The sequence below is a fragment of the Streptomyces sp. NPDC091281 genome (assembly GCF_044757425.1).
Taxonomy (GTDB): Bacteria; Actinomycetota; Actinomycetes; order Streptomycetales; family Streptomycetaceae; genus Streptomyces.
Genome location: NZ_JBIVUY010000013.1, coordinates 166,415 through 222,697 on the forward strand (window position 1 = coordinate 166,415; position 56,283 = coordinate 222,697).

At 72.7% G+C, this 56,283-nt stretch carries 47 protein-coding genes and 3 pseudogenes (1 of these 50 running past the window's edge); 25 read left to right on the top strand and 25 right to left on the bottom strand.

From position 1 onward, the window contains the following. From ACIQPQ_RS29630 to uvrC, 5 genes are all read right to left on the bottom strand, one after another. Positions 1–288, bottom strand: the 5' portion of a protein-coding gene (locus tag ACIQPQ_RS29630) for a M14 family zinc carboxypeptidase (RefSeq protein WP_401309682.1). 2,670 nt of this gene lie to the left of the window's left edge; 288 of the gene's 2,958 nt are visible here — the first part of the coding sequence; its start codon is at positions 286–288; its stop codon lies off the left edge, out of view. A gap of 491 nt (positions 289–779) precedes the next feature. Continuing rightward, positions 780–1,769, bottom strand: coding sequence for a DNA-binding protein WhiA (gene whiA, locus ACIQPQ_RS29635; protein WP_383772351.1), 990 nt, complete (start codon positions 1,767–1,769; stop codon positions 780–782). Further along, positions 1,760–2,830, bottom strand: a complete 1,071-nt coding sequence (yvcK, locus tag ACIQPQ_RS29640) for a uridine diphosphate-N-acetylglucosamine-binding protein YvcK (protein WP_401309685.1) — start codon at positions 2,828–2,830, stop codon at positions 1,760–1,762. The genes whiA and yvcK overlap by 10 nt, the downstream gene beginning before the upstream one ends. Beyond that, positions 2,827–3,915 carry an RNase adapter RapZ gene (rapZ, locus tag ACIQPQ_RS29645; RefSeq protein WP_401309688.1) on the bottom strand — a complete coding sequence of 363 codons (1,089 nt, stop codon included), beginning with the start codon at positions 3,913–3,915 and terminating at the stop codon, positions 2,827–2,829. Before rapZ ends, yvcK begins: the two co-directional genes overlap by 4 nt. After that, a complete protein-coding gene (uvrC, locus tag ACIQPQ_RS29650) occupies positions 3,912–6,152 on the bottom strand; it encodes an excinuclease ABC subunit UvrC (RefSeq protein WP_401309691.1) in 2,241 nt (746 codons plus the stop codon). Before uvrC ends, rapZ begins: the two co-directional genes overlap by 4 nt. A 548-nt stretch (positions 6,153–6,700) precedes the next feature. Between uvrC and ACIQPQ_RS29655 the strand changes: the two genes are divergently transcribed. Beyond that, the gene (locus ACIQPQ_RS29655; RefSeq protein WP_401309694.1) at positions 6,701–7,783 is read left to right on the top strand and encodes a hypothetical protein; all 1,083 of its coding nucleotides are present in this window, start codon (positions 6,701–6,703) and stop codon (positions 7,781–7,783) included. Between the two features lie 37 nt (positions 7,784–7,820). Here the strand turns inward: ACIQPQ_RS29655 and ACIQPQ_RS29660 are convergent, their stop codons facing one another. Beyond that, on the bottom strand, positions 7,821–8,246 hold the full coding sequence (locus ACIQPQ_RS29660; protein ID WP_401309697.1) for a Rieske (2Fe-2S) protein: 426 nt from the start codon (positions 8,244–8,246) through the stop codon (positions 7,821–7,823). A gap of 315 nt (positions 8,247–8,561) precedes the next feature. Here ACIQPQ_RS29660 and ACIQPQ_RS29665 point away from each other — a divergent pair, with 315 nt between their 5' ends. Continuing rightward, entirely contained in the window at positions 8,562–9,629 is a 1,068-nt protein-coding gene (locus tag ACIQPQ_RS29665) for a LacI family DNA-binding transcriptional regulator (RefSeq protein WP_401309700.1), read from the top strand. A 144-nt stretch (positions 9,630–9,773) separates the two neighbouring features. Continuing rightward, positions 9,774–10,685, top strand: coding sequence for a carbohydrate kinase (locus ACIQPQ_RS29670; RefSeq protein ID WP_401309703.1), 912 nt, complete (start codon positions 9,774–9,776; stop codon positions 10,683–10,685). 102 nt (positions 10,686–10,787) lie between these two features. Here the strand turns inward: ACIQPQ_RS29670 and ACIQPQ_RS29675 are convergent, their stop codons facing one another. After that, positions 10,788–11,642, bottom strand: a complete 855-nt coding sequence (locus ACIQPQ_RS29675) for a helix-turn-helix domain-containing protein (RefSeq protein ID WP_401309706.1) — start codon at positions 11,640–11,642, stop codon at positions 10,788–10,790. A 112-nt stretch (positions 11,643–11,754) separates the two neighbouring features. Between ACIQPQ_RS29675 and ACIQPQ_RS29680 the strand changes: the two genes are divergently transcribed. Beyond that, positions 11,755–12,327 (top strand): YceI family protein, encoded by a 573-nt coding sequence (locus tag ACIQPQ_RS29680; RefSeq protein WP_401309708.1) that lies wholly within the window; start codon positions 11,755–11,757, stop codon positions 12,325–12,327. Positions 12,328–12,488: 161 nt separating this feature from the next. Here ACIQPQ_RS29680 and uvrA read toward each other — a convergent pair whose 3' ends face one another. Next, positions 12,489–15,536, bottom strand: coding sequence for an excinuclease ABC subunit UvrA (gene uvrA, locus ACIQPQ_RS29685; protein WP_401309711.1), 3,048 nt, complete (start codon positions 15,534–15,536; stop codon positions 12,489–12,491). 221 nt (positions 15,537–15,757) lie between these two features. Here uvrA and ACIQPQ_RS29690 point away from each other — a divergent pair, with 221 nt between their 5' ends. The 5 genes from ACIQPQ_RS29690 (at position 15,758) to ACIQPQ_RS29710 (ending at position 20,179) form a co-directional block, all read left to right on the top strand. Further along, positions 15,758–16,453, top strand: coding sequence for a maleylpyruvate isomerase family mycothiol-dependent enzyme (locus ACIQPQ_RS29690; protein WP_401309714.1), 696 nt, complete (start codon positions 15,758–15,760; stop codon positions 16,451–16,453). 10 nt (positions 16,454–16,463) lie between these two features. Continuing rightward, a complete protein-coding gene (locus tag ACIQPQ_RS29695) occupies positions 16,464–17,120 on the top strand; it encodes an MBL fold metallo-hydrolase (RefSeq protein WP_401309717.1) in 657 nt (218 codons plus the stop codon). A 466-nt stretch (positions 17,121–17,586) separates the two neighbouring features. Further along, positions 17,587–18,471, top strand: coding sequence for an ABC transporter substrate-binding protein (locus ACIQPQ_RS29700; protein ID WP_401309720.1), 885 nt, complete (start codon positions 17,587–17,589; stop codon positions 18,469–18,471). Then, a complete protein-coding gene (locus tag ACIQPQ_RS29705; protein WP_401309723.1) occupies positions 18,468–19,400 on the top strand; it encodes an amino acid ABC transporter permease in 933 nt (310 codons plus the stop codon). Before ACIQPQ_RS29700 ends, ACIQPQ_RS29705 begins: the two co-directional genes overlap by 4 nt. After that, entirely contained in the window at positions 19,397–20,179 is a 783-nt protein-coding gene (locus tag ACIQPQ_RS29710; protein WP_401309726.1) for an amino acid ABC transporter ATP-binding protein, read from the top strand. The genes ACIQPQ_RS29705 and ACIQPQ_RS29710 overlap by 4 nt, the downstream gene beginning before the upstream one ends. A 127-nt stretch (positions 20,180–20,306) precedes the next feature. Here ACIQPQ_RS29710 and aroQ read toward each other — a convergent pair whose 3' ends face one another. After that, positions 20,307–20,780: a type II 3-dehydroquinate dehydratase gene (aroQ, locus tag ACIQPQ_RS29715; protein WP_383772380.1), complete on the bottom strand. Its 474-nt coding sequence runs from the start codon at positions 20,778–20,780 to the stop codon at positions 20,307–20,309. A 103-nt stretch (positions 20,781–20,883) separates the two neighbouring features. On the opposite strand from aroQ, the pseudogene ACIQPQ_RS29720 reads away from it, so the two are divergent. Further along, positions 20,884–21,188, top strand: a pseudogene (locus ACIQPQ_RS29720) (LD-carboxypeptidase); the annotation flags it as partial. 96 nt (positions 21,189–21,284) lie between these two features. Continuing rightward, a complete protein-coding gene (locus ACIQPQ_RS29725; protein ID WP_401309730.1) occupies positions 21,285–22,604 on the top strand; it encodes an MFS transporter in 1,320 nt (439 codons plus the stop codon). Between the two features lie 24 nt (positions 22,605–22,628). Here ACIQPQ_RS29725 and ACIQPQ_RS29730 read toward each other — a convergent pair whose 3' ends face one another. Next, complete coding sequence (locus ACIQPQ_RS29730; protein ID WP_401309733.1) at positions 22,629–23,729, bottom strand: calcium:proton antiporter; 1,101 nt, start codon at positions 23,727–23,729, stop codon at positions 22,629–22,631. 131 nt (positions 23,730–23,860) lie between these two features. Here ACIQPQ_RS29730 and ACIQPQ_RS29735 point away from each other — a divergent pair, with 131 nt between their 5' ends. The 3 genes from ACIQPQ_RS29735 to ACIQPQ_RS29745 are packed head-to-tail and all read left to right on the top strand — an operon-like array spanning position 23,861 to position 27,164. Beyond that, positions 23,861–24,322, top strand: coding sequence for a helix-turn-helix transcriptional regulator (locus tag ACIQPQ_RS29735; RefSeq protein ID WP_401309736.1), 462 nt, complete (start codon positions 23,861–23,863; stop codon positions 24,320–24,322). Between the two features lie 5 nt (positions 24,323–24,327). After that, positions 24,328–24,738, top strand: coding sequence for a VOC family protein (locus ACIQPQ_RS29740; RefSeq protein ID WP_383772388.1), 411 nt, complete (start codon positions 24,328–24,330; stop codon positions 24,736–24,738). Between the two features lie 35 nt (positions 24,739–24,773). Then, complete coding sequence (locus ACIQPQ_RS29745; RefSeq protein ID WP_401309739.1) at positions 24,774–27,164, top strand: ATP-binding cassette domain-containing protein; 2,391 nt, start codon at positions 24,774–24,776, stop codon at positions 27,162–27,164. A gap of 78 nt (positions 27,165–27,242) precedes the next feature. Here the strand turns inward: ACIQPQ_RS29745 and ACIQPQ_RS29750 are convergent, their stop codons facing one another. From ACIQPQ_RS29750 to ACIQPQ_RS29770, 5 genes are all read right to left on the bottom strand, one after another. Beyond that, positions 27,243–28,253 (bottom strand): TerC family protein, encoded by a 1,011-nt coding sequence (locus tag ACIQPQ_RS29750; RefSeq protein WP_401309742.1) that lies wholly within the window; start codon positions 28,251–28,253, stop codon positions 27,243–27,245. A gap of 307 nt (positions 28,254–28,560) precedes the next feature. Continuing rightward, a complete protein-coding gene (locus ACIQPQ_RS29755; RefSeq protein WP_401309745.1) occupies positions 28,561–30,639 on the bottom strand; it encodes a TerD family protein in 2,079 nt (692 codons plus the stop codon). A 190-nt stretch (positions 30,640–30,829) separates the two neighbouring features. Further along, the gene (locus tag ACIQPQ_RS29760) at positions 30,830–31,408 is read right to left on the bottom strand and encodes a TerD family protein (RefSeq protein WP_383772396.1); all 579 of its coding nucleotides are present in this window, start codon (positions 31,406–31,408) and stop codon (positions 30,830–30,832) included. Between the two features lie 153 nt (positions 31,409–31,561). Further along, positions 31,562–33,718 (bottom strand): excinuclease ABC subunit UvrB, encoded by a 2,157-nt coding sequence (uvrB, locus tag ACIQPQ_RS29765; protein ID WP_401309748.1) that lies wholly within the window; start codon positions 33,716–33,718, stop codon positions 31,562–31,564. A 62-nt stretch (positions 33,719–33,780) separates the two neighbouring features. Further along, entirely contained in the window at positions 33,781–34,689 is a 909-nt protein-coding gene (locus ACIQPQ_RS29770) for an MHYT domain-containing protein (protein ID WP_401309751.1), read from the bottom strand. Between the two features lie 290 nt (positions 34,690–34,979). Here ACIQPQ_RS29770 and ACIQPQ_RS29775 point away from each other — a divergent pair, with 290 nt between their 5' ends. The 4 genes from ACIQPQ_RS29775 (at position 34,980) to ACIQPQ_RS29790 (ending at position 38,997) form a co-directional block, all read left to right on the top strand. Continuing rightward, positions 34,980–35,534, top strand: a complete 555-nt coding sequence (locus tag ACIQPQ_RS29775; RefSeq protein WP_401309754.1) for a methylated-DNA--[protein]-cysteine S-methyltransferase — start codon at positions 34,980–34,982, stop codon at positions 35,532–35,534. Positions 35,535–35,701: 167 nt separating this feature from the next. Further along, entirely contained in the window at positions 35,702–37,030 is a 1,329-nt protein-coding gene (locus ACIQPQ_RS29780; protein ID WP_401309757.1) for an MFS transporter, read from the top strand. A gap of 93 nt (positions 37,031–37,123) precedes the next feature. Continuing rightward, the gene (locus ACIQPQ_RS29785; protein ID WP_401309759.1) at positions 37,124–38,041 is read left to right on the top strand and encodes a pseudouridine-5'-phosphate glycosidase; all 918 of its coding nucleotides are present in this window, start codon (positions 37,124–37,126) and stop codon (positions 38,039–38,041) included. Continuing rightward, on the top strand, positions 38,038–38,997 hold the full coding sequence (locus ACIQPQ_RS29790; protein WP_401309762.1) for a carbohydrate kinase family protein: 960 nt from the start codon (positions 38,038–38,040) through the stop codon (positions 38,995–38,997). Before ACIQPQ_RS29785 ends, ACIQPQ_RS29790 begins: the two co-directional genes overlap by 4 nt. A 60-nt stretch (positions 38,998–39,057) precedes the next feature. Here the strand turns inward: ACIQPQ_RS29790 and ACIQPQ_RS29795 are convergent, their stop codons facing one another. Further along, positions 39,058–39,852 (bottom strand): methyltransferase, encoded by a 795-nt coding sequence (locus ACIQPQ_RS29795; RefSeq protein WP_401309765.1) that lies wholly within the window; start codon positions 39,850–39,852, stop codon positions 39,058–39,060. A gap of 291 nt (positions 39,853–40,143) precedes the next feature. Here ACIQPQ_RS29795 and ACIQPQ_RS29800 point away from each other — a divergent pair, with 291 nt between their 5' ends. Then, positions 40,144–41,271 carry a magnesium and cobalt transport protein CorA gene (locus ACIQPQ_RS29800; RefSeq protein WP_401309768.1) on the top strand — a complete coding sequence of 376 codons (1,128 nt, stop codon included), beginning with the start codon at positions 40,144–40,146 and terminating at the stop codon, positions 41,269–41,271. An 82-nt stretch (positions 41,272–41,353) separates the two neighbouring features. Here the strand turns inward: ACIQPQ_RS29800 and ACIQPQ_RS29805 are convergent, their stop codons facing one another. Further along, complete coding sequence (locus tag ACIQPQ_RS29805; RefSeq protein WP_383772412.1) at positions 41,354–41,788, bottom strand: CBS domain-containing protein; 435 nt, start codon at positions 41,786–41,788, stop codon at positions 41,354–41,356. A gap of 238 nt (positions 41,789–42,026) precedes the next feature. Beyond that, complete coding sequence (locus ACIQPQ_RS29810) at positions 42,027–42,668, bottom strand: uridine kinase (protein ID WP_401309771.1); 642 nt, start codon at positions 42,666–42,668, stop codon at positions 42,027–42,029. A 166-nt stretch (positions 42,669–42,834) separates the two neighbouring features. Here ACIQPQ_RS29810 and ACIQPQ_RS29815 point away from each other — a divergent pair. The 4 genes and pseudogenes from ACIQPQ_RS29815 to ACIQPQ_RS29830 all read left to right on the top strand — a co-directional run bounded on the left by ACIQPQ_RS29815 (position 42,835) and on the right by ACIQPQ_RS29830 (position 47,535). Beyond that, positions 42,835–43,540, top strand: a pseudogene (locus ACIQPQ_RS29815) (DUF2293 domain-containing protein). 227 nt (positions 43,541–43,767) lie between these two features. Continuing rightward, the gene (locus ACIQPQ_RS29820; RefSeq protein WP_401309774.1) at positions 43,768–44,247 is read left to right on the top strand and encodes a DUF1772 domain-containing protein; all 480 of its coding nucleotides are present in this window, start codon (positions 43,768–43,770) and stop codon (positions 44,245–44,247) included. Between the two features lie 204 nt (positions 44,248–44,451). Further along, positions 44,452–45,939 carry a glutamate synthase subunit beta gene (locus ACIQPQ_RS29825; protein ID WP_401309777.1) on the top strand — a complete coding sequence of 496 codons (1,488 nt, stop codon included), beginning with the start codon at positions 44,452–44,454 and terminating at the stop codon, positions 45,937–45,939. A gap of 165 nt (positions 45,940–46,104) precedes the next feature. Continuing rightward, the gene (locus tag ACIQPQ_RS29830) at positions 46,105–47,535 is read left to right on the top strand and encodes a PLP-dependent aminotransferase family protein (protein ID WP_401309780.1); all 1,431 of its coding nucleotides are present in this window, start codon (positions 46,105–46,107) and stop codon (positions 47,533–47,535) included. A 104-nt stretch (positions 47,536–47,639) separates the two neighbouring features. On the opposite strand, the gene ACIQPQ_RS29835 is transcribed toward ACIQPQ_RS29830, so the two are convergent. From ACIQPQ_RS29835 to ACIQPQ_RS29845, 3 genes are all read right to left on the bottom strand, one after another. Beyond that, entirely contained in the window at positions 47,640–48,446 is an 807-nt protein-coding gene (locus ACIQPQ_RS29835) for an SAM-dependent methyltransferase (RefSeq protein WP_401309783.1), read from the bottom strand. A 156-nt stretch (positions 48,447–48,602) separates the two neighbouring features. After that, a complete protein-coding gene (locus tag ACIQPQ_RS29840) occupies positions 48,603–48,878 on the bottom strand; it encodes a DUF397 domain-containing protein (protein WP_383772426.1) in 276 nt (91 codons plus the stop codon). Next, positions 48,879–49,739 (bottom strand): helix-turn-helix transcriptional regulator, encoded by an 861-nt coding sequence (locus tag ACIQPQ_RS29845; RefSeq protein ID WP_401309785.1) that lies wholly within the window; start codon positions 49,737–49,739, stop codon positions 48,879–48,881. Between the two features lie 266 nt (positions 49,740–50,005). Between ACIQPQ_RS29845 and ACIQPQ_RS29850 the strand changes: the two are divergent. Then, positions 50,006–50,524 (top strand): annotated as a pseudogene (locus ACIQPQ_RS29850) (ATP-binding protein); the annotation flags it as partial. 905 nt (positions 50,525–51,429) lie between these two features. After that, positions 51,430–51,873, top strand: a complete 444-nt coding sequence (locus tag ACIQPQ_RS29855) for a hypothetical protein (RefSeq protein WP_401309788.1) — start codon at positions 51,430–51,432, stop codon at positions 51,871–51,873. Between the two features lie 43 nt (positions 51,874–51,916). On the opposite strand, the gene ACIQPQ_RS29860 is transcribed toward ACIQPQ_RS29855, so the two are convergent. From ACIQPQ_RS29860 to ACIQPQ_RS29875, 4 genes are all read right to left on the bottom strand, one after another. Continuing rightward, positions 51,917–52,090 carry a hypothetical protein gene (locus tag ACIQPQ_RS29860; protein WP_401310023.1) on the bottom strand — a complete coding sequence of 58 codons (174 nt, stop codon included), beginning with the start codon at positions 52,088–52,090 and terminating at the stop codon, positions 51,917–51,919. Positions 52,091–52,257: 167 nt separating this feature from the next. Further along, positions 52,258–52,947 (bottom strand): DUF899 domain-containing protein, encoded by a 690-nt coding sequence (locus ACIQPQ_RS29865; protein ID WP_401309791.1) that lies wholly within the window; start codon positions 52,945–52,947, stop codon positions 52,258–52,260. 103 nt (positions 52,948–53,050) lie between these two features. Next, positions 53,051–54,970 carry an FUSC family protein gene (locus ACIQPQ_RS29870; RefSeq protein ID WP_401309794.1) on the bottom strand — a complete coding sequence of 640 codons (1,920 nt, stop codon included), beginning with the start codon at positions 54,968–54,970 and terminating at the stop codon, positions 53,051–53,053. Positions 54,971–55,331: 361 nt separating this feature from the next. Then, the gene (locus ACIQPQ_RS29875; protein ID WP_401309797.1) at positions 55,332–55,718 is read right to left on the bottom strand and encodes a hypothetical protein; all 387 of its coding nucleotides are present in this window, start codon (positions 55,716–55,718) and stop codon (positions 55,332–55,334) included. Between the last annotated feature and the right edge of the window lie 565 nt (positions 55,719–56,283).

Sequence of the window (56,283 nt, forward strand, 5' to 3'; positions counted from 1 at the left end):
GTCGACGCCCTGTTTCTCCAGCTTGGCCGCCTGGTCGTCGGTGAGGTACACCTCGACCTCGGCGGTGCCCTTCGCGGGCGCCTGCTCCTTGAGTTCGTGGGCGTCCTGACCGGCCGCCAGCAGCAGGGGCACCTGCTGCTGGGTGATCTCGGCGCGGAACACCTTGACCTCGTCGGCGTCGGCCCCGCGGTCGGCCGCGTCGTTCTGTGCCTGGGCGATGGGCGCGATGCTGGCTCCGCCGATCAGGAGCGCGCCGACAGCGAGGATCGATCTCGCTCTGTGTCTCATGAACCCCCCTACACGTGGTCCGCCACACCGGCGAACAGTTGCCAGGCTCATGACTGTTCATGATCGAGTCAAGGGCACCTCAAACCCCGCCCGACACGGAGGGGGTGGACCAAGGGGGTTACTGCGTACGGTGAGTGACGGGGAGTCAGGTGGGGGGGAGGGGGCTGGGGGCGGCGCGTGGTGGGGCGGGGGGCGGCGGCCCGGGGGGTGGGGCGGGCTTGGTGTTGCTGCGGGCGCGGTGGGCTGGGCGGGGGCGCGGTGGGCGCGGCTGTGATTCCGGCCGGGGCGGGGCGCGGGGCGGGCTCGGTGAGTGCGGCTGGCACAGTGGTTCTATGCGGGCGCGGCGGAGATCCCAGCCAGGGCAAGACGGGACGCGGCCAGGCGGCCGGACCGGTCAGCGGGTCCGGTCGGGGGCGGTCCGGTCAGCGGGTCCGCTCGGGGGCGGTCCGTGGTTCCGGCCGGGGCGGGTCAGGACCCCGGCCGGGGGCAGGTCAGCCGACGAGGTTGTCCGCGAGGTCCTCGGAGAGGTTGGCCTCGGTACCCGGGATGCCGAGGTCGGAGGCGCGCTTGTCGGCCATCGCCAGCAGCCGCCGGATCCGGCCCGCCACCGCGTCCTTGGTGAGCGGCGGGTCGGCGAGCGCGCCCAGCTCCTCCAGGGAGGCCTGCTTGTGGTCCATGCGCAGCCGTCCGGCCGCCGCCAGGTGCTCAGGGACCTCCTCGCCAAGGATCTCCAGGGCGCGCTGCACGCGGGCCCCGGCGGCGACCGCGGCACGGGCCGAGCGGCGGAGGTTGGCGTCGTCGAAGTTGGCGAGCCGGTTCGCCGTGGCCCGCACCTCACGGCGCATCCGGCGCTCCTCCCAGGCCAGCACCGACTCGTGGGCGCCGAGGCGGGTGAGCAGCGCGCCGATGGCGTCACCGTCGCGGACCACGACCCGGTCCACGCCCCGCACCTCACGGGCCTTCGCCGCGATCGACAGGCGGCGGGCCGCGCCGACGAGGGCGAGGGCCGCCTCGGGACCCGGGCAGGTCACCTCCAGGGAGGAGGACCGGCCGGGCTCGGTGAGCGAGCCGTGCGCGAGGAACGCGCCGCGCCAGGCGGCCTCCGCGTCACAGGTCGCGCCGGAGACCACCTGCGGGGGCAGGCCCCGGATCGGACGGCCCCGGCCGTCCACCAGACCGGTCTGGCGGGCCAGCTGGTCACCGCCCGCAACCACCCGGACGACGTAACGCGAGCCGCGGCGCAGACCGCCGGGCGCCATCACGATCAGCTCCGAGGCGTGGCCGAAGATCTCCAGGATGTCCCGCTTGAGGCGGCGGGCCGCCATCGCCGTGTCCAGCTCCGCCTCGATCACGATGCGCCCGCTCACCAGGTGAAGGCCGCCGGCGAACCGCAGCATGGCGGAGACCTCCGCCTTTCTGCAGCAGGTCCGGGTGACGGGGAGCCGGGAGATCTCGTCCTTCACCGCTGCCGTCATCGCCATGGGCCGATCCTTCCATGCATCCGAAAAATACGGTCGTACGCGGCGGCCAGCAGCTCCGGGTCGTGCCGCGGAGTTCCGTCGGGCCGGGCCACCGGCGCCAGCTCGACCGCGGCGCCGAACCGCTTGGCGGCGTCGGTGAGGGAGTCGCGGTCGGGCACGGCGGCCTCGTCGGCCAGCACCACGTCCAGGGCGAGTTTAGGGGCGTGTCGTCCCAAAACCTCCAAATGACGCTGCGGGGAGAAGCCCTCGGTTTCTCCGGGTTGCGGCGCGAGGTTCAGGGAGAGCACCCGGCGGGCCTTCGTCTTGGTGAGCGCGTCGAGCAGTCCGGGCACCAGGAGGTGCGGGATGACGGAGGAGAACCAGGACCCGGGGCCGAGCACCACCCAGTCCGCGTCGAGCACGGCCTCGACCGCCTCGGGGACGGCCGGCGGGTCGTGCGGCACCAGGTGCACGGACTGCACCTCGCCGGGGGTCAGGGCGACGGTGGCCTGCCCGCGCACGGTGTCGACGTCGTCGGGCCGGGCCGGGTCGTGCCCCTTGACCAGGGCCTGGAGCTCCAGCGGGACGGCCGACATCGGCAGCACCCGGCCCTGCGCGCCGAGCAGGCGGCCGACCAGGTCGAGCGCCTGGACGTGGTCGCCGAGCTGTTCCCAGAGGGCGACGATCAGCAGATTGCCGACCGCGTGGCCGTTGATCTCGCCCTGGGACTGGAAGCGGTGCTGGATGACGCGGGCCCAGGTCTGGCCCCAGTCGTCGTCCCCGCAGAGCGCCGCCAGCGCCTTGCGCAGGTCGCCGGGCGGCAGTACGCCCAGTTCGTCGCGCAGCCGCCCGCTGGAGCCGCCGTCGTCGGCGACCGTCACCACGCCGGTGAGATCGCCGGTGATACGCCGCAGCGCGGTCAGCGAGGCGGACAGGCCCATGCCGCCGCCGAGCGCGACGACCTTGGGCTGGGTGCCGCGGCGGCGCGGCCGGCCGCCCCGGACCTCGACCGGCCGCCCCTCCTCGCGGCGCTCGGGGGCGCCCCTGCGCAGTCGGCCGAGCCGCGGTGAACGTGCTGTCATTCCCGTCCCATGTCCCGGTGTACGACCACCGTCTCCACGCCCTCGGCCGCGAGCCGCGCGGCCAGCTTCTCCGACATCGCCACCGACCGGTGCTTGCCGCCGGTACAGCCGACGGCGATGGTCACGTAGCGCTTGCCCTCGCGGCGGTAGCCCGCGGCGACCAGCTGGAGCAGCTCCGCGTACCGGTCGAGGAACTCCTTCGCGCCGGGCTGGTTGAGGACGTAGGTGGAGACCTCCTCGTTGAGCCCGGTGAAGGGGCGCAGCTCCGGGACCCAGTGCGGGTTGGGCAGGAACCGCATGTCCACGACGAGGTCGGCGTCGACCGGCAGGCCGTACTTGAACCCGAACGACATGACGGTGGCGCGCAGTTCGGGCTCCTCCTCACCGGCGAACTGGGCGTCCATCTTGGCCCGCAGCTCGTGGACGTTGAGGCTGGAGGTGTCGATGACCAGGTCGGCGTCACCGCGCAGTTCGCGCAGCAGTTCGCGTTCGGCGTCGATGCCGTCGACGATGCGGCCGTCGCCCTGGAGGGGGTGCGGGCGGCGGACCGACTCGAAGCGGCGCACCAGGGCGTCGTCGGAGGACTCCAGGAAGACGATGCGCCGGGTGACGCCCTTGGTCTCCAGGTCGGCGAGGGATTCGCGGAGGTTGTCGAAGAAGCGGCGGCCGCGCACGTCGACGACGACGGCGATCCGGGCCACGTTGCCCTGGGAGCGGGCGCCCAGCTCGACCATGGTGGGGATGAGGGCGGGCGGGAGGTTGTCGACGACGAACCAGCCGAGGTCCTCCAGGCACTTGGCGGCCGTGGACCGGCCCGCCCCGGACATGCCGGAGATGATCACCAGCTCGGGGATGGCCGCATCGGGGATGCCGGGGGCCGTGGCGTCCGTACTCACCTGTGCTCCGTGTTCGTGGCCTGCGTCGTGCGGATCGGCCGGATCGGCCGCTTCGGCGGGCGCGGCGGGGTCGCCGGTGCCGCCCTCTGGTGCGCTCGCGGAGGCTGTCGCGGCCGGGGTGTCCGGCTGTGGAGCGGGCACCTGCGCCTGATCTCGGTCTTCCGTGGGGTGTGCGTCGTGGTCGGTCATGTCTCCTGCCCCCGTCGTTCCTGTCGGGGGCCCGCGGCAACGGGCTCCCCGGCGGAACCCGCCGCCGTGGCGGGTTCCTCCTCTTCCATGATCTCTCCCGTCGCCGTGTTGACGGCGGGTGCGGGCGGAGCCGCCTGGGCCAGGGCCGCGACGATGGTCTCGGCCGTCTTGCGGCCTATGCCGGGCACCTCGCAGATCTGGTCGATCGTCGCGGCGCGCAGCTTCTTCACCGAGCCGAAGTGCTTGATCAGCGCCTGTTTGCGGGTCTCGCCGAGGCCGGGCACGTCGTCCAGCGGCCCGGCCCGGAACCGCTTGGCCCGCTTGGTGCGCTGGTAGGTGATCGCGAAGCGGTGGGCCTCGTCGCGGACCCGCTGAAGCAGGTAGAGGCCCTCGCTGGTGCGGGGCAGGACGACGGGGTCGTCCTCGCGGGGCAGCCAGACCTCCTCCAGCCGCTTGGCGAGGCCGCAGACGGCGATGTCGTCGATGCCCAGCTCGTCCAGGGCCCGCTGGGCGGCGGCCACCTGCGGCTGCCCACCGTCGACGACGACGAGCTGCGGCGGGTAGGCGAACCGGCGGGGTCGGCCGTCGTCGTCCTTGAGGGAGTCCACGAGGGGGACGCCGTCGGGGGCGCCGTTCGCGTCGGTTCCGCTGTGAGTGCCGGTTCCGCCGGGGGTGCCGGGGGTGCCGGTTCCGCCGGGGGTGGTCGCGGCGGAGGCGGTCGCCGGGGTGGTGGTCGCGGAGGTGGCGGGCGGTTCGGTGGCGGGGGCTGCGGCGGACGGGGCGGCGTTCGGGTCCGCGGTGGGGTCGGCGGCCGGGTCGGTCCACTCGCCCGTGCGCTCCTTCTCCGCAAGGTAGCGGCGGAAACGGCGGGTGATCACCTCGTGCATGGAGCGGACGTCGTCCTGGCCCTCGAAGCCCTTGATCTGGAAGCGGCGGTACTCGCTCTTGCGGGCCAGCCCGTCCTCGAAGACGACCATCGAGGCCACCACGTCGTCGCCCTGGAGGTGCGAGATGTCGTAGCACTCGATCCGCAGGGGGGCGCTGTCCAGGTCGAGGGCCTCGGCGATCTCCTCCAGGGCGCGCGAGCGAGTGGTGAGGTCGGAGGCGCGCTTGGTCTTGTGCAGGATCAGGGACTGCTGCGCGTTGCGCTCGACGGTCTCCATCAGAGCCCGCTTGTCGCCGCGCTGCGGGATGCGCAGCGACACCTGGGAGCCACGGCGCCCGGCAAGCCACTCCTGGACCGGCTCCAGCGGCTCGGGCAGGGCCGGGACCAGGACCTCCTTGGGCACCGCGTCGCCGGTCTCCTCGCCGTACAGCTGCTGGAGGGCGTGTTCCACGAGGGCGCCGGTGGTGATCTCCTCGACCTTGTCGGTGACCCAGCCGCGCTGGCCCCGGACGCGCCCGCCGCGCACATGGAAGATCTGGACGGCCGCCTCCAGCTCGTCCTCGGCGACCGCGATCAGGTCGGCGTCGGTGGCGTCGGCGAGCACCACCGCGTTCTTCTCCATGGCCTTGCGCAGGGCCCCGATGTCGTCGCGCAGGCGGGCGGCCCGCTCGTACTCCATGTCCTCCGCGGCCTCCGTCATCTGCTTCTCGAGGCGGCGGAGGTAGGTGCCGGTGCGGCCGGTCATGAAGTCGCAGAACTCGTCCGCCAGCTCCCAGTGGTCGTCGGGGCTGATCCGGCCGACGCAGGGCGCGGAGCACTTGCCGATGTACCCGAGCAGACAGGGACGGCCGGTGCGGGAGGCGTTCTTGAAGACCCCGGCCGAGCAGGTGCGGACCGGGAACACCCGCAGCATCAGGTCGACGGTGTCCCGGATCGCCCACGCGTGCGCGTACGGCCCGAAATACCTGACGCCCTTCTTCTTGTGACCGCGCATCACCTGCACGCGCGGGAACTCCTCCTGCATCGTCACCGCGAGGTACGGATAGCTCTTGTCGTCGCGGTACTTGACGTTGAACCGGGGGTCGTACTCCTTGATCCAGGAGTACTCCAGCTGGAGCGCCTCGACCTCCGTGGACACCACGGTCCACTCCACGGAGGCGGCCGTGGTCACCATCTGCCGGGTGCGGGGGTGCAGGCCGGACAGGTCCTGGAAGTAGTTCGCCAGGCGCTGGCGCAGGCTCTTCGCCTTGCCGACGTAGATCACCCGTCGGTGCTCGTCTCGGAACCTGTAGACCCCGGGGGAGTCCGGGATCTGTCCCGGCCTGGGGCGGTAGCTGGAGGGGTCGGCCATGTCTCACACCCTACTGGCGCGGAGTGACAGTCCGGCGGGCCTGTGGACAACCGCAGGAGGGTGTCCCGGACCGACCCGCCCGGCACGTGCCGGCACGGGCTGACGCCTGCCGACCGGCGCTGACCCGCGCTGCTCCGGTGCCCGTGCGGTCCGCGCGGAGGGCCGGTGCGCAGGGCTGGGCGGGCTGTCCGGCGAGACGCCCGGAGGGGCGACCGGTCGGGGTGCCCCGTGGGGGTGAACGGCGCGGTGAGCGGTGGGGGTGGACTGTGGGGGTGAGCGGTGGGGGCGACCGTCGCTGCGGGAGGGAACGGGCAGGGGTGAGCGGGGCGGGCGGGGAAGGGCAAGACCGCCGACTCGGCCACCCTGGCGTCCCGTTCCGGTGCCAACGGTTGTCGGGACAAGATCAACCCGCTTCAATGCGGTGAAAACTCCGGGCGGTGAAGCGCACGCTACGGATGTGAGGGCGCGCCCCCGTGTCACCGGGCGGCCCGGTCACCCACGCGAACGGTCCGACCAGCCGTCGTGAGCATTCACAGAAAGGCCCCTGCATGCCGCACGCCACTCAGCACGCGGACGCCGCCCCCTCCCCCTCGCCCGCCGAGGGTGCCGCGGGCGTGACGGGAGCCCGGAACCACGGAGCCGCCCCGCACACCGCGGAGCACCCACGGGACACCGTGGACGCCCAGTGCTCCGGGGCCGACGTGGCCACCACCGCCGAACTGGACGCGCTGCTCCGCGCCGGCCCCTTCCACGTGGCCCTGCGCGCCGCGATAGCCGCCCGCGGGCTGCCCCTCCAGCGGGTCCAGCACCATCTGTCGCGGCACGGCGTCACGGTCGGCGTCACGAGCCTGAGCTACTGGCAGCAGGGCGCCCGCCGCCCGCAGCGCCCGGAGTCCCTGCGGGCCGTACGCGCACTGGAGGAGATCCTCCACCTGCCGGACGAGTCCCTGATCCGGCTGCTCACGGAGGAGGAGGAGGGCGATCACCCCGTCGGGCAGGCGAGAAGCGGCCGGTCCTACCGCTCGTTCCTGGAGGCCTCGGACGTCCTGGAGAAACTTCTGGTCGAACTGGAGTGCCCGCCCGACGACGGACTGCACGCCCTCGGCCACCACGAGCGCATCCGCATCGGCGCCCACCGCGAACTCCTGGGCCGCGAGTCGCAGCACATCGTCCGCGCCCACCGCGACGGCGTCGACCGCTTCGTCGCGGTCCATCACGGCGACCCGGGCTGCGTCCCCGACCGGATGGCGGTGCGCGCGCTGGAGAACTGCCGCACCGGGCGGGTGCACAGCCACCACGCCACCGGCGTCCTCGTCGCCGAACTGCTCTTCGACACCCGACTCCGCGCCGGTGACACCCTGCTGTTCAGCTACCTGGTCGAGGACGGCACCGCGGGCCCCTCCCACGAGTACGTCCGCGGCTTCGGCACTCCCGGCGGCCAGTACGCCCTCCAGGTGCGGTTCGACGAGGAGGCGCTCCCGGCCCGCTGCCACCGCTTCACCCGCCACTCCCCCGCGGCGCCCCGCAGCGGCCGCCTCGAACTGCCCCTCAGCCGCCATCACCGCTCGGTCCACCTGGTCGAACCGCGCGTACGGTCGGGCATGGTGGGCATCGGCTGGGACTGGGAGTGACCCCGCGGGGTCCTTGGCCCCCGCTCCGCCCCGGGACTCAGTCGGGCGGACTCACCACGATCCGGCCGTTCTCGGCCTTCACCGGCAGTTCGTTCAGCGGGACGGTGGCGGGCCTGCGCAGCACCTGACCGGTGGTGGCGTCGAACTCGCTGCCGTGACAGGAGCAGGTGAGCGTGGTGCCGTCGAGCTTGTCGATGGGGCATCCCGCGTGCGTGCAGATCGAGCTGTAGGCCTTCAGCTCACCCCGCCCGGACCGGCTGACCACCACGTTGTGGTCCTGGTGCAGCGCCGCGCCGCCGTTCTCCACCTCGCTCTCCGCGCCGAGGTCGACGGGCGCGGTGGGGGTGGCGGGTGCGGTGCTGCCTCCGGTCGGCGAGCAGGCGGTGAGCCCGAGTCCCGTGGCGGGCACCAGAGCCGCCCCTCGCAGGACGGTACGACGGCTCGCGGTCGGACGGCCGGACATACAGATCTCCAGGAACAGGGCGGCGGGGACAGAGCGGCGGCGCGAACCGACAGGCCCCGAGGCGGCCGAGCGGGCGGGCAACACGCACGATACCGGGCAGCACACAGGCCGAACTCGGCCGGGTGCGCAGGGCCGAGTTCGGCCCGGTACACGGGGCCTACTCCGCCGGGGCCAGGCCCTGCGGGCGCGCCCGATCCACGGGCGTAAGCGATTGCGTAAGCGTTTACGCGGGGCCCTCCCATGCGGTAGCTTCCCGGCGGGACCAGCCTGGCCGGGTCCGCTCCGCCCCGGCCCGAGGAAGGGAGGGGTCCTCGTATGCCGACCATGGCCGATGTCGCCCGGCGGGCCGGGGTCTCCGTGGCGACCGTGTCGCATGTCCTCAACGAGACCCGGCCGGTCCTCCCCCACACCCGGCAGGCCGTCCTCGACGCGATGGACGCCCTCGGCTACACCCCGAACGCCCTCGCCCGTTCCCTGGTGACCTCCCGCACCTACACTCTGGGCCTCGCGGTCTCGGCGGCGGGCAACCCCTACTTCACGGAGATCCTCCAGGGAGTCGAGTCGGCCGCCCTGGAGCACGGGTACGGCCTCCTCGTCGCCGACCCGCACGACGACCCCGAGCACGAGAGCCGGGCCGTCCGCCTGCTGCACGAACGCCGCGTCGACGGGGTGATCGTCGCCCCGTCCACCGCGCCGGACGGGCTCCTCTCCTACCTGGCCCGCCACCGGGTTCCGGCCGTCCTCCTCGACCGGGTGGTCGACGCCCCGCAGGACGGCCCCCACTGCTTCGACCAGGTCTGTTCCGAGAACACGGCGCCCATGGCCGACCTGGTCACCCATCTCGCCGGGCTCGGCCACCGCCGGATCGCCCTGGTCGCCGGACTGCCCGGCCTCAGCACCACCGCCGAACGCGTCTCCGGCTACCGACAGGGCCTTGCCTCCGCCGGCCTCCCCCACGACGACCGCCTCCTCGCCCACGGCGCCTCCTCGTCCGGCGGCGCCCTGCGGGCCGTCACCGGTCTGCTCTCCCTGGCGGACCCGCCCACCGCCCTGGTCACCGGAAACGACGCGATGACCCTCGGCACCCTCCGCGCCCTGCGCGAGCACGGCCGGTCCGTGCCCGACGACATCGCCCTGTGCTGCTTCGACGACTTCCCCTGGGCGGACCTGTTCTCCCCCCGGCTGACGGCCGTCGCCCAGCCCGGCCGGGACATCGGCGGCCGTGCCGTGCGGGTGCTCCTGGACCGGCTCGCCGCACCGGACAGACCCGCGGTAACCGAACGGCTCCCGTGCGCCTTCGTCCACCGCACCTCCTGCGGGTGCCCCGACCGGGCGAACCCGGCCCGATCCCGCACCGGGCGGCCTGGCGGTCCGGCAGCCTGAGACACGTCGCACCGCCCCGCACGCACGCCCGCGCCACCTCAAGCAGCCGTACCCGTCCGAGAGCCCCGAAGTTCCGCCGAGACTCCGCCCCCGCAGTCCCCGAGCCCCAGAAGTCCCGGAAGCCCCCAGAGAGGAACCCGTCCCGTGATCGTCGTCGCCGGTGAGGCCCTGATCGACCTGGTACCGCAGGGCAGGGGTGCCCTCGCCACCCTGCAACCGGCCCTCGGCGGCGGGCCGTACAACACGGCGGTGGCCCTCGGCCGCCTCGGCTCCCCCACCGCCTTCTGCTCCCGCGTCTCCCTCGACGCCTACGGGGAGGCCCTCCTCGACGGCCTGCGCATCTCTGGGGTCGATGTCACCGCGGTCCAGCGCGGCCCCGAGCCGACCACCCTCGCGGCGGCCACCGTCGGCGACGACGGCTCCGCCTCCTACACCTTCTACGTGGAAGGCACCGCCGACCGCCTGTTCTCCGTACCGCCCGCCCTGCCCGCCGGGACGCGCGCGGTGTCCTTCGGCACCTGCTCCCTCGTCCTGGAGCCCGGCGCCGGCGCCTACGAGGAGCTGCTGCGAACCTCGGCGGCGCAGGGCCTGTTCACCGCCCTGGACCCCAACATCCGTGCGGGGCTGATCCCGGACGCCGACGCCTACCGGGCACGCTTCCGGGCCTGGCTGCCCTCCGTCCACCTGTTGAAGCTGTCCGAGGAGGACGCCCGGTGGCTGGGCGGCACCCCGCGCGACTGGCTGGCCGCCGGTCCCTCCGCCGTGGTGATCACCCAGGGCGGCGACGGGCTGACCGTGTTCACGAAGGACGGTGCCGTGCATCCGGTGCCGGGCGAGAAGGTCGACGTCGCCGACACGATCGGAGCCGGGGACACGGTCAACGCGGCCCTGCTGCACGCCCTTGCGGCCCAGGACGCCCTGTCCCCGGCGGCGTTGGAGGGGCTCGGCCACGACGGCTGGGTCCGCCTGCTGCGGTTCGCCGCCCGCGCCGCGGCGATCACCTGCTCCCGGGCGGGCGCGGAACCGCCGTACGCCTCCGAACTCGGCGAACTGTAGGAGCGGTCGAAGGACTCTGGCCGGACGGAAGCCAGTGTTCGGTCGGTGGTGCCTACGCTCCGGAGTCTCCGGCTGTGAGGAGGCTGCGGCTCTCCGGTCCCGTCAGCCGCCGACCGCTCTCAGGGCGCCGGGTCTGCGGCCGTTGAGGTGGTCCAGGGCGGTGGCGGTCGCGGCGTCTGCGGGGAGGTCGATCCGCAGGCGCTGGCCCTCGTCGGGCAGGGCCAGGGTTTCGTAGGACAGCCTCAGCCGTCCTGCCTCAGGGTGGTCGAGGGTCTCGGTGCCGAACCGGTCCGGGAGGTTCGGCACGGCCGCGAGCCGTTCGGTGAAGGGGGCGCCGGCGGTGACGGTCAGTTCGTCGGCGAGGGCGGCGATGTGGGGATCGTGCAGGGACGCCTCGTGGCGCAGGTAGGCGACCTGTTCGTCGGCCAGCCGGTCCCAGCCGGGGAACACGACCCGGGCCCGGTCGTCGGTGAACAGGTACCGCACGAGGTTGGGCTTGTCCCCGTCGAGCAGTCCGAGCGGGCGGACCAGCCGCTCGTATCCGTCGGTGTGAGCGACGATGTCGCCCACCCAGTTCAGCAGGACGGCAGGCGTCGGCTCCAGGCGGTCCAGCAGAGCGCGGACACTGGGCCGTACCGTGTGGTCCGGCGGGGCGACCGCCGAGCAGAGCACCCGGTCGACGCCGCCCTCCTTGGCGAGGCGTCTCAGCAGGATGCGGTCGGGCACGCGCAGGCGGAGCGCGTCCCCGAGGGCTCCGAGCACCTGGGGCGAGGGGTTGCGGTCGCGTCCCTGTTCCAGGCGGGTGATGTACTCGACGCTGACCCCGGCGAGCGTGGCCAGCTCGGCGCGGCGCAGTCCGGGTGTGCGCCGCCGGGGGCCGGTGGGGAGTCCCACCTCGGCGGGTGTGACCGCTTCGCGGCGGGTGCGCAGAAAGGTACCCAACTGGTTGTCGCTCACCTTTCGAACGTACCTCGGGCAGTCCGCGGGCCGCGATGTTCAGAGTGGCCCTGCCACTACCACCCTTCGGCCGGTCTCCCTTTCCCCGCACCGACGCGGGGAGGGTGGGGGCATGACTCAGGACAATGCCTCGAAGACGCTGACCACACCCGCGCTGCCGCTGCCGCCGGGCGAGTGGGAACTCGATCCGCTGCACTCGGCGGCCAACTTCACGATCCGGCACCTCGGGATCGCCAAGGTGCGCGGACGCTTCCGGGACGTCTCGGCCGAGCTGTACGTCGGTGAGACGGTCGATGAGGTGCGGGTGAGCGCAGTGATCGCGCTGGCCTCCATCGACACCGGCAACCCGGACCGGGACAAGCACACGCGCGCGGCCGACCTGCTGGACGTGGAGAAGCGTCCGACGATGGCGTTCCGCTCGTCGCGGGTGTCCGGGGAGGGCGAGGACTGGACGATGGCGGGGGACCTGACCATCGGGGACGTGACCCGCCCGGTGACGCTGGCCGTCGAGTTCGGCGGGCTGGTGGACTCCCCTGTGGATCAGAGGAAGCACGCCGGTTTCGAGGCGACGGGGGAGATCCGGCGCAGTGACTTCGGGTTGGACTTCGGCGCCGGTTTCCTCGGTGATGTTGTCAAGGTGCAACTGGACATGCAGTTCATCGCCCCGCAGGTCCAGGCTGGCTGATGGTGGAACGGACGGCGCCCCGCGGGGAGTTCCCGCGGGGCGCCGACTTTTTCCGGAAAAAGCCAAGTTGACCGACTCGTTCCGCTTTTTTGCTTCCTGTCCGGTCTGCCGAGTCCTTCGACTCCCCGCAGATCCGGCCCAGTTCGGGCTCTCTGCCCTGCTCAGGCCTTGCGGGTCCGCGTGGTCTTCTTCGCGGGAGCCGCCTTGGCGGTGGTGGACTTGGCCGCGGCGGACTTGGTGGCGGCGGACTTGGCCGTCCCGGTCGCGGCGGCGGTCTTCGTGGCAGCCGCTGTCTTCTTCGCGGTCGCCGCCGTCTTCTTCGCCGCCGTCTTGCGTGGAGCCTTCACCGGCGCGGCGTCGCTGACCCGGTCGGGGCCGAGGACCTCACGCAAGAACTTGCCGGTGTGGCTGGCCGGTACCGCGGCCACCTCCTCCGGGGTTCCTTCGGCGATGACGAGACCACCGCCCGCACCGCCCTCGGGGCCCATGTCGACGACCCAGTCGGCGGTCTTGATGACATCGAGGTTGTGCTCGATGACGATGACCGTGTTGCCCTTCTCGACCAGGCCGGAGAGCACCTTGAGGAGCTTGCTGATGTCCTCGAAGTGCAGGCCGGTGGTGGGCTCGTCCAGGACGTAGACCGTGCGGCCGGTCGAGCGACGCTGGAGTTCGCTGGCGAGCTTGACGCGCTGCGCCTCACCGCCGGACAGCGTGGTCGCCGACTGGCCGAGCCGGACGTAGCCGAGGCCGACGTCCTTGAGGGTGTTGAGGTGCCGGGCGATGGACGGGACGGCCTCGAAGAAGGAGGTCGCCTCCTCGATCGGCATGTTCAGGACCTCGGCGATGGACTTGCCCTTGTAGTGGACCTCCAGGGTCTCCCGGTTGTAGCGGGCGCCGTGGCAGACCTCGCAGGGGACGTAGACGTCCGGGAGGAAGTTCATCTCGATCTTGATCGTGCCGTCGCCCGCGCAGTTCTCGCAGCGTCCGCCCTTGACGTTGAAGGAGAAGCGGCCCGGCTGATAGCCGCGGACCTTCGCCTCGGTGGTCTCGGCGAACAGCTTGCGGACGTGGTCGAAGACGCCGGTGTAGGTCGCCGGGTTGGACCGCGGGGTGCGGCCGATGGGCGACTGGTCGACGTGCACGACCTTGTCGACGAGATCGTCGCCGTCCACGCGCGTGTGGCGTCCCGGCACGTTCCTCGCGCCGTTCAGCTCGCGGGCCAGGTGCGTGTACAGGATGTCGTTGACCAGGGTCGACTTGCCGGAGCCGGAGACACCGGTGACCGCGGTGAAGACGCCCAGCGGGAAGGAGACGTCGATGTCCCGCAGGTTGTTCTCACGCGCGCCGTGCACGGTGAGGCGCCGGGACGGGTCGAGCGGGCGGCGGATGTCGGGCAGCGGGATGGACTTGCGGCCCGAGAGGTACTGCCCGGTCTGGGACTCGTCGTTGACGAGCAGTTCCTTGAGGGAGCCGCTGTGCACGACCTTGCCACCGTGCTCACCGGCGCCGGGCCCGATGTCGACGATCCAGTCGGCGACCTTGATGGTGTCCTCGTCGTGCTCGACGACGATGAGCGTGTTGCCCATGTCGCGCAGGCGTACGAGGGTCTCGATCAGCCGGTGGTTGTCGCGCTGGTGCAGGCCGATCGACGGCTCGTCCAGCACGTACAGCACGCCGACGAGGCCGGAGCCGATCTGGGTGGCGAGGCGGATGCGCTGGGCCTCGCCGCCGGAGAGGGTGCCCGCCGCGCGGTTGAGCGAGAGGTAGTCCAGGCCGACGTCGACCAGGAACCGCAGGCGCTCGTTGACCTCCTTCAGGACACGCTCGGCGATCTTCTTGTCGCGCGCGTTGAGTTTCAGCTCGCCGAGGAAGTCGGCGCAGTCGCTGATCGACATGCCGGAGACCTGGGCGATGGACTTCCCCATGACGGTGACCGCGAGGACGATCGGCTTGAGGCGGGTGCCCTCACAGGTGGGGCAGGGCACCTCGCGCATGTAGCCCTCGAAGCGCTCGCGGCTGGCGTCGCTCTCGGCCTCGCTGTGGCGGCGCTTGACGAACGGGACGGCGCCCTCGAACGGCGTCGTGTAGACGCGCTCGCGGCCGTACCGGTTGCGGTAGCGGACCTCGATCTGGGTCTTGTGGCCGTACAGCAGGGCCTTGCGGGCGCGCTGCGGGAGCCCCGCGAAGGGGATGTCCGTACGGAATCCGAGGGCGTCCGCGAGGGCGTTGACCAGGCGGCCGAAGTAGTCCTTGGTGTGTCCGTGGGACCAGGGGTGGATGGCGCCCTCGTCGAGGGACTTGTCCTCGTCGGGGACGATCAGTTCGGCGTCGACCTCCATGCGGGTGCCGATGCCGGTGCACTCGGGGCAGGCGCCGAAGGGCGAGTTGAAGGAGAAGGAGCGGGGCTCCAGTTCCTCGAAGGACAGGTCGTCGTAGGCGCAGTACAGGTGTTCCGAGTACATGCGCTCACGCTCGGGGTCGTCCTCGGGGAGGTCGACGAAGTCGAGCACGACCATGCCGCCGGAGAGGCCGAGGGCGGTCTCGACCGAGTCGGTGAGACGGCGCTTGGCGGACCCCTTCACCGTGAGGCGGTCGATGACCACCTCGATGGTGTGCTTCTCCTGCTTCTTTAGGGTGGGCGGCGTCGCGAGCTGGATGGTCTCGCCGTCCACGCGCGCGCGGCTGTAGCCCTTGGTCTGGAGGTCGGCGAAGAGATCGACGAACTCGCCCTTGCGCTCGCGGACCAGCGGCGACAGCACCTGGAAGCGGCTGCCCTCGGGGAGTTCCAGCACCTTGTCGACGATGGCCTGCGGCGACTGGCGGGAGATCGGGCGGCCGCACTCGGGGCAGTGCGGCTTGCCGATGCGCGCGAAGAGCAGCCGCAGGTAGTCGTAGACCTCGGTGATGGTGCCGACCGTCGAGCGCGGGTTGCGCGAGGTCGACTTCTGGTCGATGGAGACCGCCGGGGAGAGGCCCTCGATGAAGTCGACGTCCGGCTTGTCCATCTGGCCGAGGAACTGGCGGGCGTACGAGGAGAGGGACTCCACGTAGCGTCGCTGGCCCTCGGCGAAGATCGTGTCGAAGGCCAGCGAGGACTTGCCCGACCCCGACAGGCCCGTGAAGACGATGAGCGAGTCGCGTGGCAGGTCGAGCGAGACATTCCTGAGGTTGTGCTCGCGCGCGCCACGGACGATGAGACGGTCGGCCACGCCGGTCCGCACCTTTCTTGAGAGAAGTGCCAGGGGCGAGGCCCCCGTCTTTTCCAGACTAGGGGGAGCCACTGACAACGCCGGTCGGATGCACGGGTGACAACAATCCCCTGCCATCAAGCATGCCCGACGCCGCCAACGACCATATAGCACGTGCATTCGATTTGCGGGCGGTGTCGACCTCCTTCACCCGAAGGAGTGGCGGGGCTAGGGTCAGCAGCATGATTGATCACGCTCATGACCTGGCCTCTGTACACGAAGCGACCGAGCGGCTGCTGAACGCGCTCGCCGGAATGGACAACGCGCGGTCGGCCGAGCCGTCACGCCTTCCCGGCTGGAGTGTCGGACACGTCCTGGCGCATCTGTCCCGCAACGCCGACGCGCTCGTGAACGTTCTGGAGGGCCGGCCCATGTACGCCGACGCCGCCACCAGGGACGCCGACATCGAGCGTGACGCCGCTCGCCCTCTGGATGCCCAGCTCGCGGACGTCCGGGAGAGCTGGGAGCGGTTCCGGCGCGCGGCGGCCGTGCCCGCCGACTGGTCGCGCACGGTGGAGCTGCGCAACGGGGTCACGGACACGGCGGCCCGGGTGCCGTTCCGGCGCTGGGTGGAGGTCGAGCTGCACCACGTGGACCTCGGCCTCGGCCGCGAGCTGGAGGACCTGCCCGCCGAGTTCACCGAGCGGGAGATCGCGTTCCTCGCCGACCGGTTCGCCGGGCACGCCGACGTGCCGTCGACCCTCGTGACGGACGGCACGCGCGCGTGGCACACCGGGCGGGAGACCGGGGCCGGGTCGCGTCCCGAAGTGACCGTCAAGGGGGCCCGTGCCGACCTCCTCGGCTGGCTCTCCGGGCGCCGTGACGGCGGCGCCCTGACCGTCGAAGGCGGCCCCCTCCCGGCGCTGCCGCCGCTATAGGCTGGCGGGCATGACGTACAGCGGAGAGGTGCGGGTCGGCGGCCCTGCGGACGTGCACGAGCTGAAGGACCTGATGATCACCAAGATCGCGGTGGGTCCGATGGACAACAACGCCTATCTGCTGCGCTGCCGGGCCACGGACGAGCAGCTGCTGATCGACGCGGCCGCCGACGGAGCGGCGCTGCTCGGCATGATCGGTGACGACGGCATCGCGTCCGTCGTCACCACCCACCGGCACGGGGACCACTGGCAGGCGCTCGCCGAGGTCGTGGCCGCGACGCGCGCGCGGACGTACGCGGGTCGGCACGACGCGGAGGGCATTCCCGTGCCGACCGACGTCCTCGTCGACGACGGCGACACCGTCCGGGTGGGAGACGTGCGGCTCACCGCGCGCCACCTGGTGGGCCACACGCCGGGCTCGATCGCCCTCGTCTACGACGACCCGCACGGGCATCCGCACGTGTTCACGGGCGACTGCCTGTTCCCCGGCGGCGTGGGCAACACCCGCCAGGACGCCGACGCGTTCGCGAGCCTGCTCCACGACGTGGAGACGAAGATCTTCGACGCGCTCCCGGACGAGACCTGGGTCTATCCGGGCCACGGCAAGGACACCACCTTGGGCGCCGAACGCCCGCACCTGCCGGAGTGGCACGCGCGCGGGTGGTGATCCGCGAGTCCTACGCGCGCGTAGGGACCCGTCCGTCCCACCCGCCCCCCGTCCTACGCGCGGGTGGTGACCCGCCGGCCCGCCAGGTCGCACGCTCCGCACGGTCCCGAGCGGCGCCCAACCACCGGCACCGGCACCGTGCGGCGCACAGCCCACGCGCGCACCCCGTGTGAACCGCGCGCACGCGCCGCAGGACCGCGTGCGCTCCCCGTGCGCCCGGCCGCGCGGTCCACTGGGAACAGCACCGCGCGGGACGGCGTCACCCCGGGCGGGACGGCCCGCCGGGCCGCCGGGCCGCCGGGCCACGATCCCCGCCCTCGCCCGGCGGCCCAGGCGTCCGCGCCCCACGCGCGCCTGACGCGCCGTCTCCCGGCCGTGTTCACGAGAATGCAACACCCGTTCCCACTATGCGGACAGTCACGGATGTGACCTCGACAAACGCCGAGTTGGCTGCCACTCTCCCGCCATGCGTCCTGCACCTCGTGTCCTGCGCCGCGCTGTCGCCGGCGTCACCGTCGCCCTGCTCGCCACCGCCGTCGGCTGCGCCCCGCAGCAGGACGAGAAGGCGGCCGCCAAGCCGTCCGGTTCGGGCGCCGACGCGTGTGCGCCGGGCAAGTTGGCCACCGAGACGTCCGGCAAGCTGACGATCGCCACCGACCAGCCCGCCTACGAGCCGTGGTTCAAGGACGACAAGCCCGCCAACGGGCAGGGCTTCGAGTCGGCGGTGGCGTACGCCGTGGCGGAGCGGCTCGGCTACGACAAGGCGGCCGTCGTCTGGCAGAGCGTGCCCTTCAACAAGGCCTTCGCGCCCGGCGAGAAGACGTTCGACTTCGACATCAACCAGGTGTCGATCAGCGACGAGCGCAAGCAGGCCGTGGACTTCTCGTCGGGCTATTACGACGTGCGCCAGGCCGTCATCGCGCTCAAGGGCGGCAAGGCGGCGAAGGCCACGAGCCTCGCGGACCTCAAGGGCCTCAAGCTGGGCGCCCAGGTCGGCACCACCAGCCTGGACTACATCGACGACCTGGTGAAGCCCACCACGGCGGCGGCCGTCTACGCCAAGAACGACCAGGCCAAGTCCGCGCTCAAGAACGGTCAGGTCGACGCCATCGTCGTCGACCTCCCGACCGCCTTCTACATCACCGGGGCCGAGATCACGGACGGCACGATCGTCGGCCAGTTCGAGAACCAGGGCGGCACGCCCGAGCAGTTCGGCCTGGTCCTCGACAAGGGCAGCGCGCTCACCACGTGCGTCTCCGACGCCGTGGACGCGCTCCGCGCGGACGGCACCCTGGCCAAGATCGAGCAGCAGTGGCTCTCCGACGCGGTCGACGCACCGGTGCTGAAGTGACCCTCGCCAAGGAGGAGTCCGGCCCGCAGGGCCCGGACGACGACGGAGACATGCCGCGGGGCGACGAGGGCGCCCCACGCGACCCCTACGTGCCCTCGGCGCGGCGGCTGGAGCGCGAGCGGCACCGTCGCACGCGCGCGCGGCGCGCGACGGCGATCGCCGCGGTCTCCACCCTCGTCACCGCCGCCGCGCTGTACCTGCTCGTCGTCAGCGCGCCCGGCTGGGAGCGCACCAAGGAGACGTTCTTCGACGGACGGTACGCGCGTGAGGCGTTCCCGAAGGTCCTGGAGGGCCTCTGGCTGAACGTCCGGCTGCTGCTCGTCTGCGGTGCGGCCGTGCTGGTGCTCGGCATGCTGATCGCCGTCGCGCGCACGCTGCGCGGCCCGGTGTTCTTCCCGCTGCGGTTCCTGGCAGCCGCCTATACGGACTTCTTCCGCGGACTGCCGCTCATCATCAACTTGATGATCGTCGTCCTGGGTGTGCCCGCGCTGCGCCTCCAAGGCGTCACGGTCGACCCCGTGCTGCTCGGCGGGACGGCGCTGACGCTGACGTACTCGGCGTACGTGGCCGAGGTGTTCCGCGCGGGCATCGAGTCCGTGCACCCCTCGCAGCGCGCGGCGGCCCGCTCGCTGGGCCTGTCCAACCGGCAGGCCCTGCGCCACGTCGTGCTGCCCCAGGCCGTACGCCGCCAGGTCCCGCCGCTGCTCAACGACCTGGTGTCGCTCCAGAAGGACACCGGGCTGGTGTCGATCGGCGGGGCCATCGACGCCGTGCGCGCGGCGGACATCATCGTGGGCCGCAGCCTCAACTACACGCCGTACATCGTCGCGGGTCTGCTCTTCGTGGCGCTGACCATCCCGATGACCCGGTTCACCGACTGGGTGACGGCCCGCATGGACCGTCAGCGGGCCCAAGGGGGAACGACATGAGCGACGCGCCCGAGGCGTCCGCACCGGCCGCCGCCGGGCCCGTGCTGCGTATGGAGGCGGTCCGCAAGACGTTCGGCGAGACGGTGGTCCTGCGGGACGTCGACCTGGAGGTCGCCCCGCACACGGTGACGGCGCTGATCGGGGCGTCCGGTTCCGGCAAGTCGACGCTGCTGCGCTGCGCCAACCTGCTGGAGGAGATCGACGACGGGGCGATCTGGCTGGACGGCGAGGAGATCACCGACCCGCGGGCCGACCCGGACGCGGTGCGGCGCCGGATCAGCGTGGTCTTCCAGTCGTACAACCTGTTCCCGCACATGACCGTGCTGGAGAACATCACGCTCGCCCCGCGCCGGGTCCACCGCGTCGCGCGCGCGGAGGCCGAAGGGTACGCCCGGGAGTTGCTGGAGCGGCTGGGGCTGGGCGGGAAGGCGGGTGAGTACCCGGACCGGCTCAGCGGGGGCCAGCAGCAGCGGGTGGCCATCGTGCGTGCCCTGGCGGTACGCCCGCGCCTGCTGCTGCTCGACGAGATCACCGCGGCCCTCGACCCGGAGCTTGTGGGCGAGGTCCTGAACGTCGTCCGGGATCTCAAGGACGACGGCATGACGATGGTGCTCGCGACCCATGAGATGGGCTTCGCGCGCGAGGTCGCCGACCAGGTGTGCTTCCTGGACGGTGGCGTCGTGCTGGAACGCGGCACCGCCGAGGAGGTGTTCGGCGCGCCCCGCCAGGAGCGGACGCGGCGCTTCCTCCGCCGGATCGTGGAGTCCGGCCGGCTCTAGGAGCGGAGTCCGGCCGACTCCGGAGGCGGGGCGCGCCGCGACAGGGACGAGGGGCGATCGCCCGGACCCCGGTCAAAGCCGCGCTCCACGCGCGCGTGCAGCCGCGCCCCACGCGCGCGCCGCACGCTCAGGTGTCGGCCCGCCTCTCCCCCGCCAGCGCGGCGACCCGCTCCACGGCGAACACATAGCCCTGCACCCCGCAGCCCGCGATGACGCCGTCGGCGCGCAGCGAGACGTAGGAGTGGTGCCGGAAGGACTCGCGCCGGTGGATGTTGGAGATGTGCACCTCCAGCACCGGCAGTCCGTCGCACGCGTTGAGGGCGTCCAGGATCGCGACCGACGTGTGCGAGTAGGCGCCGGGGTTGATCACGATGCCGCAGTGGCCGAGCCGTGCCTCCTGGATCCAGTCGACGAGTTCGCCCTCGTGGTTGGACTGGCGGAAGTCGACGGTGCCGCCGTGCGCGCCCGCGGCCTCGACGCAGAGCCGCTCGACGTCGGCGAGGGTGTCGGACCCGTAGATCTCGGGCTGGCGCTGTCCCAGGAGGTTCAGGTTGGGGCCGTTGAGGATCATGATCGGGGCGTGGGCCAGGGTGCGGGGCACGGTTTCTCCGGTGCGTTCGGCGGGTCGCGGCCCGTCGGGAACCGCTGCTCGGACCCGGTCTATCACGGTGAGGCCGCCGGAACCGGCCCCCTAGGGCCATGGCATGACCACGCCCGTCCCTCCGTCGAAGCGCTCGCCCGTCTATCCGTCCGAGCCCTCGCCCGGCGACCGCGTCGCCGTCGTGTCGCGGTCCGGCGGCCTGCTGGAACTGTCGCCCCTGCCTACGAATTCGGGCTGGCCCGGCCGCGCGAGGAGTTCGGGCTCGTGCCGGTCGCGTATCCGACGACCCGCAGGATGGCCGTGACGCCCCGGGAGTGGGCCGACGACCTCCGTGCCGCCTCCGCCGATCCGGACGTCAAAGCCGTCGTCACGTCCATCGGCGGCGACGACCAGATCGCCGTGACCCCTGAGCCCTCCGTGCACCACCGTGCGCCCCCGTGACGCATGGTCACTGTGGGTAGTTGACCCGGTATGCATGATGTACAGACCGTGAGAGCGCCCTCCATGCCGAGGCTCGCGGCCGCCTCGCTCGCCGGGACGGCCATCGAGTTCTACGACTTCTTCGTCTACGGGACTGCCGCCGCGCTCGTCCTGGGCCCGCTGTTCTTCCCGACGTTCTCGCCGCTGGCGGGGACGCTGGCGGCGTTCGCGACGTTCGGCGTGGGGTTCGTGGCCCGGCCGCTGGGGTCGGTGCTCTTCGGGCATGTCGGTGACCGGCACGGCCGCCGCCCGGTCCTGGTGGTGTCGCTGCTGGTGACCGGCGCGGCGACGGTCGCCGTCGGCTGCCTGCCGACGTACGGCTCGATCGGGGTGGCGGCTCCGCTGGCCCTGCTCGTGCTGCGGTTCGTCCAGGGGCTGGGGCTCGGCGGGGAGTGGGGCGGGGCGGTCCTGCTGACGGCCGAGCACGCGCCCGCGCACCGGCGGGGGCTCTGGTCGAGCTTCCCGCAGGTGGGCCCGTCGGTGGGTTTCGTGCTGGCCAACGGGGTGGTGCTGGCCCTGTCGGCCACGCTGAGCGACGCGCAGTTCGCCGCGTGGGGCTGGCGGGTGCCGTTCTGGGCGGCCGGGGTGCTGGCGCTGCTCGGGCTGTGGCTGCGCTCGTCGCTCCCCGAGAGCCCGCGCTTCCTGGAGATCGAGGACCGCGCGCGCGTGCCACTGGTCGAGGTGATCCGCGTCCACGGACGGCTCGTCCTGCTCACGGCGGGCGCCCTCGCGGCCGGGTACGCGATCTTCTACACGGTGACGACCTGGTCGCTCGCGTACGCGACGGAACGGCTCGGGGTGAGCCGTACGGTGATGCTGAGCTGCGTCATGGCCGCCGTCCTGGTGATGGGTGCGCTGACGCCGCTCGCGGCTGTGCTCGGGGACCGCTTCGGGCGACGGCCGCTGTGCCTGGCCGGGTGCGCCGCGGCGGCCCTGTGGATGTTCCCCACGGTCGCGCTGCTCGGCACGGGGTCGCCGCCGCTGATCTTCCTGGGGTTCCTGGGCGCGCTGATCGCGTTCGTCACCATGTTCGCCGTGATCGCCGCCTATCTGCCGGAGCTGTACGAGCCACGCGTGCGCTGCACGGGAGCGGCCGTCGGCTACAACCTGGGCGGTGTCCTGGGCGGCGCGGTCACGCCGCTCGTGGCGACGGCGCTGGCGGAGCACTCGGGGCGCGTGCCCTGGGGCGTGGGCGCCTACCTGACCGGCATCGCGCTGCTCAGCCTGACCTGCTTCGCGCTGCTGCCGGAGACCCGGCCGGAGCGGGCGGCGGCGTCGATCCCGGTGCCGTCGACGGCCGCTGACCAGGACGCCCCGGACAGACAGGGGGCCACGATGGGCTGAGCTTCAGCGGGCGGTGACGCGTGGCTACGGGTTGACGGCCAGCTCCAGATACGCGGCGAAGAGCACCAGGTGCACCCCGCCTTGGAGCAGGGTCGCCCGCCCCGGCACCACGGTCAGCGAACTCACCACGACGGTGAGCGCCAGGAGCACCATGTGGACGGAGTCGAGGCCGAGGACCAGCGGCCCGGAGAGCCAGACGGAGGCCAGGGCGACCGCCGGGATGGTCAGGCCGATGCTGGCCATCGCGGACCCGAGCGCAAGGTTGAGGCTGGTCTGCACGCGGTCGCGGCGGGCGGCCCGCAGCGCGGCGATCGTCTCGGGGAGCAGCACCAGCAGGGCGATGATCACACCGACCACGGCATGGTGGAGTCCGGCCGCCTCCACGCCGTCCTCGATCGTCGGGGAGACCCCCTTGGCCAGGCCGACCACGCCGATCAGGGCGAGCCCGAGCAGACCGAGGCTGATCAGCGCGGTCCGCGCGGACGGGGCGTCGGCGTGGTCGTCGACCGTGATTGCGTGGCCCTGGCGGGTGACAGGGAGGAAGTAGTCGCGGTGCCGGACGGTCTGGGTCGCGACGAAGAGGCCGTAGAGGATCAGGGACGACACGGCCGCGAAGGTGAGCTGGACGCTGGAGAACTCCCGGCCCGGCTTGCTGGTCGTGAAGGTCGGCAGCACCAGGCTGAGGGTGGCGAGGGTCGCCACGGTCGCCAGTGCGGCGCCGGTGCCCTCCGGGTTGAAGCGGGCCGTGCCGTGCCGCAGGGAGGCGACGAGCAGGCAGATGCCGACGATGCCGTTGCAGGTGATCATCACGGCGGCGAAGACGGTGTCCCGGGCGAGCGTCGCGCTCTTGTCGCCGCTGTCGACCATCAGCGTGACGATCAGCGCGACCTCGATGATGGTCACGGCGACGGCCAGCACCAGTGAGCCGAAGGGCTCGCCCACGCGGTGCGCGACGACCTCGGCATGGTGCACCGCCGCGAGGACGGCCCCGGCGAGGACCAGGGTGACCACGCCGACCAGCACGCCGGGAAGGTGGCGGCCCCAGGTCAGGACGAGCAGGACGATCGCGAGCACCGGCACGAGGGACGTCCAGCGGGCACCGAGCCACCTCAGCCGAGCGATCATGCAGTGATCGTCGCAGAGGGCCGCGGGCTCCGCACTCCGGCTTCGCGCGAGAAGGACGGGCGGTCCGCGCAGGCGTACGGGGCCTGTGGAAAACCTTCGGGCGGCGCGGGACACCCCGTACGATTTCGGGTGTGACCAGCAGACCGGTAGGCGCGCAGCAGGTGCGTGACCTCGTCCTGCTGCGGCGTGTACGCGACAGGATCGACCGGGAGTACGCGCAGCCGCTGGACGTGGAGGCGCTCGCGCGCGGGGTGCACATGTCGGCGGGGCACCTCAGCCGCGCGTTCCGGCGGGCGTACGGCGAGTCGCCGTACTCCTACCTGATGACGCGGCGCATCGAGCGGGCGATGGCGCTGCTGCGGCGGGGCGATCTGAGCGTCACCGAGGTGTGCTTCGCCGTCGGGTGCTCCTCGCTGGGCACCTTCAGCACCCGCTTCACCGAACTGGTGGGCGTGCCGCCGAGCGTCTACCGGCAGGAGGCCGCGGAGACGACGGCCCGGACCACCGCGGGCATCCCGTCGTGCGTGGCGAAGCAGGTGACCCGACCGGTCAGGAATCGAGAAGCACCCCCCGGCGGGCCGCCCCTAGCGTGACGTCCATGGACATCAGCATTCACGCCAGCTTCCTCCCGCAGGACGACCCCGAGGCCGCCCTCTCCTTCTACCGCGACACCCTCGGCTTCGAGGTCCGCAACGACGTCGGCTACCAGGGCCTGCGCTGGATCACCGTCGGCCCGGTCGGCCAGCCCGGCACGTCGATCGTGCTGCACCCGCCGGGCGTCGACCCCGGCATCACCGAGGACGAGCGCCGCACCATCGTCGAGATGATGGCCAAAGGCACCTACGGCAGTCTCCTGCTGGCCAGCGCCGACGTGGACGGCACCTTCGAGCGGGTGGCGGGCGCCGGTGCGGAAGTCGTCCAGGAACCCACCGACCAGCCGTACGGTGTACGCGACTGCGCCTTCCGTGACCCCGCGGGCAATCTGCTCCGCATCCAGGAGAAGCGCTGACCCCGGTACTCGCGATCTCGAACGATGGAGACACGATGAGCACGACCAGGAGGACGGCCGCGCCGTCGCCCGCTCCGCACGTCGCCGACAGCCATGACCTGATCCGCGTGCACGGGGCGCGCGAGAACAACCTCAAGGACGTCAGCATCGGGATCCCGAAGCGCCGCCTGACGGTGTTCACCGGGGTCTCGGGGTCGGGCAAGAGCTCGCTGGTGTTCGACACGATCGCCGCCGAGTCCCAGCGGCTGATCAACGAGACGTACAGCGCGTTCGTCCAGGGCTTCATGCCGACGCTGGCCCGGCCTGAGGTCGACGTCCTCGACGGGCTGACCACGGCGATCATCGTGGACCAGCAGCGCATGGGCGCCGACCCCCGGTCCACGGTCGGCACCGCCACCGACGCCAACGCGATGCTGCGCATCCTCTTCAGCCGTCTCGGCGACCCGCACATCGGCCCGCCGAGCGCGTACGCCTTCAACGTGCCCTCGGTGCGGGCGAGCGGCGCGATCACCGTCGAGCGCGGCGCGAAGAAGGCCGTGAAGGCCACCTTCAACCGCACCGGCGGCATGTGCCCGCGCTGCGAGGGCCGCGGCTCGGTCTCCGACATCGACCTCACCCAGCTGTACGACGACTCGAAGTCCCTCTCCGAGGGCGCGTTCACCATTCCGGGCTGGAAGTCGGACAGTTTCTGGACCGTGCGGGTCTACGCCGAGTCGGGCTTCGTCGACCCCGACAAGCCGATCCGGAAGTACACCAAGAAGGAGATGCAGGACTTCCTCTACCGCGAGGCGACGAAGGTGAAGGTCGACGGCGTCAACCTCACCTACGAGGGGCTGATCCCGAAGATCCAGAAGTCGTTCCTGTCGAAGGACAAGGAAGCGATGCAGCCGCACATCCGGGCCTTCGTGGAGCGTGCGGTCACCTTCACCACCTGCCCCGAGTGCGAGGGCACGCGGCTCAGCGAGGGTGCGCGGTCGTCGAGGATCGGGAAGGTGAGCATCGCCGACGCCTGCGCCATGGAGATCCGCGACCTGGCGGAATGGGTGCGCGCACTGGACGAGCCGTCGGTGGCTCCCCTGTTGAAGGCGCTCGGCGAGACCCTGGACTCGTTCGTGGAGATCGGGCTCGGCTATCTGTCGCTGGACCGGCCGTCGGGCACGCTGTCGGGCGGTGAGGCGCAGCGCGTGAAGATGATCCGCCACCTGGGCTCCTCGCTCACCGACACGACGTACGTCTTCGACGAGCCGACCATCGGGCTGCACCCGCACGACATCCAGCGGATGAACGACCTGCTGCTGCGGCTGCGCGACAAGGGCAACACGGTGCTGGTCGTGGAGCACAAGCCGGAGACGATCGCGATCGCCGACCACATCGTGGACCTCGGTCCCGGTGCCGGTACGGGCGGCGGCCGTGTCTGTTTCGAGGGCACCGTGGACGGGCTGCGGAAGGCGGGGACCGTCACGGGACGGCACTTCGACGACCGGGCGCGGCTGAAGGAGTCGGTGCGCGAGCCGAAGGGCGCCCTGGAGATCCGCGGTGCCGCCACCCACAACCTGCGCGACGTCGACGTCGATGTTCCGCTCGCGGTGCTGTGCGTGGTCACCGGGGTCGCCGGGTCGGGCAAGAGTTCGCTCGTGCACGGGTCGGTCCCGGCCGGGGAGAACGTGGTGTCGGTCGACCAGAGCGCGATCCGCGGCTCCCGGCGGAGCAATCCGGCGACGTACACCGGGCTGCTGGACCCGATCCGCAAGGCCTTCGCCACCGCCAACGGGGTGAAGCCCGCCCTGTTCAGCGCCAACTCGGAGGGCGCCTGCCCCACCTGCAACGGCGCCGGGGTGATCTTCACCGACTTGGGGATGATGGCTGGGGTCAGCGCCACCTGCGAGGACTGCGAGGGGAAGCGGTTCCAGGCGTCGGTGCTGGAGTACCGGCTCGGCGGCCGGGACATCAGCGAGGTGCTCGCGATGTCGGTGACCGAGGCCGAGGCGTTCTTCGGCGAGGGCGAGGCCCGTACACCAGCCGCGCACCGCGTGCTGGGCCGCCTCGTGGACGTCGGGCTCGGCTATCTCAGTCTGGGGCAGCCGCTGACCACGCTGTCCGGCGGTGAGCGGCAGCGGCTGAAGCTGGCGACGCACATGGCGGAGAAGGGCGGTGTCTACGTCCTCGACGAGCCGACCGCGGGTCTGCATCTCGCGGACGTGGAGCAGTTACTGGGGCTGCTGGACCGGCTGGTCGACTCGGGGAAGTCGGTGATCGTCGTGGAGCATCACCAGGCGGTGATGGCGCACGCCGACTGGATCATCGACCTGGGGCCCGGCGCCGGACACGACGGCGGCCGCATCGTCTTCGAGGGCACGCCCGCCGACCTGGTCGCCGACCGTTCCACCCTGACCGGGGAGCACCTGGCCCGGTACGTCGGCGCCTGACGGGGAGCGCCGCAGACGGTCACGGGCCTGTGGGGGACGAGGTGTCTCGTCCCCCACAGGCCCGTTCGCGTCGGAGCGTCAGACGTCGACGCTGTTCTTCGAGGCGTCGCCGCCTCCGGACCGCTCGGCCTCGATGCGCTCTGCCTCGGCCTTCTTCTTGGAGGCCCGGAGGCTGGTGATCGTGGTGACGATCAGGACGGAGCAGATCACGCCCAGCGAGACCGGGATGCTGATCTCCGGGACATGGACCCCGGACTCGTGCAGCGCGTGGAGGACCAGCTTGACTCCGATGAAGCCCAGGATGATCGACAGGCCGTAGCTCAGGTGGACCAGCTTCCTCAGCAGGCCGCCGATGAGGAAGTACAGCTGGCGCAGACCCATCAGCGCGAACGCGTTGGCCGTGAACACGATGTACGGGTCCTGGGTCAGGCCGAAGATCGCGGGGATGGAGTCGAGGGCGAACAGCACGTCGGTGGTGCCGATGGCGAGCATCACGACCAGCATCGGGGTCATGACCCGCTTGCCGTTCTCCTCGATCCACAGCTTGGTGCCGTGGTAGCGGTCGGCCACGCCGAAGCGGCGCTCGGCCGCCTTGAGGAGCTTGTTCTCCTCGAACTCCTCGTCCTCCTCGTCGGCGCGGGCCTCCTGGATGAGCTTCCAGGCGGTCCAGATGAGGAAGGCGCCGAACAGGTAGAACACCCAGGAGAAGCTGGCGAGGATCGCGGCGCCCGCCGCGATGAAGATCGCCCGCAGCACCAGGGCGACGAGCACACCGATGAGCAGGACCCGCTGCTGGTACTGCGACGGGACGGCGAACTTCGCCATGATCAGGACGAAGACGAAGAGGTTGTCGACGCTGAGCGACTTCTCGGTGATGTAGCCCGCGAAGAACTCGCCCGCCGGCTGTCCGCCGCTGAAGAGCAGCAGGCCGATCCCGAACAGGGCGGCGAGGACGATCCAGACGATCGTCCAGATCCCGGCTTCCTTGATGGACACGTCGTGCGGCTTGCGGCCGATGAAGAAGTCGACCGCGATGAGGGCGGCAAGGCCCACGATCGTCAGGACCCACAGGGTCACGGAAACATCCACTGCGCCTCCGGCAGTACGTAACGGCAGGGTACTCAGCGTCGTCGCGCTGCCGGAGGTCTCTTCCACCCCGGGCCCTGCGCGCAACACACGCGTGGGGCCACACGGGCCGACGCCCCGGGATCAGGCCTGATCCGTATTGACGGGTACGCCGCAGCAGACAGGGAGTACTCCCCTCCGTAGGAAAAACAGTACCCCAATCACCAAGAGAAGGTAAAGTGATTGCCAAAAGAAAGATCAAATATGCAGGTCAGAGGCCATGCGTAGATACGTGGTCAGGCCACGGAGAGGGGGGCCGGGCGGGGCCGGGTCACCATGAACGGCGGGCTGCGGCTACCTGGGCGAGGACCTGCTGGATGACCTGGCTGCCGGGCGGGACGGGGGTCGGCTCGTACGTCCAGGCGTGCCCGACCCAGGGGTCGGCGAGGTGGTCGTCGGGTGCCGGGGTGAGCCGCATCAGCCCGCGCCAGAGCGGGTCCAGCAACGGACCGTAACCGGAGGCGTCCTCGCGGTCCGCGACCATCATCAGGTGGACCCCCACCGCCGGGCCCTCGTCGGCCAGGTAGCGCAGCTGGGTCACCGCCCGGTCGTCGAAGCCGTGCGGGAAGTCGTTGACCACCAGGAGCTGCTGGGCGGTGTCGAATCCCGGGGGCAGCGAGTCTGCGGCTCCGGCGCGCACCGCCATCTGGACGAGGTCCACGCGCTCGGTGAGCCGACGCAGCACCTCCGCCACTCCGGCGGCGCCCGCGGCGGGCGGTGCGGCGAGCACACCGCTGTGCACCAGCGGGGCGAGGGCCTGGGCGCCGGACCCGGCGGGGTCGACGACATGGACGGTGAACTCGCCCGCCGGATGCACGGCCAGCAGGCGGGCCGTGTGCGCGACCGCCGCGTCCAGGGCGAGGCGGCGCAGTTCGTGGGAGTCGAGGAAGGAACCGTCGGACGACCCGCTGCGGCCGCTGTCGATCCACAGGCCGCGCTCCAGCGGCAGGCGCATCAGCATGGGGATGCGCAGCCGGTCGCTCTCGGGCAGGTGGAGTTCGCCGAGGCGCACGGCCATGGGCATCTCCATGGGGACGCGGTAGGCCTGCCAGACCGGGTTGTCCCAGCGGGCGTAGGCCGGGGGCAGCGCGGGCTCGACGACCTCGGCCTCGGCGACGAGCTGGACGAGGTCACGGTCCAGGACCTGACGGGCCTGGTCGACGAGCGCGCTGTGCTTGCCACGGGCCGCCTCGCGCGCGGCGTCCGCCTGGCCGCCGATCCGGCTGCGCGGGTCGGACAGGACGGAGTCGAGTTCCTTCTCCATCCGGGTGTCCGCGAAGTCGACGGCGCTGCGGTACGCGGCCGTGGTACGCGCCAGGTCCTCGAACATGCCCCAGACCTGGTTGTACAGCCGCTCCTCCATCGACCAGCCGGTGGCGTCGCCCGCGACCGGGCGGGCGGGCTGACCGGGCTCGGTCGGCGGGGCGGTGGGCGGAGGCGGCGGAGGGGTGGCCCGGCGCCGCGGATGGCTGTAGTCGACGGGCCCACCGCCGGGGGCCGACGCGACCGGGGTGCCTGGCTGGGTGGTGCCCGTGTCGCCCGCACCGGAGCCGGTCGGGAACCCCGCCACGGGCTCAGGGGCCGGTTGCGGGGTGGGGGCCGCGGCCCCATGGGTGCCGTGGACCTGGGCGCCGGGCCCCTGGGCGGTGTGGCCGCCCTGCGTTCCCGCGTACGGGTGCGGGGCGCCCTGGGTGCCGTACGGGGAGGCGTTCTGGTCGGGAGCGGCGGCGGAGCCTGCCGTCTGGCGGGAACGGTCGCCGTCGGCCGCGCGGGGCGGCGGGGCGGGCAGGGAGCGGGCGAGGCTTTCGGCCACGGCCGACTGGACGGTGGCCGCGAGCGGCTGGGCCTCGGGCAGGCCTTGGTCGGCCAGGAGGTCGGCGAGACCGCCCGCGTAGCCCTGGCCGACGGCGCGGACCTTCCAGGCGCCCTGGCGCCGGTACAGCTCCAGGGCGACCACCGCCGATTCGGCAGCCAGGTCGGTGATCGTGTAGCTGACGAGTTCGGTGCCGTCGAGGCCGGTGACCGCGACGAAGGGGGCCGCGAGGGACGCGAAACTGACGGGGCCGCCCGCGCGGACGGGCAGGGCAAGCAGGACGCTGACCCGGTGCACGGTGTCCGCCACCGCGCCGAGGTCCACCGCGAGGCGGTGGTCGGCGGCGGCCTGCCGGGAGACCTCCAGGCCGGGCTGGACGGGCGCGCCCGGGTGGGCGACCCATTCGACGCCGTTGATCCTGCCGTTCTCGTCGCTCAGGGTGGCCGCGGCCACGACCGGCGTGCCGGCCGAGATCCTGATCTCCAGGCGCACCTCGGAAAGCGGGTGGTTCTGCCCCCGCACCAGCTCGGCCGTCATCGCCGTTCGTCCCCCTGTGTCGCGTGTCGTGTTCTGGTGGGCCGACCGGTCGGTGTCCGGTCGGCCCGTCCCCGCCTGCCGGGCCAGGGCCTTTCTTTCGGATCCGGTCCGCCGCGAGATGCGGTGCCGTTTGGCCGGAACCCGCGACGGACGGCAGGATCCGGAAGAGAGGTCCTGGGCCGTGTACGCCCTAGAGCGCCGGCAGGATCGCGGGCATCAGGTCCTGGAAGGTGCGGCCGTTGGCCGGGGTGCCGAGGGCCGTCATGTTCCAGCCCGCGCCGACGCGGTGCACCTTGGCCATGATCTGCGCGGTGTAGGCGCCGCCACCGGCCAGCGTGTAGCGGGCCAGCTCCTGGCCGTTGGTCTCGTCGACCAGGCGGCAGAACGCGTTCTGCACCTCCTGGAAGCTCTGGCCGGTGAAGGAGTTGACGGTGAAGACGATCTGGTCGATGTGGACCGGCACCCGCGACAGGTCGACGAGGATGGCCTCGTCGTCGCCGCCCTGGCCGACACCGCCGACGAGGTTGTCGCCCGTGTGCCGGACGGAGCCGTCGTCGCTCACCAGGTGGCGGAAGAAGACGACGTCGACCGGCTGCTTGTCGGCGAACAGGACGGCGGAGGCGTCGAGGTCGATCTCGCGGGTGCGGGAGCCGAACAGGCCGCGCCGGGGGGCCGCCTGCCAGCCGAGACCCATGCGCACCGCGGTCAGGCTGCCTCCGTCGTTCTTCTGCAGACTGATGGCCTGACCCTTGGTCATGTTGACGGTCACGCGCTGATTCCCCTCTCGGACTGTCCCCTGTTGCCGCGGTCCCCGCGGTTGTCGAAAACCCTACGCAAGGGCACTGACAGTGCCCCACCTCGGACCGGACTTTGTGTCGTTCTTGCAACACAGTGCGTACGGTGGCCGGGTGGGGCGGGTCCGTCAGGCCAGACCGGCCTCCTTCATCTGGCGGAGTTCCTTCTTCATCTCGGAGACCTCGTCGCGGATCCGGGCCGCGACCTCGAACTGGAGGTCGGCGGCGGCGGCGCGCATCCGCTGGGTCATCTCCTCGATCTGTTCGGCCAGCTCGGCCGCGGGACGGTCCGTGGGCACCGTCTCCTTGGCCTTCCCCCGGGCGGACTTGGCGCCCTGGGCCCCCTTGGCGCCCTTGAGCGCCTTGTCGCCGAGGGAGGGCACGGGTGCCTTGGTGCCGCGGCCGTCCTTCTTGGCGCGGTAGCCGGTGCCGAGAAGCTGCTCGGTGTCGACCTCCTCGCGCGCGATCTGCGCCACGATGTCGTTGATCTTCTTGCGCAGCGGCTGGGGGTCGATGCCTCGGGCGGTGTTGTAGGCGATCTGCTTCTCGCGGCGGCGGTTGGTCTCCTCGATCGCGCGCTCCATCGCCGGTGTGATCTTGTCGGCGTACATGTGGACCTGTCCGGAGACGTTGCGCGCGGCGCGGCCGATGGTCTGGATGAGGGAGGTCCCGGAGCGCAGGAAGCCCTCCTTGTCGGCGTCGAGGATGGCGACCAGGGACACCTCGGGCAGGTCGAGGCCCTCCCGGAGGAGGTTGATGCCGACCAGGACGTCGAACTCCCCGGCGCGCAGTTCGCGCAGCAGCTCGATCCGGCGGAGGGTGTCGACGTCGCTGTGCAGATAGCGGACCTGGATGCCGAGTTCGAGGAAGTAGTCGGTGAGGTCCTCGGCCATCTTCTTGGTGAGGGTGGTGACCAGGACGCGCTCGTCCTTCTCGGTGCGGGCGCGGATCTCGTGCACCAGGTCGTCGATCTGGCCCTCGGTGGGCTTGACGACGACCTCGGGGTCGATGAGGCCGGTGGGGCGGATGATCTGCTCGACGACGCCGTCCGCGCGCGACAGCTCGTACTTGCCGGGGGTGGCCGACAGGTAGACGGTCTGTCCGATGCGCTCCTGGAACTCCTCCCACTTGAGGGGACGGTTGTCCAGGGCGGAGGGCAGGCGGAAGCCGTGGTCGACGAGGGTGCGCTTGCGGGAGGCGTCGCCCTCATACATGGCGCCGATCTGCGGGACGGTGTTGTGCGACTCGTCGATGACGAGCAGGAAGTCGTCCGGGAAGTAGTCGAGGAGCGTGTTCGGCGGGGAGCCGGGGCTGCGGCCGTCGAAGTGCATCGAGTAGTTCTCCACGCCGGAGCAGGAGCCGATCTGGCGGAGCATCTCGATGTCGTAGGTGGTGCGCATGCGCAGCCGCTGGGCCTCCAGGAGCTTGCCCTGCTTCTCCAGGTCGGCGAGGCGCTCGCCCAGTTCCTTCTCGATGTCGTTGACGGCGCGCTCAAGGCGCTCGGGACCGGCGACGTAGTGGGAGGCCGGGAAGACGTAGAGGTGGTCGTCGTCGCTGATGATCTCGCCGGTGAGCGGGTGCAGCGTGGACAGGGCCTCGATCTCGTCGCCGAACATCTCGATACGGACGGCCAGCTCCTCGTAGACCGGGAAGATCTCGATGGTGTCGCCGCGGACGCGGAAGGTGCCGCGGGTGAAGGCCATGTCGTTGCGCGTGTACTGAATGTCGACGAAGCGGCGCAGCAGCTGGTCGCGGTCGATCTCCTCGCCGACCTTGAGCGGGACCATGCGGTCCACGTACTCCTGGGGGGTGCCGAGGCCGTAGATGCAGGACACCGAGGCGACCACGACGACGTCGCGGCGGGTCAGAAGGGAGTTGGTCGCGGAGTGACGCAGCCGCTCCACCTCCTCGTTGATCGAGGAGTCCTTCTCGATGTAGGTGTCCGACTGCGGGACGTAGGCCTCGGGCTGGTAGTAGTCGTAGTACGAGACGAAGTACTCGACGGCGTTGTTCGGGAGGAGCTCCCGGAACTCGTTCGCCAGCTGGGCGGCCAGCGTCTTGTTCGGCGCCATCACGAGGGTGGGGCGCTGGAGCTTCTCGATCATCCACGCGGTGGTGGCGGACTTTCCGGTGCCGGTCGCGCCCAGGAGGACGACGTCCTTCTCGCCGGCCCCGACGCGCCTGGCCAGGTCGGCGATGGCCGCCGGCTGGTCGCCGCTGGGCTGGTAGGGGCTGACGACCTCGAAAGGCGCCACCGTGCGTTCGATGTGGGAAACGGGCCGCATGTCCCCCACGGTACGACCCGCCACTGACAACGGGAGCCGTTCGGCGGGTCCGGTGGCTCTGATCAGCGGTTCTGCGGAGTCCTGGCCGCGGGCTGAGCCGCCGTGCCGGGGCGGGTGCGCAGTCGCGCGCCGCCGCCGGGACCGTGCGGGTGACCGTCCGTGTCGCGGAGATGCCCGTGGGTGCGGTGGGGGGCCGGGACGCCGGGTCGGGGAGGGGCGGGGACGCGGTACGGGTCGCCGGTGACCAGGAGCGGTTCGTGGACCACGACGGCCGCGGCGAGGGCCAGGAAGACCAGCGGGCCGATCAGCATGGGCACCAGCAGGCCGGACTCCGGCGCGTCGACGGCGGTCGCGGCGGGGGCCGCGAGATGGGTGTGGACGCTGAGGGCGGCCATGCCCGTGTAGTGCATGCCGGTCACGGCCACGCCCATGACGAGTGCCGCGCCGACGCTCCACCGGAGGCCGCGGACCCGGCCCGCGGCCCACAGGGCGGCCGTGGCGGCGGTCATCGCTATGGCCACGGAGAGGGCCACGGTGAGCGTGTTGTAGGTGAACGTGGCGTCGAGGCGCATCCCGGCCATGCCGAGGTAGTGCATGGACGCGATGCCCAGCCCGGTGATCGTGCCTCCGGTGAACAGGGCGGTGCCGGTCGCGCCCCGGTAGCCGACGATGAAGATCCCGACGCCCACCATGACGACGGCGACGCCGAGGCCGGAGTACGTCAGGGGGCGGTCGTAGCTGATCGGGGCGCCCGCGACGGAGAAGCCGGTCATGGCGATGAAGTGCATGCTCCAGATGCCCGACCCGATCGCCGCCGAACCCAGGGCGAGCCACGCGGGGCGCCACGCGCGCGCGACGAGCGCGGATCTGGCCGTGCAGCGCAGGCCGAGGGCGCCGCCGAGGCAGGCCATGAGGTAGGCCACCAACGGGGTGACCAGTCCGTAGCCGAATCCGTCGACCGTGCCGTGCATGCGCGGTGCCCTTCCGCCCTGGTGCTGGAGTTCCTGAAGCGCGCCCCCGTGTCAGGACCGCGCGTGCGGTCGGAATCTGACGTTCAGAAGTATGACGCCCGCCGGATGGGGTCGAACGGCCTTCCGGCAAAGAAGCACGGGCTCGCCCCACATGTGCGGCTCGCGTGAGCAGCCTCGCGCGCGGCGGCTGGACGCTGGGGGCGCTGCGCCGGTTCGGCACCCTCGCTGACGAGCCTCGCGCGCGACGGCGGGGCGGAGGCGGTGTCAGTGGCGGGCCGTACGGTGGGCGCATGGACAGTCATGGGCGGGACGGACGGCGTGTCGTGTGGGCGGTCGTCGGGACCGGCATCGGTCCGCTGCTGCTGGCCGCGACGGGGGACGGTCTGGTGAACGTGGTGTTCCACGCGACGGACGCGGTGCGGGACAAGGCGCTCGCGCGGCTCGCCGAGCGGTTGGGCTCCGAGCCGGTCGAGTCGCCCGGTTCGCCCCTGCTCGCCGAGGCGATACGCCAGGTCGAGGCCTACTTCGCCGGTGAGCGGCGGGTCTTCGAGCTGCCGCTCGACTGGTCGCTGATCTCGGGCTTCAACCGTGAGGTCCTGCGGGAACTGGCCGCCGGGGTGCCGTTCGGGGCGGTGGTCGGTTACGGCGATCTGGCCCGGCGGGTGGGCCAGCCGAGGGCGGCGCAGGCCGTGGGCGTGGCAATGGGCTCGAACCCGCTGCCGATCGTCGTTCCCTGTCACCGCGTCGTGGAGAGCGACGGCGGGATCGGCGGCTTCGGAGGCGGCCTGGAGACCAAGCGGCATCTGCTCGCCCTGGAGGGCGTGCTGCCCGAGCCGCTGTTCTGAACCTGGCCCCGCCCGGTCGTGGCCGGGCCGCCGAGTCCGGGCAACACTTCCGGGCGGCGCTTCCGGGGAACACGCGGCCCGCGCGCGTGACAGATCGCGGTATGCGCGGGTCAGATCACAGCGGCCGGGATCTGGGCAGGCGGGGCGGGAGCGGCGAGACTGCGCCGATGACCAGCGACCCTCCGTCCCCGCCCGAGGACGCCCGCTCCGCCCGCGTCGCGCGCGCCGCCCTCGTCCCCGTCCCGGCCCAGACGCTCGCGGCGCTGCGGCGGCGTACGACCGCGGTGCTCGTCGTGAGCCAGATCCTGGGCGGGCTGGGCGTGACGATCGGGAATACGGTCGGCACCGTACTGGCCCGGCGGGTGGGCGGGTCCGATGCGCTGGCCGGGCTGGCTCCCACCGCCACGGTCGCCGGTACGGCCCTGCTGTCGCTGCCCATGGCGGCGCTGACGGGGGCGCGCGGGCGACGGCCGGGGCTGGTGCTCGGCTATCTCGTGGGCGGTCTGGGGGCGCTCGTCGTGGTGGCGGCGGCGCGCGCCGGGAACTTCCCGCTGCTGCTGTGCGGCATGGCCGCGTTCGGCGGGGCCTCGTCGGCGAACCTCCAGGCGCGCTTCGCGGCGGCCGACCTGGCCGAGCCTCGGCAGCGGGCGCGCGCCATCTCCCACGTGGTGTGGGCCACCACCGTGGGCGCGGTGGTGGGGCCGAACATCGCCGCGCCCGCCGGGCGCAGTGTCGCGGGCGTGGGGACGCCCGAGGAGGCGGGCCCGTTCCTGTGGGCCGCCGTGACGTTCCTCCTCTGCGCGGGGGTGGTCGGCGTCCTGCTGCGGCCGGACCCGCTGCTGACGGCGCGGGCGTACGCCCCGCCGGAGGAGGTGTCCGCGGGGACGCGCTCACTGCGCGCGGGCGTGGCGGCGGCGGCCGCCTCGCCACGCGCGCGTCTCGCGCTCGTGACGGTGACCGTGTCGCACACGGCGATGGTCTCGGTCATGGCGATGACGCCCGTCGACCTCGCCCACCACGGAGCGGGCATCGAGCTGATCGGCCTGGTGATCAGCGGGCACATCGCGGGCATGTACGCGTTCTCGCCGCTGATGGGTCGCCTGGCGGACCGGATGGGGCGGCTGTCGGTGATCGGGCTCGCGGCGGGGCTGCTGGCGGGGGCGCTGTTCCTGGCGGGCACGGCGGGAGGTGACCACCGGCAGACGGCGGCCGGGCTGTTCGTGCTCGGGCTGGGCTGGTCGGCGGGGTTGGTGGCGGGGTCGGCGCTGCTCACGGACTCCGTGCCGACGTCCGCGCGGGCGGCCGCTCAGGGCCTGTCCGATCTGGTCATGAACACCTCGGCGGGAGTCGGCGGGATCGTCGCGGGGCTGGTGGTCGCGCGGGCGGGCTACGGCTGGCTGAACGCGGGCGCGGCCTGTCTGCTGGTGCCGCTGGCCGGGCTGGTCCTGCTCGGCCGGGTGCGCCGGGCCGGAGGCGCCGACCCCGAGACCGGTTGAGCGGGATCAGGGGCGGCTCGGGGACGTCCGGGGTTTGGCGGCACGCCCCGGCCGCCAGGGATGAGGTGAGACGGACGGACAGGAGGCGGGCCCATGGTGCTGGTGGTGTCGGAAGAGGTGCGGGAGGCGGTCGACGCGCGTCGTCCCGTGGTCGCGCTGGAGTCCACGATCATCGCGCACGGGCTGCCCCGCCCGCGCAACCTCCAGGTGGCGCGGGAGCTGGAGGCGGCGGTGCGCGCGGAGGGTGCCGTACCGGCGACGATCGCCGTCCTGGACGGGCGGCCCCACGTCGGCCTCGACAAGGAGCAGGTGGAGCGGGTCGCCAACGAGGACGGCATCCGCAAGCTGGGCCACCGCGATCTGCCCCTGGCGCTGGCCTCGGGGGCGAGCGGGGCGACCACGGTGTCCGCGACGGCGCTGCTGGCGGCCCTGGCCGGGGTGCGGGTGTTCGCGACGGGTGGGCTCGGCGGGGTGCACCGGGAGTGGACGCTCACGCAGGACGAGTCGGCCGACCTGGGGCTGCTGGCGCGGACGAGGATCACCGTGGTGTGCGCGGGAGTGAAGTCGATCCTGGACGTACCGGCGACGCTGCAACGGCTGGAGACGCTGGGGGTCGCCGTGGCCGGGTACGGCACCGACCGCTTCCCCGGCTTCTACCTCTCGGACTCGGGGCACCCGGTGGACTGGACGGTGGAGAGCCCGCGGCAGGTGGCGGACGTGATGCGGTCCCAGGACGCGCTCGGGGCGCTGGGGGCGCCCGAGTCGGCGCTGATCGTCGCGAATCCGGTGCCCGAGGAGGATCAGTTGAGTCCCGCGCTCCACGCGCGCGTGCTCGATCAGGCGCTGCGCGCGTGCACGGAGCAGGGGGTGACGGGGCAGGCGGTGACGCCTTTCCTGCTCGACCAGTTGGTCCGGCAGACCGACGGGGCCTCGCTCGCGGCGAATCTGGCGGCGGTGCGCGGCAACGTACGGCTGGCGGCGCGGATCGCGGCGGCCTGGGCGGAGGGATGACCCGCACGGCCGACGCCGCCGGGGGCGCGGACGGGGCGCTGCTGGTCGTAGGGGACGTGGTGACGGACGTGGTCGCGCGGCACCGGGGGGCGCTGGCCTCGGGCACGGACACGTCCGCCGCGATCCGGACGCTGCCGGGCGGCGCGGGTGCCAACGTGGCGTGCTGGGCGGCGTACCGGGGCTGCGCGGATGTACGGCTGCTGGGGCGGGTGGGGGCCGACGGGGTGGCCTGGCACGAACGGGAACTGGTCGCCTCCGGGGTGCGGCCCCTGCTCGTGGTGGACGCCGAGGCGCCGACGGGGACGGTCGTGTGCCTTGTCGACGAGGAAGCGGCGGCGGAGCGCACGTTCCTGACCGACAGTGGCGCGTCCCTGCGGCTCGCGCCGGAGGACTGGTCGGACGGGCTGCTCGACGGTGTGGCCCGGCTGCATCTGTCGGGTTATCTGCTGTTCTCGGCGTCGGGGCGCGCGGTGGTCCGGACGGCGTTGGACGCGGCACGCGCGCGGGGCGTGGCGACGAGTGTGGACCCCGCGTCGGCGGGCTTCCTGGCGGAGTTGGGCGCGGAACGGTTCCTCGACCTGGTCCGCGGGGTCGACGTGCTGCTCCCCAGCCGCGACGAGGCCCGCCTGCTGACCGGCCTGTCGGACGGGGCAGCGGCGGCGGCCGAACTCAGCGGGCGCGTCCCGCTGGTGGTGGCCAAGCAGGGGGCCGACGGCGCCGTCGTGGCCCGGGGCGGTGCGGTGATCGCCCGGGTCCCGGCGGCCCCGGCGACGCCCCGCGACACGACGGGCGCGGGCGACGCGTTCACCGGGGCCTTCCTCGCGGCGCTCCTCGCGGGGGCCGCTTCCGGGGACGCGGCGGCGGACGGGTGCGCGGCGGGCGCGCGGGCGGTGGAGCGGGTCGGCGGGAGACCGCCGCGGGCCGCGCGAGAGCCGCAGGCGGCGCCCGTACGGTGAGGCGCCCGTACGGCGTGACGGGGCGCGGCTGAGGGAACGGGGCGGAAGCGCGGGCGCCGCTCAGACCTTCGTCCCCCACGCGGAGATCATCGGCGCCGTCGCCAGGTCCATGCCACCGGTGGCGACGTGGGCGAGGTGGCGGTCGATCTCCTCGTCGGTGGCGAGCCCTGCGGCCACGAGGTCGGCGCGGATCTGACGGACCGTCGCGGATTCCAGGGCGGCGCAGGCCGGAGAGGTCAGCGGGAAGCGGACGTCGGCCTCGACGTCCCGCAGGCCGGCCTCGCGGAGCAGGCGCGGCAGTCGGCGACCGTAGGAGAGGTCGGCGCCGCGGTCGGCGAGAAGGGCGCGGAACCCGTGCCGCAGCCGGTTTGCCAACCGCTGCTCGGGGCCGTGTTCGTCGGGGCAGACGAGGGGTTGCAGCGCGGGGTCCGCGTCCTCCACGAGAAGCCGTCCGCCGGGCCGCAGGGCCGCGACCATCGACCGCAGGGCGCGGTCCCGTTCGGGGACGTGGACCAGCACCAGCCGGGCATGCACCAGGTCGAAGCCGTCGGACGGCGGGGCGTCGGCGCCGACGTCGTGGACCCGTACGCGAACCGGCGGCCGGGCGATCGCGGTGAGGCGGGAGGTGTCGATGTCGGTGGCGACGACCTCCCCGCTGGGGCCGACCTTCGTCGCGAGCCAGGACACCACCGAAGGGCCGCCCGCGCCGACCTCCCAGCACCGTGTGCCAGGCCCGACGCCGAGGTTTTCGAGGTGCCGGAACGTCGTGGGGTCGAAGAGGGTGGCGAAGGCGTCGAAGCGCTCTCCCGCCTCGCTCCGCCCGTTGTCGAGGAGGTATCCGTCGGGTCGCGTCATGAGGGGATCATCCCAGCGACGCCGGTCGCCGGGACGGGGCGGCGCGGCCTGGTGACAGGGGTGGCGAGGCCGGGTGACGCGGCTGGATATCGACGGCGGAACGGCTGTGAGCGCTGGCGGGACGCGTCGAGTTCAGGGTCGCGGGCAGAGCCGGGAGGAGGTTGTCCACAGGCGGGAACCAAGCGGAACGTGCCTTGTCCACAGGCTGTCCCGCAGTCTGCGCGCCCCTGGCAGACTGGCGTGCCAGGGCGGGGGAACGCGCCACGGAGCGAGCGGCAGGAGGAGGCCCAGATGACCATGACGGGGAATCTGCGGAAGGTCACCGGTCTGAATCCGGTCGGCGGTCTGCGCAGAGTGGCGCGGCTGGCCCGTCGGCGGGCGCGGGTCGACCTGAGCCATCCGGCGCGGTCCCCGCTGGGTTCGTCCGTGGTGAACTGCGTGACCTACCGGGAGGGGGCCCGCGCCCCGGTCGGCGGGGATCTGGTCGCCACCGTGGAGCGGGTCCGCAAGAGCGGCGAGGGCTTCGTCTGGCTGGGTCTGCACGAACCGACGAACGAGGAGTTCGCGGGCATCGCCGAGTTGTTCGACCTGCACCCGCTGGCGGTCGAGGACGCGGTGGAGGCCCATCAGCGCCCGAAGGTGGAGCGGTACGGCGAGACACTGTTCGCGGTGTTCAAAACGGTCTGCTACGTCGATCACGACCAGCTCACCGCGACCAGCGAGGTGGTGAACACCGGGGAGCTGATGGTGTTCGTGGGCCGGGACTTCGTGATCACGGTCCGGCACGGGCGGCACGGCTCGCTGGGCCCGCTGCGGGAGGAGCTGGAGTCGAATCCGGGGCAGCTCGCCAAGGGGCCGTCGGCCGTGCTGCACGCGGTCGCGGACCATGTGGTCGATGACTATCTGCACGTCATCGACGCCGTGCAGGCGGACATCGACCAGGTCGAGACGGACGTCTTCGCGGAGAACGGCGCGCGGGCCGATCCGGGGCGCATCTACCAGCTCAAGCGCGAACTGCTGGAGCTGAAGCGGGCGGTGGTGCCGCTCGGCCGCCCGCTGCTGGATCTCGCGGGCCGGCCGATGGCGGTGATCGACCCGGAGATACAGGCCTACTTCCGGGACGTCTCCGACCACCTGCTGCGGGGCGCGGAACAGATCGCGGCCTTCGACGAACTGCTCAACTCGATCCTCCAGGCCCACCTCGCCCAGGTCACCGTGGCGCAGAACGAGGACATGCGGAAGATCACCGCCTGGGCCGCGATCATCGCCGTCCCGACGATGATCTGCGGCGTCTACGGCATGAACTTCGAGCACATGCCGGAACTGCACTGGAAGTACGGGTATGGCATGGCCATCGGGCTGATAGTCGTCGTCTGCCTGACCCTGCACCGGGGTTTCCGGCGCAACGGCTGGCTCTGAGCGGGACGCCGGGGTTCTGCCCGGGGAACGGGCTCCGGCTTCTGGACGAGGGGCGGGCCCCGGCGTCCGCCCGGGGCGTGGGTCAGCGGGGCGCGGTGCCTGATCCGGCGTAGACGGACTCGACCCAGGTGGCCATCTGGTCGTCGCTCAGGTGCTGGGCGAGGTCGGCCTCGCTGATCATGCCGACGAGCCGCTTGTTCTCGATCACCGGGAGCCTGCGGATCTGGTGCTGCTGCATCTCGCTGAGCACCTCGCTGACATCGGCTCCGGCCTCGACCCAGCGGGGGGTGCCGCGGGCCATGTCCCCGGCGGTGACCTTCGCGGGGTCGTGTCCCATGGCCACGCAGCCGACGACGATGTCCCGGTCGGTGAGGATGCCGCTGAGCCGTTCGTTCTCGTCGCTGATGGGGAGGGCCCCGACGTTCAGCTCGCGCATCAGCTGGGCTGCGCGGTCGAGGGTCTCGTGCGCGGGAATCCACTGGGCTCCCCGGTGCATGATCTCTCCGGCGGTGGTCATGGTCTGCCTCCCGGTGTGGCGGGCGGTCGACGCGACGCGGTGTGCGCCACTGTCCCGGCGCCCGGCCTCTGATCTCCGGCGACCTACATTCTCGCCGGGCCACCGGCCAACCGCATGTCGCGGAGGGCGCCGCACCGGACGTGCGGAGGCCTCCCCGGGGAGCCGGGACACCCTGAGATTCCCGTGGGCCCGGATCGCGCCGCAGGCGAGCACCCGCCGCCATCCGCCGTCGACGCCCTCAGCCGCTCCAGGCCGGGTGGCGGGGGTCGTCGGCCCGGACGAGGACATCGGCTGTGCCAGCCGGGTCGGTCTCGGCGGCGTAGCTGTCGAAGGCGGGCAGCGTCCAGTGGTCGGCCTCGGGCGTGCGGCGGCGCAGCGCACCCGGGGAGAGGAGGAGATGAACGGTCAGGTCGAAGGGGAACCAGTGACGCAGGAGGAGGGGGCCGTGCAGCAACAGGAAGCCGCCGGACGGGATGTGGACGTAGGGGCTGCGCGTGGCGCGGTCGGTGATCGGGTCCCACAGGTCGGGCAGTATCCGGCCGTCACCGCCCGGTTCGAGGGGGCCGAAGACCTCCCGCCAGAGGGCGCCGGTGTCGAACCAGCCCTGGGCGTAGGCGTCGACGTCGTGGTGGCCGTACTCGAAGCGGAGGGAGGCGGGGCGCAGGAAGTCGTGAGTGTCGACGACCCGCGAGGGCCGGCCCCGCACCCGCAGGGCCTCGGCGACGCGTGCGGCGAGGTCGCCCGGACGGGCGGCGGGGGCGCCGTCGAAGGCGATGCGCGGCCAGGGACTGCCGTCGTCCGGTGTCAGGTCGAGGAGGCGCTCGGCGAGGAGGTCGCCGAGCCGTTCCCAGGTGATCGCTTCGAGTCGCACAGGGCCCATGATGCGTCAGGTGCCGGACGGGACGCGTGGCGGCCGGGGCGGGTGTGGTCCCGGTGGGCGGGCTGTGCTGGGGGACGGGGGCCGAGAAGCCCGCGGAGATCGGCCGGTGTCGGGGTGGGCGCCGGGTGGGTTCCGGGAAGAAAGCCGGTAGGGGAAAGGGGACGGCATGGGGGTGCTCGCGACTCCCGCGGTGGGTACGGGGCCGGTCGCCGTACAGCCGACGCGGCGGCGGCACTGCGCGGAGTGCCGCAGGGGTCCCCTGGCGCTGCTCGTCGTGGAGGAAGGCGCGCCCCGGTGCCTCCCCTGTGCCGACCTGGGCCACCTCGTATTCCTGCCGCGCGGGGACACGGGCGTTGACCCGCCGGGCGCGGGAGGAGAGCACCCTGTCGGTGGTCGTCGTCCGGTTCGACCGCCGCCGGGCCCGGTACGAGCGGCAGGGCGTCCTGGTGGAGGAGGCGGGGCTGGCGCGGGCGGAGGCGCGCTGCCTGGCCGACGCGGAGGCCCGTCGGCGGCGCCGGGTGCGGGACGCGGCGCGACGGGTGGTGGCGGACGCGCGGTTCGCCGAGTCCTTCGCGGCCGAGATCCTGCGGCTGCTGCCTGACTGTCCCGAGGGACGGGCCCGCGCGATCGCCGCGCACGCCTCGGTGCGGGGCAGCGGGCGAGTAGGGCGCAGCGCGGCCGGGCGGGCGTTGTCGACGGGCGCGGTGGTGTCGGCGGTCGTGGCGTCGGTACGGCACACGGACACGCCGTACGACCAACTGCTGATGACGGGGGTGCCCCGGTGGGAGGCGCGGCAGCGGATCGCGCCGCGGGTGGAGGCGGTGCTGCGGGAGTGGGGGTGGACGGAGGGGATCGGCGTGGTCCGACCGTGAGGACAACGGGACGGTGACGAACGTAGCCGTCCGAAGCGGGCGCTGGGAGCGGCTGCCGGGCCGGGCTCCAGGGCCGGTCTTCGGGGCCGGTCTTCGGGGTGGTGGACGCTCGCGTATGGGGCCGAGGTTCTCGGTGATGGTGGCCGGGGGCGCGGACGCCTTGACTGGGGTGGTGGACAGAGGTCGGCCGGGTGGGAGCCCGGTCCGAGGCGGGAGGTGAGGTTGTCATGATCGATGGGCCGTTCGCCGCGCTGATCGTGGTCGGGGTGCTCGGGACCGGGCTGGTGGCCGGGGTGTTCTACGGGTTCTCGGCCTTCGTGATGCGGGGCCTGGGCTCGCTGCCGCCGGAGCGGGCGGTGGCGGCGATGAACGGGATCAACGTCAGCGCGGTGCGGCCGCCGTTCCTGGCGCTGTTCCTCGGTGCGACGGGCGTGTGCGCGGCGACAGCCGTGGTGACCTGTGTGGTGTGGCCGGACAACGGGGCGGTGGAGCTGCTCGTGGGGAGCGCGCTGTATCTCGCCGGTTCGTTCGGGGTGACAGTGGCGGCGAACGTGCCGCGCAACACCAGACTGCTCGGACTGTCGCCGGACGGTGCGGAGGCCGCCGCGTACTGGCCGGTCTACATACGGGAGTGGACCGCGTGGAACCACGTCCGGACCGTCGCCTCGGTCGCCGCCGCCCTCGCCTACGTCCTGGCGCTCACCTGACGACCCACGTCCGACACGACAGCCCTGCCGCCCTGCCGCCCAGGCGGACAGGCGGACAGGCGGACAGGCGGACAGGCCCAAGACGGTACGCGCGAGCAAGCGCTCTCCGGCGGCCTGCGCGGCGCGCCGACGGGACGTATCGTGGCCGAAGAGCGCCGCTCGATGACGCAGGGCCCCGTCGTACGCGCAGCAAGGATGACGGCCATGGCCGATCCCAAGGGATTCATGTCCACGCCCCGCCAGGAATGGCCACGCCGACCGGTCGGGGAGCGGGTCCGGGACTGGGACGAGGTGTACGTTCCCGGCGCGCTGCTCCCGCTGGTCGGCGCGCAGGCCGACCGCTGTATGGACTGCGGCATCCCGTTCTGCCACGACGCGTGTCCGCTGGGCAATCTGATCCCCGAGTGGAACGACCTGGTGTCCCGCGAGGACTGGCGGGCGGCGAGCGACCGACTGCACGCGACGAACAACTTCCCCGAGTTCACGGGGCGGTTGTGCCCCGCGCCCTGTGAGGCGGGGTGTGTGCTCGCCATCAACCAGCCCGCCGTCACCATCAAGAACGTCGAGGTGGCGATCGCCGACCGGGCCTGGGAGGAGGGCTTCGCTGCGCCCAGGCCGCCGGACCGGCTGTCGGGACGGACGGTGGCGGTGATCGGCTCCGGGCCCACCGGGCTGGCGGCGGCCCAGCAGCTGACCCGGGCGGGGCACACGGTCGCCGTGTACGAGAAGGATGACCGGATCGGCGGGCTGATGCGGTACGGCATTCCCGCGTTCAAGATGGAGAAGCGCCATCTGGAGCGGCGGATCGAGCAGATGCGGGCGGAGGGGACGCGGTTCCGGACGTCGACGACGGTCGGGCGGGACGTCATGGCCGACGACCTGCGGACCCGCTACGACGCCGTGGTGATCGCCACCGGGGCGACCGAGTGGCGCGAACTGCACGTGCCGGGGCGCGAGTTGACCGGTATTCACCAGGCGATGGAGTATCTCCCGCTGGCCAACCGGGTCGGTGAGGGCGACCTGGCGGCGTCACCGATGTCGGCGGCGGGACGGCACGTCGTGATCGTCGGCGGCGGCGACACGGGCGCCGACTGCCTGGGCACGGCGGTGCGCGAGGGCGCCGCGTCCGTCACGCAGCTCGACATCTACGCGATGCCCGGCGAGTCGCGGGACGAGGACACCGAGCCCTGGCCGACGTATCCGAAGATCTACCGGCTGTCGGCGGCGCACGAGGAGGCGCGTGAGCTGCGCAGCGCGCCGGTGGCGGACGCGGACGCGAGGCTCTTCGCGGCGTCCACGCTCCGCTTCACCGGGGACGAGGCGGGGCGGGTCCGCGCCCTGCACCTGGTGGAGGTGGACGCGGACCGGCGTCCGGTCGACGGTACGAGCCGGTCGATCCCCGCCGATCTCGTGCTGCTCGCCCTCGGCTTCACCGGGCCCGCGCGTGAGGACGGGATCGTCGAGCAGCTCGGGCTGACGCTGGAGCCGCGCGGGACGCTGGCACGGGACGGGGACTTCGGGACCGGGGTGCCCGGGGTGTTCGCGGCGGGCGACGCGGCGCGCGGGCAGTCGCTGATCGTGTGGGCGATCGCGGAGGGCCGGGCGGTGGCCGCAGCGGTCGACCGCCATCTGACGGGGTCGTCGCGGCTGCCGACCCCGATCGGCCCGTACGACCGGCCGCGGAGCGTGTAGCGGCCGCCGGGGCCGGACGAGGCTCGCGGAGTCCGCCTCCGGGCCGCGGCCTCGGCGTGCGCGGCGCCGGGGGCGCCCTCGTCGATGATCAGTGTCGGGGCTGGTGTGCGCGGTCGTACGTGCCGCCCCACGAACCGCCAAAGACCTTCTGTAAGGTGCGTTTCCATGGTGGATTCGTGGGTCAATGCGGCGGAGCGGATCGGGGTCGACCTGCATCTGGAGCTGTCCGGGCTGTCCGGCCCCGGCGGGCGCCGGGCCGCGCTGACCCGGGCGTTGCGCGAGGCGGTGCGCGGGGGACGGCTCGCGCCGGGCACCCGGCTGCCGCCCTACCGTTCGCTCGCCGCCGACCTCGGAGTGGCGCGCAACACGGTGGCCGACGCCTACGCGGAGCTGGTGGCGGAGGGCTGGCTCACCGCGCGGCAGGGTTCCGGGACCCGGGTCGCGGACCGCGCCCGACCGCTGCGACACGCCGTACAGAGCCCGGTTGTGGCACCTCCACGCGCGCGTGGTCCGCTGTTCGACCTCCGGCCGGGCACCCCGGACGTGTCGGAGTTCCCGCGCGCCGCCTGGTCGGCGTCCTACCGGCGGGCGCTCCAGCGGGCGCCCAGCGAGGTGTTCGGTCCCGCCGACCCGGCCGGGCGTCCGGAGCTGCGCGAGGCGCTGACCGAGTACCTGGCCCGTGCGCGCGGGGTCCGCACCGAGCCCGGCCGCATCGTGATCTGCTCGGGCTTCGCCCACGCGCTGCGCCTGCTGTTCGGGGCGGGCACGCTCGGACCGGGGGTGCTGCGCGGCCCGCTCGCGGTCGAGGCGTACGGCCTGGACTTCCACCGCGGGCTGCTCGCCGACGCGGGCGTACGCACCGTTCCGCTGCCGCTGGACGAGGAGGGCGCGCGCGTGGAACGGCTGGGGCGGGAGCGGGGTGTGCTGCTGACGCCCGCGCACCAGTTCCCGACGGGCGGCCCCCTGCACGCGCGCCGCAGGACGACCGCGATCGACTGGGCACGCGCGCGCGGAACGGTCGTCCTGGAGGACGACTACGACGGCGAGTTCCGCTACGACCGGCGGCCGGTGGGCGCCGTCCAGGGGCTCGACCCCGAGCACGTGATGTACCTGGGCTCGGTCAGCAAAAGCCTCTCCCCCGCGCTGCGCCTGGGCTGGATGGTGCTGCCGGAGCGGTATGTGGACGGCGTTCTGGCGGCCAAGGGGGAACGTGAGGCCTGGACGAGCGTCACGGACCAGTTGGGCCTGGCCGACTTCCTGACCAGCGGGGCGTACGACCGGCACGTACGGCGGATGCGGCAGCGCTATCGCGCGCGCCGGGACCGGCTGGTCGAGGCGCTCGCCGCACGCGCGCCGGACGTCGAGGTGACCGGGGTGGCGGCCGGGCTGCACGCGGTGCTGCGGCTGCCGCCGGGCACCGAGCGGCCCACGGTCGAGGCGGCCGTGCGGCGGGGCCTGGCCCTGGAGGGCCTGGCCGGGTTCCGGCACCCGGACACGGACATGCCGCCGCGCGACGGCCTCGTCGTGGGCTACGCGACGCCCGCGGAACACGCGTACGGGGCGGCGCTGGACGCGCTGTGCGGGGTGCTGCCGTAGGACCGGTTCCGGATACGTTCCGCTCGCGGTTCCGGTGCGGCGGGCAGCACCCGCGACGCTCCTGCGCCCGCCCCACGGGACCGGGGGACGGCGGTCGGGCCGATTCAGGGCTTGCGGGCCACCGCCCCGTACCCCGGAATGACCCCGTCCTCCTGGCCCGGCACCGGTTCGCCCAGTTCGGGGTGCCAGTCGGGCACCACCGAGACTCCGGGCTCGACCAGTTCCAGGCCGTCGAAGAACCGGGCGAACTCCGTACGGGAGCGCAGGGCGAGCGAGATGCCCGCCGCCTTCAGTTTCGCGGTGGCCGCCGCCGACTCCTCCGGGGTGAAGTCGGCGGTGGCGTGGGTCATCACCAGGTAGCTGCCGGAGGGCAGTTCGGCCAGCAGGCGGCCGACCAGCTCGTGCGCGCCGTCCGTGTCGGGGACGAAGTGCAGGAGCGCGATCAGGGACAGCGCCACCGGCCGGTCGAGGTCCAGGATCTTCCTGGCGCCCTCCATGACGGTCGCCGGGTCGCGCACGTCCGCCTGAAGGTACTCCGTGACGCCCTCGGGCGTGCTCCGCAGCAGGGCCGCGGCGTGCGCGAGGACGATCGGGTCGTTGTCGCAGTAGACGACGCGCGCGTCGGGCGCGGTCCGCTGGGCGACCTGGTGGAGGTTCGGCTCGGTCGGTATGCCCGTGCCGACGTCCAGGAACTGGCGGACGCCCCGGTCGGCCAGCCAGCGCGTGGCCCGGTGCATGAACGCCCGGTTGACGCGGGCCATCACCGGGACGCGGGGGTCGAGGGCCAGCATCTGGCGGCCCATCGCCTCGTCGACGGGGTAGTTGTCCTTGCCGCCCAGATACCAGTCGTACATCCGGGCGGGGTGGGGCCTGCTGGTGTCGATCTCGACGGTGGGGTCCTGGCCGGTCATGAGGAACTCCGTAAGCATGCGCAGCGGTAGGCGATCACGTCAGCAACCAAACAAGAAAGAGGAAAAGGAAGAGAAGGAAGAGAAAGACAAAGGGAAGAGAAAAGGCACAAGACAAGAGGAGGGGGGACGGGGGAGAAAAATCAGCGGGAGCGTGGTTCAGGAGAGCAGGAAGTCCGCCTCACCCGCCTTCGCGCCCTCGATGAAGGCGGTCATCTCGGCGGAGGTGTAGATGAGCGCGGGACCGTCGGGGTCGGTGGACTGGCGGACGGCGATCCGGCCGTCGGAGAGCTTCATCGCCTCCAGGCAGTTGCCGCCGTTGCCGCCGCTCCAGGGCTTGTGCCAGCCCTCGCTGCCCAGTTCCCTCGCGGGCATGCCGTTGTAGATCCGCTGGGTGCGGCCACGCGGCCTGGTCTGGGACTTGATTCGATCCATTCACAGCTCCTTGCGGAGATCCCGGAGGATCTCCTTCGTGCGATGTGCCGTAGCGGCCTGCGCCGCCATGCGGTCCATGACCTCCAGGTGGGTCGCCACCTCGGTGCGCGCGTCGAGGTAGACCGCGCCGGTCAGGTACTCGCTGTAGACCATGTCCGGAAGTTCGGGCATGGCGAATCGGAACAGCACGAAGGGCCCGTACGTGCCGGCGTGCGGCCCCGCGGAGAACGGGGCGATCTGCAGGGTCACGTTGGCCAGCTTCGTGGCGTCGAGCAGTTTGTCGATCTGCGCGCGCATCACCTCCGGTCCGCCCACGGGGCGGCGCAGAACGGTCTCGTCCATGACGACCCACAGGCGGGGCGCGTCGGGGCGGGTGAGGAGCACCTGGCGCTGCATGCGCAGGTCGACGAGGCGCTGGATGTCCTCGGGCCGGGTCTGGCCGATGGCTCCGGAGCGCAGCACTCCGCGCGCGTAGTCCTCGGTCTGGAGCAGGCCGGGGACGAAGTGCGGTTCGTACTGGCGGATCAAAGAGGCCGCGCCCTCCAGGCTGACGTGCATGGAGAACCAGCCGGGCAGGACGTCATGGAAGCGCTGCCACCAGCCGGGCTTGTTGGCCTCCTCGGCGAGCTGGACGAAGCCCTCGGCCTCCTGGTCGGTGACCCCGTAGGCCTTCAGCAGGAGTTGGAGGTACGGGATCTTGAGGGAGACCTCGGCCATCTCCATGCGGCGGACCGTGGCGGGCGCGACACGGAGGATGCGAGCCGCCTCCTCACGCTTCAGCCCGGCGCGTTCCCGCAGGTCCAGCAGGCGACGACCGAGGACGACCTGTCCCACGGTCGGCGCGGACCGCGGTTCGCTCACGCTCCACCTCCACGAAGAGCCGGGCCGACGGGTCGGTGGGCCGACGGGTCGGAGTCGAAGAGTTCCCGACAGCCCTACGGCGCCACGCGAAGACCTCACTCGAAGATCTGTACGAATATTTCGTTCGTACGTACGGATCTCCGCCGATCCCAACTGGCGCCGCTCGATGTGCTGTTGCGTGCAGTGTGCCATGGCGTCTCACCGCGTCACACAGCACTCTGCATTTTTCAGAGTGACACTTGCCAAGTGTTCACGGCGGGGCGATAGTGGCAAGCGTGATTCCGTCCGCGCCCTTAGGAACAGACGCTGCCGCAGGCCGCCCCCAGGGTCTCGGTGCCGCCGCGGGAGCAGGCCCTTACGAGGCCGCTGCCGAGCGCCGGTTCCGATTCGAACTGGCCGCCCATCCGGGTTCTCCCGCCCAGGCCAGACGCCTGACCCGGGCGCGGCTGACCGGATGGTCGGTGTGCGAGGACACCTGCGACACCGCCGCCCTGGTCATATCCGAACTCGTCACCAACGCCATCGTGCACACCGCGAGCGGTGTCGTCGTCTGCGAACTGTCCGACGGCGACGATCTCGTGCGGATAGCCGTGCGGGACCAGGGCTGCGCTCCCGGCGAGCCGCACCCCTCCCCGCAGCGCCCCGAGGAGGAGCACGGCAGAGGCCTGTTCCTCGTGGACGCCCTGTGTCGCGCCTGGGGCGCGCAGGAACACGGCACCGGTCTGCTGGTCTGGGCCGACCTGGCCCGCGGGACCGACGAGGCCGGAGCCGAGGTCGAGCCCGCGCGCGGAGCGGCCGAGACGGCCGCGGAAAGCGGTACGGCGATACCACCGGCGGCGGCTCGGGAGACCGGCGACGGTGACACCGGCACCGACTTCGCCCGCCTCGCCGACCGGAGCCACTCCAGCCTCGCCCACGCGCTCACCCGCCCGCGCAACGATCTGGGCTGGGGCGCCCCGCCGAAGCCCGGCCCGGCCGACGGCTCCGGCGACGACAACGACGCGCCCACCGAGTCGGACAACGGGGCCGCCCCGCAGGACACCACCGGCGCCACCACCCCGCAGGACACCACCGCCTCCAGCGACGCCACCGCCGACACGGCGCCCGCGGGGCGGCACAGCACCCGCGACGAGCGGATACGGGAGCGCGGCGAGCGCGGGGGCGATCACCCCGATCCGTCCGGGCACGCCCCGGAGGCCGATGCGAAGAGCGGCCCAGCGAGTGATCCGGGCGACGCGCGGCTGGTGCTGGCCCCCGAGGACCGGAACATGAGCGTGGACCACGGCCAGGGCCAGGTTCACAGCCCCGCCCACGGCAACCGTGCCGTCACGCCCGCTCGCCGCCCGCACCACCCGCCCGGCTCCGAGCCCCGCGCCTCAGGTGGGGACACACGGCCCGCCACCGGCCCGCTGAACCGCCTTCCGCACCTTCCCGGCCACGCCCACCCGGCCGACGGTCCGCTGCCGCGTGTGAGCCAGCAGTGGCAGCGGGCGGGGGCGGGACCGGGGGCCAGTGTTCCCGGCCGGTCCGCCGATCCGGCCGGGGACGCCGCTACGAAGCCGACGGGTCCGCAGAGCAAGCGTTCCGCGCCACCCGCCCAGCCCGCGCCACCTGCCCAGTCCGCGCCGGCCACGTCCGCCGCCCCGGCCCCGGCCTCTTGGAACTCCGCGGCGCGCGACCGGGGCACCGGATGAGCGCCGGAACAGGGCGCTCCGGCCTGCTGACGCTGGACACCGTGGTCCGCCTCGGGCGCGGCGCGCGGGGCGGCGTCCGCCCGGCTCCCCGCCGCCTCGCCCTCCCGGAGGGCATGACGGCCCCTCTCGGCTGCGACGCGGTGGCGGTACCGGCCCGGTTCGGACCGCTGGTCATGCCCCGCCTGCCGCGCGTCGGCTGCGTCTTCGCCGACGAGACGCAGTGGTGGTGGCTGGTGCCCTCCGACTCCGACTACGCCCTGGAGTGGCCGGCTCCCGCCCGGTACGCCACCGGCGCGATCGTCCTGGACACGCCGCGCGTCCCCGGTCTCATCCACCGACCGGACGGCACGGTGCCGTACACCCCGCCGATCCCCCTCTACCTGACTCTGTGCCGCCTGACGGACACTCCCCCGACCTGGTCACGGCCGGTCAGCGCGTAGCGGCGACGCCGGTCACTCGGCAGGTCAAGAAGTGACTGGCGCCTCAATCGAGGGCCTCGGCGCGCCGTACGACCACCAGGAACGTGTCCGTCGTCAGGTCCATGACCACCTCGGCGGCCAGGCCCTCCATGCGTCGCGCGTGCGCGAACTCCTCCGCGGGCCACGATCCGCGCGGCCCGCCCGCGGGAAAGCGTTCGAGCACTGTTCGCCCGTTCACCATCTCGCACCTCCAGAAAGCGTTGCTTGGAGGAGTTAACGCTCTCCGGAGGCAGGAAGCCTCGGTCGGTGACCGTACTGAGACGTAGCTGACACGGGTTCAGTGCGGAGGGTGAGGATGTGATCACCTTCTGATCATCTTCCGTAGGAAGGTGATTACGTTCCGCGTCAGAAGTCGTACTCGTCGTGATAGCGCACACCGGCGCTGCCCGCAGGCGCGCCGAGGCTCGACGCGCGCCCCTCGGGCATCTCCCACGCCTCCTGCCGTCCGAGGGCGGTGAGGTCGAGCAGGCTGGTGGTCGAGCCGAGTCCGTCGAGGCCCCGCTCGTACGTCGAGTACGTGTGGAAGACGCGTTCGCCGTCCCGGAGGAAGCAGCTCATGCCGGGCCGTTCGAGGAGCTGTCCGTCCTGCTCCAGGGTGACGTCGAAGTCGCGGTTGAAGGTGGTGCCGTGGGAGGAGTACCAGGGCACGGTCCAGCCCATGCGCGCCTTGAACGGCAGGATGCGCGGGAAGGGCGCGCGGGAGACGGCGGCGAAGGACGTCCCGCGGGCTTTGAGGTGGGCTAGGTGCCCGATCTGGTCGAGGAAGGCGGAGCACCTGCGGCAGCCCGCGTCCCACTCCGGGTCGAACATGAAGTGGTACACGACGAGTTGCGGACGTTCCTCGAAGAGGTCCGCCAGGGTCGATCTGCCCTCGCCGCCCTCGAAGACGTACTTCTCGGTGACCTCGACCATCGGCAGCCCGCGCCGCTCGGCGTTGAGCGCGTCGCGCGCGCGGGTCGCGGCCTTCTCCTTGGCGAGCAGTTCCTCGCGCGCGGTACGCCATTCCTCGCGCGAGACGATCTCCGGAAGTGCCATGGGTCCCTCCTGTGCAGCGGTCCGTCCGCAGTGGTGACCGGTGCCGGGGGCGGAACTCATCGCGCGCGTGGAGACTTTCTCCCCGTACGCGGGCGGGCGGGCCTCAGGGCGTGGACGCGGCGGTCGTGCCGGGGGTGCCCGGCAGGCCCACCCGCTCCCCCGTGTCGGCCAGTTCCCGCAGGAGTTCGTCGAGGCGGTCGCGGTGCGGACGGTCGAGGCGGCCCGCGTCGTCGAGGTGGACGGCCGCGGCGGTCGTCGTGTCGACGAGGCGTTCGAGGAGGGCCGCGACCTCGTCGGTGCCCTCGGTGTGCCGGGCGAGCGCGGGCAGTTCGGCGGCGGCGAGGGCGATGGCGCCGCGGGCCTCGGCGAGGGTGCGGTAGGCCTGGCGGCGCAGGAGCCAGCGGGTGGCGCGGTCGCCGGAGCCGTCCAGGACGTGGACCACGTAGGCGTGGGCGGCGGCGGTCGCGGCCGTGAGACGCGCGCGTACCCGGCCGCCGCGCTCCCCCGGCATCGGCAGATGGCCGACGACCAGGACGATGACGCAGGCCAGCAGCGTCTCGCCTATGCGGCCCGCGGAGGCCTGCGGTTCACCGCCCACCATGACCAGGGACAGCACGAGCACGGTGACGACGGCGGTCTGCGCCGCGAAATGCCGGGTCGAGACGGGGATGAGCGCGCCGCAGAGGGCGACCAGGACCACGAGTCCCTGCGGATGCGGCAGCAGGGCGGCGAGCCCGGCGAACAGCAGCGCGCCGAGCACGGTGCCCGCGGCGCGGCACAGCACGCGTGAGACGAGCGGTCCGAGGTCGGGCTTGACCAGGAAGACCGCGGTGACGGGCAGCCAGTACCAGTGCGGGTGCGCCCCGTACCAGTGGGTGTGGTGCAGCGCCTGGGCCACGGCGGCGCTCACGCCGAAGCCGAGGGCGACGCGCGTCCCGTACTCCCGGCCGCCCGTCCCGGCCGCGGCCCGCAGCACCTCACGCGCGCGCCGCACGCCGCGCGGCCGCGCGGCCAGGTCGGCTCCGGTACCGGAACCGTCACCCGTGAGGCCTCCCCTGCCGTCGAAGGCGTCCGCGGCCCGCAGCAGCGCGTCGTCCAGGGCCCGCAGCGCGGGCGCGGACCGGGCGGGCGCGGGCAGCGGCCCCCCGACCGTGTTCTCCCGTACGGCGACGGCGAGGCGCCGCGATCCCGCGCACGCGCGCGCGGTGAGGGGCTGCCCGGACCAGGCGAGGGCGGTGGCGGCCTCGGCGAGGGGCAGGGCGGCGGCGTACTGCGCGCGCAGGCGCCGTTCGGTGGCCGAGCCGGGGAGCCGCAGCAGCCGGGGCCCGGCGAGGGCGTCCTGGGCGTGGTCGAGGGCGGCGGTGAGCGCGGCCCGCCGGGCGGTGGCGTGTCCGGTGCCCGCGGCCTCCAGGAGGTCGGCCACGGCGTCGTACACGTCGGCCACGGCCGTGCGCTCCCCGTCGAGGCGGAAGGCGCCTGCCGGTGCGCCGGGGGTGGGCAGGGCGAGCCGGAGCAGGAGCAGCCAGCCCGCGCCGGCGAGGAAGGCGGCGGCGTGGGCCCCGGCGCTGCCGGGCAGCGGCATCCCGGCGCCGATCGCCGCGCCGACGAGCACCTGGGTGCCCGCGGCGGACGCGACGGGTCCGACGGCGCTCGCCCCGCCCGCGAGGAGCCCGAGGCCGGTGAGGGCGAAGGTCAGCCCGACCGGTCCCAGGCCATCGCCCGCGACGCTGCCGACGAGGAGGCCGGACGCGCCCGCGAGGGCGGGCGCGCCGATCCGCCGGATCGCGGAACGGCGGCTTCCGGGCCGGTCGTTGATCCCGGCGAGCATCGCGGCGATGGCGGCCACCACGCCGAGGGAGGTACGGCCGACCAGGAGGCCGGTGAGCAGCAGCGGCCCGGCGGCGAGCGCCCCGCGTACGACCGCGCTCCACGGCAGGGGCCCGTGCTGGGCGCGCAGGGCGTGCGCGAGCCAGGGCGGCAGAGCGGTCGGTGTGCGAACGGCAACGGCGGAACGCGGGGGCACGGGGCTCCTGTCGGTGGAGGGCGGGGTGCGCCTTCGGACGACGGTGGCCGGGGGTGCGCTGCTGGGGCGGTGCCTCCACGGTACGGGGAGATCTTGGAGAAGACGGGGCGGGAGCGTTTCCGGAAGGTGACGGAAGGCCGGGATCGGGGGTTCTTTATGAACGCAATCCGTGCGTGAGCGCCACGGGGGCGGGGGTGACGCGGGCGGGGGGGGCGACGCGGGCCAGGGGGCGACGCGGGCGGGGGCCACGCGGAGGGGCGCGATGAGGGGCCGTGATCCGGCGAGGGCTGTGGGCGGTCGCCGCCGCCGACGTCCCGTGTGGCTGCGCCGTCCCCGCCCCGCGCGGCGACGCCGCTCCGCGTCAGAAGTCCCAGATGTTCCGGTGCCGGTGACGGGTCGGCGGGAAGTCCAGTTCCTCGGCGAGAGCGAGCAGGCCGCCCGGCGGGGCGGCGCGCAGGCGGTTGCGGGCGCTCGCGCGGAACACGGCCAGCGCGGCGCGTGCCCGCACCTCGTACGGGCCGTCGACCCCGGCGTTGAGCGAGCGGGGGTAGGTGTAGGCGACGAACGCCCGGTCCACGGGGACGGGCAGCGGGCGCCGTCCTTCGCGCCGGGCGCGCGCCGTCTCGCGCGCGGTACGGCGCAGCGCGGTGAGCCGGTGGCCGCTGCGCAGCCCGGCCCACCGCGTCGACCAGGGCGCGGGGTCGTGGTTGCGGTGGCGGGGGCGGACGTGGTGGACGGTGCGGGACATGACGGACCTTCCGCGGCCCGCCGGGATCTCCGGCGTGGCGGCTAGAAATCCGCCGCCGTGAACCGCCCCAGACGCTTGGTACGCATGGGCGGAAGCGTGCCGTCCGGGGGTCCGGACCGTCCAGTGGTTTTCGGTGCCGGGGCCGATTGTCAGTGGGGGGCGCTTCAATGGGTGATGTCGTCACAGAGCGTCACGACAAGGACGTCAGGCAGGCGTCGGAGCGTCGGGCACAGCTATCGGGGGGTCGGGATGGTGCGGTACACGGAGGACGAGCGGCGGTACGTGTCCCTCGCGGGGCTGCGGATGCGGGGCTGGACGGGGCCGCTGGTACGGCGACTGCTGGGACCGCCGGACCGGCTGAGCGTCGATCCCCGGTCCAGGGCGGCACCCCATCTGCGGCTGTACCGGGTGGAACGGGTGGAGGCGGCGGAGCGCGGCGCGGAGTTCCGGGAGGGCCGCACTCGGCGGGCGGCGACGGCCTCACCGGCCGCTGGGCCTGGCGGCGAGGCACCTCCACCACGTGAGGACACAGGAGCGCCACCTGGTCCGGGCCGGGCCCTGCCCT

Excerpts from the sequence above, each read along its gene's own strand:
- whiA (WP_383772351.1), bottom strand. The coding sequence starts at position 1,769 with ATGGCGATGACGGCAGCGGTGAAGGACGAGATCTCCCGGCTCCCCGTC.
- yvcK (WP_401309685.1), bottom strand. The coding sequence starts at position 2,830 with ATGACAGCACGTTCACCGCGGCTCGGCCGACTGCGCAGGGGCGCCCCC.
- rapZ (WP_401309688.1), bottom strand. The coding sequence starts at position 3,915 with ATGACCGACCACGACGCACACCCCACGGAAGACCGAGATCAGGCGCAG.
- uvrC (WP_401309691.1), bottom strand. The coding sequence starts at position 6,152 with ATGGCCGACCCCTCCAGCTACCGCCCCAGGCCGGGACAGATCCCGGAC.
- ACIQPQ_RS29655 (WP_401309694.1), top strand. The coding sequence starts at position 6,701 with ATGCCGCACGCCACTCAGCACGCGGACGCCGCCCCCTCCCCCTCGCCC.
- ACIQPQ_RS29660 (WP_401309697.1), bottom strand. The coding sequence starts at position 8,246 with ATGTCCGGCCGTCCGACCGCGAGCCGTCGTACCGTCCTGCGAGGGGCG.
- ACIQPQ_RS29665 (WP_401309700.1), top strand. The coding sequence starts at position 8,562 with ATGCCGACCATGGCCGATGTCGCCCGGCGGGCCGGGGTCTCCGTGGCG.
- ACIQPQ_RS29680 (WP_401309708.1), top strand. The coding sequence starts at position 11,755 with ATGACTCAGGACAATGCCTCGAAGACGCTGACCACACCCGCGCTGCCG.
- ACIQPQ_RS29690 (WP_401309714.1), top strand. The coding sequence starts at position 15,758 with ATGATTGATCACGCTCATGACCTGGCCTCTGTACACGAAGCGACCGAG.
- ACIQPQ_RS29695 (WP_401309717.1), top strand. The coding sequence starts at position 16,464 with ATGACGTACAGCGGAGAGGTGCGGGTCGGCGGCCCTGCGGACGTGCAC.
- ACIQPQ_RS29700 (WP_401309720.1), top strand. The coding sequence starts at position 17,587 with ATGCGTCCTGCACCTCGTGTCCTGCGCCGCGCTGTCGCCGGCGTCACC.
- ACIQPQ_RS29710 (WP_401309726.1), top strand. The coding sequence starts at position 19,397 with ATGAGCGACGCGCCCGAGGCGTCCGCACCGGCCGCCGCCGGGCCCGTG.
- ACIQPQ_RS29725 (WP_401309730.1), top strand. The coding sequence starts at position 21,285 with ATGCCGAGGCTCGCGGCCGCCTCGCTCGCCGGGACGGCCATCGAGTTC.
- ACIQPQ_RS29730 (WP_401309733.1), bottom strand. The coding sequence starts at position 23,729 with ATGATCGCTCGGCTGAGGTGGCTCGGTGCCCGCTGGACGTCCCTCGTG.
- ACIQPQ_RS29740 (WP_383772388.1), top strand. The coding sequence starts at position 24,328 with ATGGACATCAGCATTCACGCCAGCTTCCTCCCGCAGGACGACCCCGAG.
- ACIQPQ_RS29745 (WP_401309739.1), top strand. The coding sequence starts at position 24,774 with ATGAGCACGACCAGGAGGACGGCCGCGCCGTCGCCCGCTCCGCACGTC.
- ACIQPQ_RS29755 (WP_401309745.1), bottom strand. The coding sequence starts at position 30,639 with ATGACGGCCGAGCTGGTGCGGGGGCAGAACCACCCGCTTTCCGAGGTG.
- uvrB (WP_401309748.1), bottom strand. The coding sequence starts at position 33,718 with ATGCGGCCCGTTTCCCACATCGAACGCACGGTGGCGCCTTTCGAGGTC.
- ACIQPQ_RS29770 (WP_401309751.1), bottom strand. The coding sequence starts at position 34,689 with ATGCACGGCACGGTCGACGGATTCGGCTACGGACTGGTCACCCCGTTG.
- ACIQPQ_RS29775 (WP_401309754.1), top strand. The coding sequence starts at position 34,980 with ATGGACAGTCATGGGCGGGACGGACGGCGTGTCGTGTGGGCGGTCGTC.
- ACIQPQ_RS29780 (WP_401309757.1), top strand. The coding sequence starts at position 35,702 with ATGACCAGCGACCCTCCGTCCCCGCCCGAGGACGCCCGCTCCGCCCGC.
- ACIQPQ_RS29785 (WP_401309759.1), top strand. The coding sequence starts at position 37,124 with ATGGTGCTGGTGGTGTCGGAAGAGGTGCGGGAGGCGGTCGACGCGCGT.
- ACIQPQ_RS29790 (WP_401309762.1), top strand. The coding sequence starts at position 38,038 with ATGACCCGCACGGCCGACGCCGCCGGGGGCGCGGACGGGGCGCTGCTG.
- ACIQPQ_RS29795 (WP_401309765.1), bottom strand. The coding sequence starts at position 39,852 with ATGACGCGACCCGACGGATACCTCCTCGACAACGGGCGGAGCGAGGCG.
- ACIQPQ_RS29800 (WP_401309768.1), top strand. The coding sequence starts at position 40,144 with ATGACCATGACGGGGAATCTGCGGAAGGTCACCGGTCTGAATCCGGTC.
- ACIQPQ_RS29805 (WP_383772412.1), bottom strand. The coding sequence starts at position 41,788 with ATGACCACCGCCGGAGAGATCATGCACCGGGGAGCCCAGTGGATTCCC.
- ACIQPQ_RS29810 (WP_401309771.1), bottom strand. The coding sequence starts at position 42,668 with ATGGGCCCTGTGCGACTCGAAGCGATCACCTGGGAACGGCTCGGCGAC.
- ACIQPQ_RS29820 (WP_401309774.1), top strand. The coding sequence starts at position 43,768 with ATGATCGATGGGCCGTTCGCCGCGCTGATCGTGGTCGGGGTGCTCGGG.
- ACIQPQ_RS29825 (WP_401309777.1), top strand. The coding sequence starts at position 44,452 with ATGGCCGATCCCAAGGGATTCATGTCCACGCCCCGCCAGGAATGGCCA.
- ACIQPQ_RS29830 (WP_401309780.1), top strand. The coding sequence starts at position 46,105 with ATGGTGGATTCGTGGGTCAATGCGGCGGAGCGGATCGGGGTCGACCTG.
- ACIQPQ_RS29835 (WP_401309783.1), bottom strand. The coding sequence starts at position 48,446 with ATGACCGGCCAGGACCCCACCGTCGAGATCGACACCAGCAGGCCCCAC.
- ACIQPQ_RS29840 (WP_383772426.1), bottom strand. The coding sequence starts at position 48,878 with ATGGATCGAATCAAGTCCCAGACCAGGCCGCGTGGCCGCACCCAGCGG.
- ACIQPQ_RS29855 (WP_401309788.1), top strand. The coding sequence starts at position 51,430 with ATGAGCGCCGGAACAGGGCGCTCCGGCCTGCTGACGCTGGACACCGTG.
- ACIQPQ_RS29865 (WP_401309791.1), bottom strand. The coding sequence starts at position 52,947 with ATGGCACTTCCGGAGATCGTCTCGCGCGAGGAATGGCGTACCGCGCGC.
- ACIQPQ_RS29875 (WP_401309797.1), bottom strand. The coding sequence starts at position 55,718 with ATGTCCCGCACCGTCCACCACGTCCGCCCCCGCCACCGCAACCACGAC.